Source organism: Bradyrhizobium sp. S3.2.6 (genome assembly GCF_040546885.1).
Taxonomy (GTDB): domain Bacteria; phylum Pseudomonadota; class Alphaproteobacteria; order Rhizobiales; family Xanthobacteraceae; genus Bradyrhizobium; species Bradyrhizobium cytisi.
Window position 1 is genome coordinate 115343 of record NZ_JBEPOS010000002.1, and the last position, 56057, is coordinate 171399.

Consider the following 56057-nt stretch of genomic DNA (forward strand, 5'->3'; position numbering starts at 1 on the left):
AACCGCTCGAGCGTTATCGCAGCGAGATTTTGGCCAGGCGCAAATCCGTGTTCGACCTGCTGCTCGAATATCCCGCCTGCGAATTGCCGTTCCATGTCTATCTGGAAATGCTCTCGCTGCTGGCGCCGCGCTATTACTCGATCTCGTCCTCGCCGTCGGTCGATCCGACGCGCTGTAGCGTCACGGTCGGCGTGGTCGAAGGGCTGGCCGCCTCTGGGCGCGGCACCTACAAGGGGATTTGCTCGAACTATCTCGCCAACCGCCGCACAGGCGATACGGTCTACGCGACGGTGCGAGAGACCAAGGCCGGCTTCCGGCTCCCGGATGATCCATCCGTGCCGATCATCATGATCGGTCCGGGTACGGGATTGGCTCCGTTCCGCGGCTTCCTCCAGGAGCGCGCCGCGCGTAAAGCCAAGGGGGCCGTCCTCGGCTCAGCGATGCTGTTGTTCGGCTGCCGCCATCCCGACCAGGATTTTCTCTATGCGGATGAATTGAAGACGCTGTCGGCCGGCGGCATCACCGAACTGTTCACCGCGTTCTCGCGCGCGGACGGACCGAAGACCTATGTCCAGCACATGCTTGCCGCGCAGAAGGACAAGGTCTGGCCGCTGATCGAGCAGGGCGCGATCATCTATGTTTGTGGCGACGGCGGCAAGATGGAGCCCGACGTGAAGGCGGCGCTGGTCGCGATCCATCGCGAGAAGAGCGGCAGCGATACGGCCGCCGGTGCGCGCTGGATCGAGGAGATGGGTGCGAAGAGCCGCTATGTGCTGGACGTCTGGGCGGGAGGGTGATTGTTCGTCCGATCGTGCTAAAGCTCTCGCATGATTCCCTGGGAAAAGATCGATACCGCCAAAATCCCCGGCTCCGACGAGGAGCTTCGCCTGATGCGGCGCGGCAAAGAGTTCTCCATTAAGCTCGGCATCAACGAGCTGATGAACAACCGCCTGTCGGGCTCCGAGGTCGCGCTCGCGACGCTCGCGGCGAAGAGAATCGAGACCGTCGCAAAGCCCGTCGTCCTCATCGGTGGCCTCGGCATGGGCTTTACGTTGCGCGCGGCGCTCACCGTGCTCGGAGCTAAGGCGAAGATCGTGGTCTCCGAGCTGGTGCCTGCGGTCGTCGCCTGGGCGCGAGGCCCAATGTCAGAGGTCTTCGGCGACAGTCTCGATGATGCCAGGGTGAACATCCGGGAGACCGATGTTGGCGAAATCATCCGGGCGAAGAGCTCGGCTTTCGACGCCATTCTCCTCGATGTCGACAACGGGCCGGAAGGGCTGACGAGAAAGGGCAATGACGCGCTCTACAGCGCAAGCGGGCTGAAGGCGGCGAAGGCGGCATTGCGGCCGGGCGGCGTGCTCGGTGTCTGGTCGTCGGGACCCAATCCTGCATTCACCAAGCGTCTCGGCAGCGCCGGTTTCGACGTCAATGAGGTCAGTGTGCGCGCCACCGGCAGGGGTGGCGGCGCGCGCCACGTGATCTGGATCGCGAAGAAGAGCTAGAACATCGTGTTGTTGTTCGCCGGATTCTCCGGGATCGGCTGCACCACGTCCCAATGCTCGACGATCTTGCCGTTATCGAGCTTGAAGATGTCGACGATCGCGTTGCCTTTGGTGCCGGGTTCGCGAACCGCGTGAACGTGGAGAATGACGTAATCACCATCAACGAAAGAACGCTTGATCTCGCTGTGCGAGTTCGGGAACTTCTCACGCAGGAAGCCGATGAACTTTCGGAAGCCCTCCGGACCATCGGCAGCGTTCGGATTGTGTTGGGTGTATCGGTCGCCGACATAGGTGAGGGCCGCGTCGACATCCTTCTGATTGAGACCTTTCTCGTAGAAGGCCAGCACCGCTTTGCGATTGGCTTCTTCTTGTGCGCTGCCAGCCATCGCGGCGCCGTTGGCGAGGGACAGCACGAGAATTGAAGCGGCGAGCATTGCGACCGGCCGGACGATGAGATGCATGTGAGCTCCGAGAGGCCGCAGCCCCTGTCTTGCGATTGAGGAAGGCCTCTATAGCTTTCGCGCCGGCACTCGTTAAGAGAGTAACCGGCAGCTCACATGGTCACCGCCAGGAGACCGAGGGCGTCGGTCTACGCCGCCTGCACGGCTGCGCCATGGGCGTGCATGTCGATGGCGCCGATGATCTCAGGCCAGAACCTCATCGGGAGCGCGTGGCCCATGCCTTCGATCATCAGCAGCTTTGCGCCCGGAATTGACTCTGCCGTGTCCTTGCCGCCTTCGGGACGCACCAGCGGATCGACCGTGCCGTGAATCACGAGCGTCGGCGTCTTGACGCCATGCAGCCGCTGCTTGCGGCTGCCGGAGGCGAGCACGGCGCGGAGCTGCCGGCCGACGCCGGCCGGATTGAGCCCGCGGGCGAAGACGCGTTCGGCGCGGCCGGGATCGAGCGCTTCTTCTTCCGGAAAGGAACCGGCGCGCAAGACCTTCCAGGTCTGGCCGTAGCGGGTGATGAACTCCTCCTTACTGCGCGGCGGCGGAGCCATCAGCATGGCAGCGGCCTCCCGCGTCGGCGGCGGAACGCGCGGATTGCCTGTCGTCGACATGATCGAGGTCAGTGAGCGCACGCGCTGCGGAAACGACAGCGTCACCTCCTGCGCGATCATGCCGCCCATGGACGCCCCGACCAGATGCGTCGACTTGATGCCGAGCGTGTCCATCAGGCCGACCGTGTCTTTGGCCATGTCGATCAGCTTGTAGGTTGCGGCCACGGGAATCCTGAGGAAGCGAAGCTTGAGCAGCTCGAGCGGCGTTAGCCGCTTGCCGCCGGCGAGATGGCTCGACTTGCCGATGTCGCGGTTGTCGAAGCGGATCACACGAAAGCCGCGCGCGGCGAGCTGCTCGCAGAACACATCGTCCCAATGGATCATCTGCGCCCCGAGCCCCATGATCAGCAGCAGCGGCTCGGCATTGTCGTTGCCGAAGATCTCGTAGCAGATGTCGATGCCGTTGGCGCGGAGGGTCTGGGGCGGCTGATGGGCGTTCACAGGCGTGTTCCCTTGGCTTTTGATCAATGCTGTATCGCACGGTTTCCCGCGGCAAAGAAGCCGTGTGCGCGGCACCCGCCGCTTGCCGGTTGACCGGCCCCGCGCAACGGTGTGGTATGGCGGGAAAAGAAGGGCACAAGCGCTCCAAATTGGGAGGACGCCGATGACCGACAAGATCACCGATCCAGTCGCCTTGTGGCAGAAGATGGTCGGCGACATGGAGAAGGGGTTCAACTCCTTCGCCACCAGGGCGATGGAGACGCCTGAATTCTCGCAAGCCATGAATCGCGCCGGCGGCGCTGCTGCGGGTGCTCAGAAGCAGTTCGGCGATCTCATGGAGAAGTACCTGCTCTCCATGAACCTGCCGAGCCGCGAGCAGATGACCGGCATCGCCGAACGGCTGCAAGCCATCGAAGGCCAGATTGGCGAGATCAAGTCGATGCTGAGCCAGATGTCGGCCAACTCGGGCGACGCGCAGATCGGCGTCGCGCCGCGGCCGCCACGCACCAAACGCCCGCCCTCCGAAGGCGGAGAGCAAAGATGAACGCGCCGACGGGACTTGATTTCGCTGCGATCCCGGAGCGCATCCAGTCCGAAGTGCAGCGCGCGATCCAGCGCAGCATCAAGGGCGTCGAATATTTCTCGAGCTCCGGTCCCACGCTCGGATCGACTCCGAAGGACGTGCTGCACTCGCGCGGTACGATGAGCCTCTACCACTACCGGCCGATGTCGGACGAGATCTACCGCGTGCCGGTGCTGGTCGTCATGGCGACGACCAATCGCGGCTACATCCTCGATCTCGTGCCGGGCCAGAGTTTTATCGAGTTCCTGCTCAAGCGCGGCTACGACGTCTACATGCTCGACTGGAGCGCGCCGCGGCCGGAGGAAAAGAGCCTGAGGATGGAGGACTATGTCCTCGATTTCATCCCGGATTGCGTCCGTCGCGTGCAGGCCGATTCCGGCGAGCAGGATGTCTCCGTCATCGGCTATTGCTTCGGCGGGGTCTTGTCGCTGCTCTATGGCTCGATCTTCCCGGACGGGCCGATGAAGAATCTGATCTGCTTCACCACGCCGATCGACTTCCGCGAGATGAAGCTGTTCTCCAATTTCTCCGACCGACGTTATTTCGACGTCGACCGCCTGGTCGACAGCGTCGGCAATGTGCCGCCGGAGATGATCCTGTCCTCGTTCGAGATGCTGCGCCCAGCTTCGCGCACGGTCAGCCAGATCCAGCTCTGGGAAAACATCTGGAACGACGAGTTCGTGAAGTCGTACCGGATGTTCGATCGCTGGGCGACCGACACGCTGCCGCTGGCGGGCGAATATTTCCGCACCATCACCAAGGACCTGATGTGGGACAACAAGCTCTACAACGACACCATGTCGGTCGGCGGGCGGCCAGCGAAGCTCGAGAATATCAAGGTGCCATTCCTGCACGCGGTCGCCGAGCACGATCACATCGTGCCGTATGAGGCCGCAAAACATCTGATCGCCAAGATCGGATCCGACGACAAGGAAGAGGTGATGTTGAAGGGCGGTCACGTCTCTCTCGTCGCCGGCGCCAATGCGGTCAAGCGGCTGTGGCCGAAACTGGATTCCTGGCTGGGAAAGAGATCGACATGAGTGAGCAGCGTGCCTATCCGCGTCATGTCAAGACCGACGCGGGCGATATCGATATCCGCCTGATGTCGCCTGCGGACGAAGGCGCTGTGCTCGCTTTCGGCAAGGGCTTGCCGACGCATGACCTGCTGTTCCTGCCGCGCAACATCAGCGAACCGAAGGTGCTGTCCGCCTGGGTCAAGGAGATCGAGCGTGGCGCGATTCAGAGCCTTCTCGCGGTGAAAGACGGCAAGGTCGTAGGTTGCGGCACGCTGGTGCGCGACCCGCACTCCTGGTCGCCCCATGTCGGCGAGATCCGCATGGTGGTTTCGCCCGAGGTCCGCGGGAAGGGGGTGGGGAAGGCGCTGTCGCAGGAGACCTTTGCGCTCGCGCTAGGGGCCGGGCTGGAAAAGCTCTCGGTCCAGATGACGGTCGACCAGCAGGCGGCGATCGCGCTGTTCGAGAGCCTCGGCTTCAAGGCCGAGGCGCTGCTCCGCGACCATGTCCGGGATGTCGGCGGCGAGACCCACGACATCGTCGTGCTTGGCCACAACATTGCGCAGGTCCAGGCCCAGATGGAGGCCTACGGGCTGCCAGGCGCCGTCCAGCACTAGGAGCGCCGTCCAGCACCGAGACGCCATTGGGGGCAACCCAAAAGCTGGAAATCAACCCCATACACAGTAGGCGGCGGGCCAGGAAGGCAGCAGATTGCCTGCTCTTTCGGCGGTTCACGGTTTCGTGATATCGCAGTGCAATATGAATGTTGCATCGCACCATTAACTCTGCCATATAAGCCGTGCCCCGGGCCACAACCGGACGGGGTGAGCCCATAGCTCAACTCAATGAGGATGGAGAGACCCCAATGACGACTGAGACCAACACTGCTTTCGAAGGCTTCAAGGACGCGTTCAAGAACATCCAGAACCTGGAAGTTCCCGAGGCCGCCCGCGAGTTCGTCAAGAAGACTGCCAACACCGCCAAGGACCGTGCTGCCGAAGTGTTCGCTGGCTCCGAGCGCGTGACCGCCGCCGTCGAGAACGCGGTGACCGAGTCCGTCACTGAGGCCGGCAAGATCAGCCGCAACATCCAGCAGGCGATCTATGAGGACGCCGAGGCGTTCTTCTCGGGCATCGACAAGCTCGCGTCCGCCAAGTCGTTCAGCGAAGCCGTCGAGATCCAGTCGAGCCTGCTCCGCGCTCGCGGCGAAGCCTTCGTCTCGCGCGCCAAGGCGACCACCGACTATCTCGGCAAGCTCGCCGCCAACGGTGCGAAGTCCGCTCAGGACAACTTTGCCAAGGTCTACACCAAGACCGCCTGATTGGCGCCTGAGACGAGAAACTGAATTTGAGGCCCGCTTCGGCGGGCCTTTGTTTTTTGCGCTGCCGTCATTGCGAGCGAAGCAATCCGGAGTCTTTCCGCGGAGGCAGACTGGATTGCTTCGCTTCGCTCGCAATGACGGGTAGGGTGATGCAGTGATGACTTCACCCGCCACCTTTTCCTTCGACACTCCGGGCGATGCCGAACGCGCGGCCGAGCTGCGCCGCGTCAAGGCGCTGGCGACCCTGGTGCTGGCCTCGACGCTTCTGCTGTTCGTTGTCGCGAAATGGCTGCTGCCCGTGCATCCCGTGTTCGGCTTCATCGCGGCCTTCGCGGAAGCTGCGACCATCGGCGGGCTCGCCGATTGGTACGCTGTGGTCGCGCTGTTCAAGCGGCCGCTCGGCCTGCCGATCCCGCACACCGCGATCATCCAGAGCAACCAGGCCCGCATCGCCGACAAGCTCGGCGAATTCATCCAGGTGCATTTCCTCGAGGCAGGTCCCGTCGAGGCCAAGCTGCAGGAGATCGATTTCGGCTCCTTCGTCGCTGACTGGCTGCGCGACCGCAAGCGCAGCAATGACCTTGCGCGCTTCGCGCTGCGTCTGCTGCCGGAGGCGGTCTCAACAACCGAAAGCTCGGGCCTGATGACCTTCATCATCCGCCGCATGTCCTCCCAGCTCCAGGCGATTGACCTTGCGCCGCTTGCCGCCGGCACGCTGCGCGGCTTCGTGTCCGAAGGACGCCACCAGATTCTGTTCGACGATCTCCTGCGCATCATGCACGAGACGCTGAACCAGACGGAAACGATGGCGATGATTCGCGAGAAGGTGCGCGCGGAATTGCCGACACTGCTCAGGCTCTATCGCGCCGACAAGTTTCTGGTGAACAAGATCGTGGCGTCCGCCACCGCCTTCTTCAATGAGGTGCGCAGCGATCCCAAGCATCCGTTCCGCGGCGAGTTCGACCGCATGGTGCTGAGCTTCGTTGACCGGCTCGGCACCGATCATGCCTATATCGATCGCATCGATGGATTGAAGCGCGATCTGTTGGCGCGGCCCGAGCTTGCCGATCTCGCCCGCACCGTCTGGGCTAACACGCGATCCTTCATCGAGCGCAGTGCGTCCGGCGAGACGCAGGTGCTGCAGCATCATCTCGCCGGAATGTTCGTTTCGGCGGGCGATGCGCTCGCCGGCGACGCCGAGTTGCGTGGCGAGATCAACAAGGGGCTGGTGACGGTGCTGCGCAGCTTCGTCGCTGACCAGAAGAGCGGCGTCTCGACCTTCATCTCAGATCAGGTGAAATCATGGAATATGGCGCAGCTGATTTCGCTGATCGAGATCAACATCGGCCGCGACCTGCAATACATCCGCTTCAACGGCTCGCTGATCGGCGGGCTCGCCGGTCTCGTCCTCTACTCCGTAGAATTCCTGCTCCGATGGTTGTGACTTTTGCGTCACGGCCCTTAGCATTAACGCCTGGGCCTATTGTGGCGCAGTGCTGCACCGGCTTGAATGTCGGGAACCGGCCGCCTAGCTGATTCATGTTGCGCTGCGGAACGTTCAAGAAGCCGGCGTATTGGAATTCATGCCCATTGCCGGCATTGCGCCCGGCAAGCTTTCCAGGAATTCTTGCCCAGGGGATCCATTGATGACCGCTACTGCCCAGACGCTGCGTCCGCCATCCCGTACCCTGATGTTTCTGGAAGGGCGCGCGATCCACGAGTTCGGCGCATTCCTCGGGGCGCTGCCGCTGCTGAGCCTCGCGCCGCACGGGGATGGGCATCCGGTGCTGGTGTTGCCGGGCCTCGTGGCCTCCGACGCATCAACGCGGGCGCTGCGCACCTTTCTGACCAGCAAGGGCTACGCGGTGAGCGGTTGGCGCCAGGGCCGCAATTACGGCCTGCGCGAGGGCGTGCAGCACGCGATGGTCGATCTGGTCGAGGAGCTCAGCGACAAGCACGTCCGAAAGATCAGCCTGGTCGGCTGGAGCCTCGGCGGCCTCTATGCGCGCCAGCTCGCCAAGATGATGCCCGAGCGCGTGCGCCAGGTGATCACGCTCGGCAGCCCCTTTGCCGGCGATCACCGTTCGACCAATGCCTGGCGTGTCTACGAATGGGCGAGCGGCCGCAAGGCCGATGATGTCGATCCAGAGTTCGGTGGCGAGCTCGCCGTCCCGCCGCCGGTGCCGACCACCGCGATCTTCAGCCGTACCGACGGCGTCTGCGCCTGGCAAGGCTGCATGGAGAAGTCGGGCGCGCAGACCGAGAGCATCGAGGTCGAAAGCAGCCATTGCGGCATGGGTCACCATCCAGCCGTTGTCTATGCGGTCGCCGACCGTCTCGCGCAGAAGGAAGGCCAGTGGCAGCCTTTTGATCGCAGCGGCTGGCGCAGCCTGGTTTATCCCGATCCGCACAGGTAGTTTCTTCGCCTCTCCCGGTAAGAACGGGAAGAGCGAGCAGCAAGATCGTCGCGTCTCTCCATTGTCGCGCCCGCACCAAACGCGCTATGCCTCGCGCATGGCGCATCCGCTCTCTCGCATCATCGACCAGCTCAAGCGCGAGCCGTCGCGCACCGGCTCCATCGTCATCACCATGTTCGGCGATGCCATCGTGCCGCGCGGCGGTTCGGTGTGGCTCGGCACGCTGCTGGCGTTCTTCGAGACCTTGGACATCGATGCCGGCGTTGTGCGCACCGCGATGTCGCGGCTCGCTGCCGATGGCTGGCTGACGCGCGAAAAGGTCGGCCGCAACAGCTTTTATCGTCTTGCCGACAAGGGCCGGGAAACGTTCGAGGCCGCGACGCGCCACATCTACGATCCGCCACCGTCGGGCTGGACCGGCCGCTTCGAGCTGCTGCTGATCGGCAATGGTGAGGACCGCGACGCCTCGCGCGAAGCCTTGCGCAATGCCGGCTTCGGTAGCCCGCTGCCGGGCGTCTGGGTCGCTCCGTCGGGTGTTCCGGTGCCGGAGGAAGCTGCCGGTGCCATCCGGCTGGAAGTTTCGGCTGAGGATGACAGCGGGCGTCGCCTGCTCGGCGCGAGCTGGCCGCTGGAGCGCACCGCCGACGCCTATCTGAAATTCATGAAGACGTTCGAGCCGCTGCGCGCCGCGCTTGCGCGCGGCGCGGACCTCTCCGAGGCCGATGCCTTCACCGCGCGCATCCTGCTGATCCACTACTACCGCCGCGTCGTGCTGCGCGATCCGCTGCTGCCTGAGAGCCTGCTGCCGGCGGATTGGCCGGGCAGGACTGCCCGCGAACTTTGCGCCGAGATCTATCGCGCGCTGCTGGCGCCGTCCGAGCAATGGCTTGATAGGCATGGAACCAACGAGAAGGGGGCGCTGCCGCCGGCGAGAAAGCTGCTGGAACGGAGGTTCGAGGCTTGACCTATATGTTACAGAAATATCTTGCATGAGATAATTTTTGTTATATATTTCCTCCCAACCAAACGGGAGGATGCGCATGTATACCCAGGCGCTGAACACGGCCGACACCGATGATCGCGGTCTTGAGGACGCGGCCGAGGCCGCGCAGTTCCAGGCCCGCATCGATGCCGAAGAGCGCATCGAGCCGAATGACTGGATGCCGGCGGCCTATCGCAAGACGCTCACCCGCCAGATCTCCCAGCACGCCCATTCCGAAATCGTCGGCATGCTGCCCGAAGGCAACTGGATCACGCGCGCGCCGACGCTGCGGCGCAAGGCGGCGTTACTTGCCAAAGTGCAGGACGAATGCGGCCACGGGCTCTATCTCTACGCCGCCGCCGAGACGCTCGGAACCTCGCGCGAAGAGCTGGTCGACGCGATGCTCTCGGGCAAGGCCAAATATTCCTCGATCTTCAACTATCCGACGCTGTCCTGGGCCGACATCGGCACCATCGGCTGGCTGGTCGATGGCGCCGCGATCATGAACCAGATCCCGCTGTGCCGCTGCTCCTATGGCCCCTATGCGCGCGCGATGATCCGCGTCTGCAAGGAGGAGTCGTTCCATCAGCGCCAGGGTTACGAGATCATGTTGACGCTGTGCCGCGGCTCGGACGAGCAGAAGGCGATGGCGCAGGACGCGCTGAACCGCTGGTGGTGGCCGGTGCTGATGATGTTTGGCCCGCCCGATGCCACCAGCCAGCACAGCGACACGTCGACGAAGTGGAAGATCAAGCGTTTCTCCAATGACGAGCTGCGCCAGAAATTCGTCGATGCCACCGTGCCGCAGGCGCAATATCTCGGCCTCACCATCCCCGATCCCGGCATGACTCAGGATGCGGAAGGTCACTGGCGCTACAGCGAGATCGACTGGACCGAATTCAAGCAGGTGATCGCCGGCAACGGCCCCTGCAACCGTGACCGCATGGCCGCGCGCCGCAAGTCGCACGACGAGGGCGCCTGGGTGCGCGAGGCCGCTGCCGCCTACGCGGCGAAGCGCGCGCAGCGTCAGATCGCGCAAGCTGCGGAATAGGGAGATCAAAAATGACCACGCCGAATACGCCGCTGTGGGAAGTCTTCATTCGCAGCCGCAACGGGCTCGCGCACAAGCATGTCGGCTCGCTGCATGCGAGCGATGCCACGATGGCGCTGCAGGCTGCGCGCGATATCTACACCCGCCGCGGCGAGGGCCTTTCGATCTGGGTGGTGCCGTCGACCGCGATCACCGCAAGCGACCCCGCCGAGAAGGGCATGATGTTCGAGCCGGCTGAATCCAAAATCTACCGGCATCCGACATTCTACGAGGTGCCGGAAGAAGTGGGGCACATGTGATGCCCGCCGCCAACATCCAGGTCTCCGAAACGCCGCTCGTGCTCTACGCGCTGCGCCGGGCCGACGATGCGCTCATCCTCGGACACCGGCTGTCGGAATGGTGCGGGCACGCGCCGATGATGGAAGAGGATATGGCGCTCTCCAACATTGCGCTCGACCTCATCGGCCAGGCGCGCGAGCTCTACACCTATGCCGCCAAGACCGAAGGCAAGGATAACGACGAGGACAAGCTCGCTTATCTGCGCGACGTCAGGCAATACCGCAATCTGCTGCTGGTCGAGCAACCCAATGGTGACTTCGCCCAGACCCTGGTGCGGCAGTTCCTCTATTCGGCCTTCGCCGATCTCTACTGGCGCGCCATGATGACCTCGCGCGACACGACGCTTGCGGCGATTGCAGCGAAGTCGGAGAAGGAGAGCGCCTATCATCTGCGTCACGCCTCGGAATGGATCATCCGGCTCGGCGACGGCACCGACGAGAGCCGTCAACGGACGCAGTCCGCGATCGATCACCTCTGGGCCTTCACGGGCGAGATGTTTGCCGTCGATGACGGCGAGCGCGCGATGATTCATGCCGGTATCGCCGTCGATCCCGGCACCTTGCGCGGCCGCTGGATGACGACGCTGTCGGATGTCGTTGGTGAAGCAACGCTTACTCTGCCGCAGAACGATTGGATGCAGCAGGGTGGCCGTTCGGGTCGGCACGGCGAGCATCTCGGTCATCTCCTGTCCGAGCTGCAATCGATGCAGCGCACGTTTCCGGGGCAGACATGGTGACGGTGCTGGAGCACGGTAGCGAGTTGCGCCGACGCGCCTGGGACGCTGCTGCAAACGTTGTCGACCCGGAAATCCCGGTGCTGACTATCGCCGATCTCGGCGTGCTGCGCGATGTCGTGCTCGACGGCGACTATGTCGAGGTTGCGATCACGCCGACCTATTCGGGTTGCCCGGCCATGAACATGATCGCGCTCGAAATCGAGCTTGCGTTGGAGCGCGCCGGCTTTCGTCAGCCGAAAGTGCGCACCGTGCTGTCGCCGGCCTGGACCACCGACTGGATGAGCGAAGAGGGACGCCGCAAGCTGCACGCCTACGGCATCGCGCCGCCGCAATCCTCACACTCGCGTCGCGCGCTGTTCGGCGAGCAGGCCGTCACATGCCCGCAATGCGGCTCGCAGGAGACGGAGCTGCTGTCCGAATTCGGATCGACCTCCTGCAAAGCGCTTTGGCGCTGCAAGTTCTGCCGCGAACCCTTTGATTATTTCAAGTGTCATTGACCATGTCAGCAGCCGCACCGCGCTTCCATCGCCTCGCCGTCAACAATCTCCGACGCGAGGCGTCCGACGCCGTATCGTTGACCTTCGCGATCCCCGGCGAACTCGCCAGTGACTACGCTTTTACCCCCGGCCAGTATCTCACGCTCCGCACCACACTCGACGGCGAGGAGGTGCGGCGCTCCTATTCCATCTGCTCCGGCCCTGACGACGGCGAGATCCGGATTGCCGTGAAGAAGATCGATGGCGGTGCATTTTCGAGTTGGGTGGCAGATGAGCTGAAGAGTGGCGACGAGCTCGACGTGATGACCCCGACCGGCCGCTTCGGCGTGGTCCCGCCGGCGGATGCTGGGCGCATCCATGTCGGCTTCGCGGCCGGCTCCGGCATCACGCCGATCCTGTCGATCGTGAAGGGCGTGCTGGCGCGCGAGCCCAATAGCCGCTTCTTCCTGTTCTATGGCAACCGCGCGACCGACAACATCATGTTCCTCGAGGCGCTGGAGGAGCTGAAGGATCGCTTCATCGACCGCCTCTCGATCTTTCACGTCATCTCGGGCGAGGAGCAGGACATCCCGATCCTGCATGGCCGGCTCGACGGCGACAAACTGAGGGTGTTGCTGCGCTCATTGGTGCCGGCGGAGAGCGTCGATCATGTCTTCGTCTGCGGTCCCCTCGGCATGAGCGACGAAATCGAGGCGACCTGCCGTGATCTCGGCATTGCCGGTGAGAGCATCCATGTCGAACGCTTCGTCTCCGAATTCGGCGGCAAGCCGCGAGTCAAGAAGGCCGTTGCCGCCGACGCGCCGCCGAAGGCGATCGCATCACTGATCATCGACGGCAAGCGCCGCGACGTGCCGGTCGCTGACGGCGAAGCGATTCTCGATGCTGCGCTGCGCGCGGGCGTCGATCTTCCCTTCGCCTGCAAGGGCGGCATGTGCTCGACCTGCCGGGCGAAGCTGGTGGAGGGCGAGGCGCCGATGGACACCAATTATTCACTGGAGCCGTGGGAGCTGAAGGCGGGTTTTGTTCTCACTTGCCAGGCCAAGCCATCGTCGGAGCGGGTCGTGGTCGACTACGACCACGTTTGACAGTGTTGGCCAACCAGCAGAACATCATGAGCAAGCATTTCGTCGGGAGAAGCGCGTGAACGTCAAAGCCGCCTTGTCGCCTGAGAATGTCGCGCGGGCCTGTGCCGATGCGATGTGGGCGGAGGACGACGCCTCAAAGGGCCTCGGCATGGAGATCGTCGAGGTCGGCCCGGGCTTTGCGACGCTCGCCATGACGGTGCGGCCGGACATGGTCAACGGTCAGCGCATCGCCCATGGCGGATTCATCTTCACGCTCGCCGATTCCGCCTTCGCCTTTGCCTGCAATTCGCACAATGACCGTGTTGTGGCTGCACAAGGCCAGATCACCTTCATCAAGCCGGGCAAGCTCGGCGATCGGCTCGTTGCGAAAGCAAAAGAGGTCACCCGCGGCGGCCGCTCCGGCATCTATGACGTGCGTGTCACCACCGGCGATACCGTCATAGCCGAATTCCGCGGGCATTCGCGTGTCATTCCCGGCACGTGGTTGCCGGCGCAAGAACAGTAAGAAATCAATAAAGAGACCAAATCAATGTGGGGAAACGAAAATGGCTTCGACGAAGCTGAAGGAAGGCGGCCACGTCTATAGGGCCGAGTTGGACGCGCAGGAGCGCGCGTCACGCGACGAGATCATAGCGTTGCAGAAGCAGCGGCTGGCCTGGTCGCTGAAGCACGCCTATGACAACGTCGCGCATTATCGCAAGGCTTTTGATAAGGCTGGCGTGCATCCGTCCGACTTTCGCGAGCTTCCTGATCTCGCAAAGTTTCCGTTCACAGCGAAGACGGATCTCCGCGACAACTATCCCTTCAACATGTTCGCCGTGCCGCGTGAGAAGCTTGTGCGCGTGCATGCGTCCTCCGGCACGACAGGCAAGCCGATCGTCGTCGGCTACACCCGACGCGACATCGAGACCTGGTCGGAGGTGGTGGCGCGCTCGATCCGGGCGGCCGGCGGCCGCACCGGCATGATCATCCACAACGCCTATGGCTATGGTCTTTTCACCGGAGGTCTTGGTGTGCATTACGGTGCCGAAAAGCTCGGCTGCACCGTGGTGCCGATCTCGGGCGGCATGACCGAGCGGCAGGTGCAACTGATCAACGACTTCCGGCCTGACATCATCACGGTGACGCCGAGCTACATGCTGGCGATCCTGGACGAGTTCAAGCGGCAGAAGCTCGACCCGCGCCAATGTTCGCTCAAGGTCGGCATCTTCGGTGCCGAGCCGTGGACCAACGCCATGCGCGGCGAGATTGAGGACGCCTTCGACATGGATGCGACCGACATCTATGGCCTGTCCGAGGTGATTGGCCCCGGCGTCGCGCAGGAATGCATCGAGACCAAGGACGGCCTTCACATCTGGGAGGACCATTTCTATCCCGAGGTGATTGATCCCTTGACCGGCGCGGTGCTGCCGGATGGCGAGAAGGGCGAACTTGTGTTCACCTCGCTGACCAAGGAAGCCTTTCCGGTGATCCGCTATCGCACGCGCGATCTGACGCGGCTGTTGCCAGGCACGGCGCGGCCAGGCATGCGGCGGATGGAAAAGGTGACGGGCCGCTCGGACGACATGATCATCCTGCGCGGTGTCAATCTGTTCCCGACCCAGATCGAGGAGGTGCTGCTCGCCACCGACTGGTGCGGCGGTCACTTTATCCTCGAATTGACCCGCGAAGGCCGGATGGACGAACTGACCATCATCGCCGAGGCGCGCCCCGAAAGCTGGGATGGACAAGGCCTCATCGACCAAGCAGATCGGATCTCGACCCATATCAAGAACACCATCGGCGTCAGCTCCAAAGTGCAGATCGTCGCGCCGGCCACGCTGGAGCGCTCGCTCGGCAAGGCCAAGCGCCTTTACGACAAGCGGCCGAAGGATTGACTTGACCGCCCCCAAAGGCGACAAGGCCCGCGAGAAATCGCGGGTCTTTCCTATGTCGCCAGCCGATACCAGAACCGTCGAGGCGCGTTGCGTCCGCCTCGATGCCAAGGCCGAAAACGCCGCCGCGATTGCACCCAGCGTCGAGCGCCGTATGCTGACGTGCGGCCCGAACGATCTCCTGATCGAGGTGAAGGCCGCCGCCGTCAATCCGTCCGACGTCAAGGCTGCCACCGGGCTGATGCCCTATGCCGTGTTCCCGCGTACGCCCGGCCGAGACTACGCCGGCGTGGTGATCGACGGGCCGGGCGGCACGATCGGCCGCGAGGTGTTCGGCTCCTCGGGTGATCTCGGCATCCGCCGCGACGGTACGCACGCGAGCCATCTGGTGGTCGAAGCTGATGCAGTCGTGGAGAAGCCGAAGAGCGTATCGTGGGAGGAGGCCGCCGGCATCGGCGTGCCCTTCGTCACCGCGATGGAAGGCTTTCGCCGCGCGGGCGTGCCGAAGAGCGGCGAGACGGTTCTGGTGTTCGGCGTTAACGGCAAGGTCGGTCAGGCCGCGGTGCAGATCGCGACCTGGCAGGGTGCGCGCGTCGTCGGCGTGGTGCGCAAGGCGGAAGCCTATGAAGGCCACAGCAATGCGCCGATCGAGGTCATCGACGTTTCCGCCGTCGATGCCGCCACACGCGTGCGCGAATTGACCGGCGGCAACGGCGCCGACATCGTCTTCAACACCGTCGGCGATCCCTATTTCCAGGCCGCGCACAAGTCGCTCGCGCTGCGCGGCCGCCAGATCCTGATCGCCGCGATCGACCGGATCGTGCAGTTCAACATCCTCGAATTCTACCGGGGACAGCACACCTATGTCGGCATCGACACGCTCGGCCTGTCGTCGGCCGCAACGGGCGCCGTGCTGCACGATCTCGGTCCGGGCTTTGGGGGCGGCCACCTGAGGCCGTTCCCAATCAACGCGAATGCGATCTATCCGCTCGAGCGCGCGAAGGAAGCCTACGTTGCGGTCGCCGGCTCCTCGCGTGATCGCGTGATCCTGAAGCCGTAATCATGGACTCGCCCGCCCAACTCGTCATCATCGCCGGCCTCGTCATCGGCCTGGTCTATGGTGCCGTCGGCCTGCTCAGCGGTTTCTGCCTGATGAGCAGCATGCGCGGATGGCTGGCGGCGGGAGACGGGCGGCTGGTGCGCAGCTATGCGTTGGCGATCGCGGTCGCGATTGCCATGAGCCAATTCCTCGCCGGCGAGGGCATGGTCGATCTCGGCAAGTCGATCTACCTGCAGCCGACCTTTTCGGTACCGGTGCTGTTCCTCGGCGGCCTGCTGTTCGGCTACGGCATGGTGCTGTCGAACGGCTGCGGCTCGCGCGCGCTGGTGCTGCTCGGCGGCGGCAATCTCCGCTCCTTCGTCGTCGTGATCGTGCTCGCCATTGCCGCGCAGATGACGCTCAAAGGCTTGATCGCGCCAGCGCGCATTGCGCTGGTTCAGGCTTCCCAGACCACCACCGGCGCCAATTCGCTGCCCACGCTGTTGACGACGCTTGGTCTTGGTGAAGCTCTTTCTCGCGTACTCTGCGCTGCCGCGATCGTCGTAGCGCTGGTCCTGTTTGCCTTTGCCCATCCGGCGTTCCGCCGTTCTCCGGGCCAGATCGCGGCAGGCGTCGTCGTAGGCCTTCTCGTCGCCGCTGGCTGGTACATCACCGGCTATCTCGGCGCCGACGACTTCAATCCCGTCCCGGTGACCTCGCTCACCTTCGTCGCGCCGATCGCCGATAGCCTGCAATACGCGATGCTCTCGACGGGCCTGACACCGAACTTCGGCATCGCGACCGTTGCCGGCGTCTTTGCCGGCAGTCTGGTCACTGCGCTCACCACGGGCCGCTTCCATCTCGAAGGTTATTCCTCGCCGCGCCACATGCTGCGCTCGGCCGGCGGCGCCGCGCTGATGGGGATCGGCGGCGTGATGGCTTTTGGCTGCTCGATCGGGCAGGGGCTCACGGGCATATCGACGCTCGCACTGGGCTCGTTCATTGCGGTTGCCGGCATCCTGCTCGGCACGACGGCGGGACTGCGCGGAAGCTTGCGCGTTCAGCCGCTCGCGGTGGCCTGACGGCGCAGCAGCCGGTCGCCCAGCGTCGCAAGGCCAATGCCGGCCACGATCAGTCCGGCCGCAACGGCCAGACTGATGTCGATTGGCTCACCCAGCAGGACGGCCGCACTGGCGATACCGATGAGCGGCGTCCCGGTGGTGCCGAGCGAGCTCGTCAAGGCGGAGATACTCTTGTTGACCATCGACATCGCCCAATAGGCCAGCGCTGTCCCGATCAGGCCGGAGTACAGGAACAGCAGCACGAGCCTCCACGACCACTCCGCATGCGGCAGGCCGTCCGTGATCAGCGCCGACCCTGTGAGCACGATGGTTGCCACGAGCACCTGCCAGATCAGGAGCTGGAGCGGGGAGCCGATCCAGCGATGCGCGCGGATATAGATGATGTTCGCGGCCCAGGAGATCGCGGCCAGGATCACCATGCCGGCGCCGAGCACGACGTTGGTGTTGGTCCAATCGATCGACGTCGGGTTCAGGATCACGGCTAGCCCGATCAGTCCGAGCAGGGCGCCCGCGAGCTTTGGCGCCGTCAGCGTATCTTCCCCCAGCAAGGGTGCTGCAATCGCAACCCAGAGCGGCGTGGTGTAGCCGAGCACGACAGCCTTGCTCGCGGGCAGGAAGCGCACACCGGCCGCAACCAGGACCGAGAACACCGTCATGTGCAGCAGCGCCACGCTCAAGACCACAGGAATGTCGCGCCGCTCCGGGATCACAAGATTGTTGCTCAATCCCAGGATCACGAACAACCCAGCCAGCGCGATCCAGCTCCGGATCGCCGAGGTCCAGAGGGGCGGAAGGAATTGCACGAGCTGCTTCGTGATCGACCAGTTCACGCCCCAGGCCAGCACGACGATGAGGAACAGCCCGATTGCCGTGCGGGGAGAGAGGGAAGAGTTCATCGCAGAATCCTTGAAGCAGTGCGGTCTGCGAGATAGCATCCCGGCTGGCACCTGAAAAAGTGCCAGATCTGAAAGGAATAAAGTGCCAGTTTCAGAAAGTATGATCTCCGGTCTGATCGACCTGAGCCGGACCGAGGAAGAGGGGCTGGTGGCCCAGCTGACCAGCCAACTCCGGAGCCTGATCGCGACCGGCCGCCTCGCCAAAGGCCGCGCGCTGCCGTCAAGCCGCCGGCTTGCGAGCGATCTCGGCGTCTCGCGCAACACTGTCACCTATGCGTTCGAGCAGCTCGCCGCCGAGGGATATCTCCAGGCGTCGCACGGACGTCGTCCTGTAGTGACGGTCGATGGTGCTGAGCCCGTCGAAGGAGCTGGCGCCGCCGCTTCGCGCGTTCGCTCCGCCAGGCCGCAGCTCTCGCCTTGGGCTTCGCAGCTCAAGCAGACGGACTGGCCGATGTCCTATCAGGCTCCGCTCAAGCCGTTGCGGCCGGGGCATGGCGATTTCAGGGAGTTTCCGAACGAGGTGTGGGCGCGCTGCCTGCGCCGCAGCGCCGTGCGTGCCGCCAGGCGCGAGCTTGGTCCGCTCAACCGAGCGCGCCTGCGCGAGGCGCTGGCGCATTATCTCGCGACCAGCAGAGGCGTTCGTGCCACGGCCGACCAGATCATGATCCTGCCAAGCGCACAGGCTGCGTTGACCTTGATAGCGGCTGCGCTTGTTAGGCCGGGCGACGACGTCTGGGTCGAGGATCCCGGCTATCCCGGCGCCGCGGCGGCTTTCCGCGCCTCTGGCGCGCGCGTGACCGGCATCGGGCTGGATGAGCAGGGCATGCAGCCGATGCCGGGAATGGCCGTGCCCAAACTCGTTTTCATGACGCCGTCGCACCAGCACCCGACCGGACGGCTGATGTCGCTGGCCCGCCGCACCGAGTTTCTCAGGTCAAGCAGGCCCGGCAACACCTGGATCGTCGAGGACGATTATGACGGTGAATTCCACTATGACAGCCGGCCGGTGCCGGCCTTGCAGGGGCTCGACGCCCATGGCCGCGTGTTTTATGTCGGCACGTTCTCAAAGGCGATGACGTCGGATATCCGGCTCGGCTATCTCGTCGTGCCGCCGGCGCTGGTCAGCACATTCGAGATCGCACAGCGGCATATCGGCTTGATCGCTTCCAGTCACATCCAGGAAGCGCTCGCCGAGTTCATCGCCGACGGGCATTTCCTGGCGCATCTGCGTCGGATGCGCCGACTCTATCACGCGCGCCGCGATCACCTCGTCGAGGGGTTGGAGCGCAATCTCGGTGAGGTGCTCTTGGTCGAGGTGCCATCGGGCGGCATCCAGCTCGTCGCCCGCCTCAAGCGCGGTCGTGCCGATCAGGCGGCGGTGAAGCGGCTCGTCAAGGCAGGCGTTGAAACGCGCGCCCTGTCCAGCCTGGCGCTGGGCAAGCCGCGCGATAATGGCCTGTTGCTCGGCTTTGCGGCCTGGCGCGAGAGCGAGATCAGCGCAGCGGTGCGAACGATGGCGTCATGTTTCTAGGCAGTCGCGCTAGTCAACCGCCTTCGTGACGATACGGATCTCCGAGGTCAGCGTCCGGTGCACCGGGCACTTGTCGGCGATCTCCATCAGCTTCTTGCGCTGCTCAACGTCGAGCGCGCCGTCGATTGCGATATCGCGCTCGATCTGGTCGAGCATGCCGTCGCGCGTCTCGCACTCCGCGCAGTCCTTGGCATAGATTTTTGAATGCTTCAGCGTGACGGTGACGCGGTCGAGCGGCAGCGACTTGCGGTCGGCATAGAGGCGCATGGTCATGGAGGTGCAGGCACCGAGACCGGCGAGAAGGAAATCATAGGGCCCGGGACCTGCATCTTCACCCCCAGCCGCCACCGGCTCGTCCGCTACCAGATGATGCGGTCCGACTGTGATGATCTGGTTGAACTTGCTCTTGCGGGTCTCCCGGACCACGACCTTCCGCGGTTCCTCAGGGAGGTCCATCGCTTGCGCGGGCTTTGCCGTGTCGACATATCGGCTCGCCCAGGCAGCGATCACATCGGCCGCATAGAGCGCGTCGGCCGGCCTGGTCAGCAGGTGATCCGCATGGTCGAGCGAGACGAAGCTCTTGGGATGTTTCGCCGAGACGAAAATCTTTGTCGCGTTGTCGATCCCCACGGTATCGTCGACCGGCGAATGCATCACCAGCAGCGCCTTGTGCAGGCCGGTGACGTCCTTCATCAGCTCGTGTTCGACGATGTCGTCGAGAAATTCGCGCTTGATCCGGAACGGGCGGCCCGCGAGAGAAACCTCGACCTCACCCCGCGCGCGGATATTGTCGAGATGCTCTCTAAAGAGACCGGTGACGTGAGCAGGATCGGACGGCGCCGCGATGGTCGCGACCGCCTTGGCCTCCGGAATCTTTCCGGCGGCCGCCAGAATCGCCGCGCCGCCGAGACTGTGCCCGACCAGGATCGACGGCGCCTTGCGGGTCGCACGCAGATGATCGGCGGCATGCACGAGATCGGCGACATTGGAGGAGAACGTCGAATTGGCAAACTCGCCTTCGCTGGAGCCGAGCCCGGTGAAGTCGAAGCGCAGCACTGCGATGCCTTTGGCGGCGAGGGCGACCGAGATGCGCTTGGCCGCCAGCGTGTCCTTGCCGCAGGTGAAGCAGTGGGCAAACAGTGCGTAAGCTACGGGCTCGCCGTCAGGGAGCTCCAGCGCGGCGGCGAGTTGATGGCCGCCTTCGCCGGTGAATTGAAAGCGTTCCGTCGTCATGGGCTTCCCCCGTTCTTGCTTGAGCCTAGTCGGCCGAATAGCGCTGCTCGGCCCAGGGATCGCCGCGGTTATGATAGCCGCGGACCTCCCAAAAGCCCGGCGCGTCGTCGGTCAGGAATTCGATAGCCTGGAGCCACTTTGCGCTCTTCCAGAAATAGAGATGCGGCACGACCAGCCGCACCGGGCCGCCATGCTCGTCCGACAGGGGCTGCCCCGACCAGCTGTGGGCGAGTAGCGCGTCCTCGGCGGCAAAGTCTTCGAGCGCGAGGTTGGTGGTGTACCCGTCATAGGAATGCAGCACGACGAAGCGTGCATCGTCGCGCGGCTGGCAGGCTGCCAGCAGCTCGCGCGTTGCGAGCCCTTCCCACTCATTGTCGTAACGCGACCAGGTCGTCACGCAATGGATGTCGGAGGTGAACTGGTCCTGCTTTTGCGCGGCGAGCTCCGCAAAAGTCCAGAACACGGGATTCTCGATCGCGCCGTAGACGTCGAGCCGCCAGCGATCGCGCGAGACCGGCGGCAGGACGCCAAGGTCGAGCACCGGCCAGTCTTTCGTCAGATGCTGGCCGGGCGGCAGGCGCTGATCCTCGCAGCGCGTCACCTTACCCGTGAGAAAGCGGCCCTCGCGCGCCCATTTCTCCTTGGTGCGCGTCAGCTTGCTGTCGTATGGCGTCTGGTCGGCCATGAGCTACTCGTGGCGGTGCATCGCAGAGGCATGCTTGGTGTCGCGCATGGTGGAATAGATGATCAGCGACAGGAAGATGACGCCGGCGAGATAGTAGTAGAACCATTCCTCGTGCCCGACGCTCTTGAAATAGAGCGCGATCGCGGGCGCCGTGCCGCCGAAGATCGAGACGGTGATCGCATAGGGCAGGCCGACGCCGAGCGCGCGGACGTTGGTCGGGAACAGCTCGGCCTTCACCACCGCGTTGATCGAGGTGTAGCCGGCGACGAACAGCCAGGCGGCGCAGATCAGGATGAACGCCACGAATGGCGACTTGGTCTCTTTCAGCGTCATCAGCAGCGGCACGGTGGCGAGCGTGCCGGCGACGCCGAAGAAGATCAACAGCGGCTTGCGGCCGATCTTGTCGGAGATCGCACCATAGATCGGCTGCAGGATGGTCGCGAAGATCAGCGTGCCGAAGATCACGAAAGTGGTCTGGTCTTCGGTCAAGCCGACCGAGAGCTTCACGAAGGTCTGCATGTAGGTGGTGAAAGTGTAGAACGCCGCGGTGCCGCCGGCAGTGAGGCCGACCACGAGTAGCAGCTCGCGCGGATACCGCAGCAAATTGGTGATCGAGCCGGTCGGCTTCACCACCTTCTTGGCTTCCTCGAACGCCTCGGTCTCCTGCAGATTGCGCCGCATCACTGCGGCAAAGATCGCGAGCGCCGCGCCGATCGCGAACGGAATCCGCCAGCCCCAGGCCTTCAGCTCGTCGGGCGTCAGGAAGACCTTTTGCAGCAGCAGTAGCACGATGATCGCGGTGAGCTGGCCGCCGATCAGCGTGACGTATTGAAAGCTCGAATAGAAGCCGCGATGCCTGGGATCGGCGACTTCGCTCAGGTAGGTGGCGCTGGCGCCATATTCGCCGCCGAGGCTCAGGCCCTCGATCACGCGGGCCAGCGCCAGGATCACCGGGGCGGCAAAGCCGATCGTGGCATAGGTCGGCGTCGCCGCGATGATCAGCGAGCCGAAGCACATGAAGACGACTGACAGCGTCAGTGAGATCCGCCGCCCGAAATGGTCGGCGATGTAGCCGAACAGCCAACCGCCCAGCGGCCGCATCAGGAAGGTTGCCGCGAACACCACGGCGACGTTCAATTGCTGGACGACGGGATCGCTGCCCGGGAAGAAGGCCGGGGCAAAATAGAGCGCGAACGCCGTGTAGGCGTAGAAGTCGTACCACTCGACGAGATTGCCGATCGAGCCGATCAAGATCGCCTTGATCCGGCGCTCTGCGTCGGCGATGTCAATGTGGTCGGAGCCCGGTTTGATTGCTTGCTCTGTCACGTCCGGCCTCCCAGAAATCATGTGTTGGGAGCCTACATCGCCTTTCCAAGCAGAAATGGCAACTGGCGGGGGCCTCGTACCGTGCCCTGCGACCAGGTCACGGTGCCGGCTGGGTCGAGCCGGAAGTCCGGAATCCGCTTCAGCCATTCCTCGAGCGCGACCTGCATCTCCATCCGCGCCAAATTGGAACCGACGCAGCGGTGGATGCCGAGGCCGAAGGCGGCATGGCGGTTTTCCCGCCGGTCGATCACGACCTTGTCAGCGTCCGGAAACATTTTTGGGTCCCGGTTGGCGGCCGGGAAGGACAGCAGCACCATGTTGCCCGTCTTGACCGGGCAGCCCGAGACCGTGGTCTCCTTGACGACCTCACGAGCCATGGTCACCGGCGAATAGGCACGGAGCAGTTCCTCTACGGCGATCGGGATCAACGCGGGCTCGGCGATCAGCCGCTCGCGATCGGCCGGCGTCCGGGCGAGATGCCAGAGCGAGGAGCCGATCGCGCTCCAAGTGGTATCGATGCCGGCAATCAGGAGCAGCCGCAGAGAGCCCAGCACGTGCGACTCCTCCAGCGGCTGGCCTTCCTTGTCCTTGGCATTCATCAAATAGGAGATGAGATCGTTGGTCGGCTTCGACCTCCGCTCCTCGATATGCGTCCTGAAATAGGCGCTCATCTCCTGCACCGCCTGGAGCAATCTGTTCTCGTCCTTGATGCCGAGCTCCAGGATCATGTGGATCCAGTTGATGAAGAGATCGCTGTCAGACTCGGGAATGCCGAGCATGTGCGCGATGGCCTGAACCGGAATGTATTTGCTGTACTGCGCTGCGGCATCGACCTTGCCGTCGGCAATGAACCCGTCGATCAGCTCGTTGCAGATTGCGCGCATCCGCGGCTCCAGCTTCTTCATCGCATCCGGCGTGAAGGGCGGTAGCAGCAATTGCTTGGCCGGCTTGTGCACGGGCGGATCCGAAGTGATCGGCGGGGCCGCGTTCCTGGCGACCTCGGGCCGTACGTCGCGGACGATGATGCGGCGTGACGAAAAATGTTCGGTGTCGTTGGCGATTTCGCGCACCGCCTCATAGGTCGTCGGCATGTAGCAGCCGAGGAAGCGCCCGGTATGCACGACCGGGCTCGCGGCGCGCAGCTCTTCCCAGATCGGGAAGGGATCGTCGGTCCATTGCGGATCGGTGTGGTCGAAATCGTTGATCCAGTCGGTCACGGGCGGGTGGGCAGTAGGCTGGCTGACGTCGGACATGGCAGGAAATCCCTTGAATATCCCTTGGGGCTCGTGTTCGCTGAAGGCACGCAAAGCGCGCGCGGGCAGGCGCCGCGCTACTCCTCGATCACATCGATCGCGATTTCCGGGCAGTTGGATTTGGCAAGCCAGGCCTTGTCCTCAAGGCCCGGTGGAACCGTGCCGTCTCCGGCCTCATGGGCATTGCCGTATTCGTCGAGCTCGAACAGCTCTGGCGCCAGTGCCTTGCACCGTGCGTGGCCCTGGCATTTGTCGGGATCGACGCGAACCCTCAGTCGCTCTGTCATTGCGGCTTCCTCGGTCGTATGCGCGCGGCCGGAAGGTGGCGCGCGCTCCTCATGTAAATTTTTTTCCGCGGCATTTGCCGCTGGCTTTAAGTTATAGTCTATTACATTCGCGACAGGCTTCCCCTGTCAAGCGCAAACTTATAGGCTCGGCGCAACATGCGTTCACAACTTGCCCGCAAGCCGCACAATACCTACCACCATGGCGATCTCCGCGACGCCCTGATCAAGGTCGCGCTGCGCGAGGCCGAGCAGGGCGGGGCGGAAGCGATCAGCATCAAGGCGCTGGCAAAGCAGCTCGGTGTTTCGCAACCGGCGCCGTACCGGCATTTTGCTGACCGAGAGGCGCTGCTTGCCGCGGTGACGGCGGAGGCGTTCCGGCAGCTCAGCGCGATTCTGCGTGAGGCAATGGCCAAGCCGTCGAAGCAATCAAAGCTGTCGCGGCTGGCGCAGGCGACGCTCGATTTCGGCCTACACCGCAACGGCACATACCGGTTGATGTTTGCCTCGCGCACGGTGTCTTGCGCAGCCAAGGGCAGCGAGCTGCACGAGGCTACGCGCGAGACCTTTGCACTTGTGATCGAGGCGCTGGAAGCGCCAGCAATTGGCTATCTGCGCGAGCGGCAAGCACTCAAGATCTGGGCCGCGCTGCACGGCGTGGTGATGCTGGCCGAGCAGGGTCTGTTCACCGGCGAGGCCGCACATGCCACGCGCGAGGAACTGGTCGAGGACTTTGTGAACGAGACGAAGGCCGCGCTCGCGGTTGCGATCAAGGACGCGCAGCGTCGCAAGAAGGCGGGCGCTTAAGCCTTCGCTTTCAGCAGCCGCATCAGCTTTTCGACCGCGCTATCCGGTGTCGTCACGACCGGGCGGCCCGTAGCCTCCGCGACGAGCGGTGCGGTTGCCGCGATGCTGAACTGCGCCAGCGCGATGACGTCGCAGTCGCGCAAATCCTTTGACGCCTCGACGATCAGCCGGTCATGCGTGGCGCGCTCGCCGCGGTCGAGTGCGGCGAGCGCGCCGTCGGCAAGCTTTGGCACGATCTGGACCGAGGTCGGAAACTCCGGCGGCATTGAGACCAGCGTTGGCGGGAAGGTCGAGAGCAGGCCGATCTTCTTGCCCATCGTCGCGGCCCGTTCGATCATGGCTTCGTTCGGCTTGAGCACCGGCATCGGCGCATGCGCGCGCGCGACGGCCTCAATGCAGGGGCCGAAGGCCGAGCAGGTGAACAGGATCGCGTTCGCCCCGGTCGCTGCCGCATAATCGCCGAGCGCAAGAAAACGCTCGGTCATGGCATCGTTGAGCTTGCCGTCGCGCGCCAGATCCGCCGACAGGCTGTCGTCGAGCAAGTTCATCAGCCGCGTCTCCGGCCACGCCTGCGCGAACGCCGCCTCGATCGGGGCGATGGAGTGCTTGAGGGCGTGGATCAGGGCGATGCGAGGGGGCGTCGTCATTGAACGTGACTACCTGGTAGGTCTCGTGCCCCGGACGCAGCGCAATGCGCAGTATTGCGCTGCTGAGCCGGGGCCCATTGTGGCCGCTGTGTCCCGGCTCAGCGCAGCAGCGTTGCACGCTGCAGCGCGTCCGGGACACGGAAGACACTTACTTGAACGGCACCGCGTACATCAAGCCGCCCTTGCTCCAGAGGCCGTTGAGGCCGCGCTCGAGCTTGAGCGGGCTCGCCTTGCCGACATTGCGCTCGTAGATCTCGCCGTAATTGCCGGTAGCCTTGATCGCGGTGACCAGCCATTTGTTGTCGAGACCAAGCCGCGAGCCGAGATCGCCCGAGGAGCCGAGCAGCCGCTGGATCGCGGGGGTCTGCGACTTCGTCATCTCGTCGACATTGGCCTGGGTGACGCCGAGCTCCTCAGCCTCGATCAGGCCGTAATGCAGCCAGGTGATGATGTCGCTCCAGACCTCGTCGCCATTGCGGGTAAAGGGCCCGAGCGGCTCCTTGCTGATGGTCTGCGGCAGCACGACGTAGTCGGCCGGGTTCGGCGCCGCGGTCGTCACGGCACCGGCAAGCGCGGAGGCGTCCTGGGTCATGGCATCGCAGCGGCCGCCGAAGAAGGTCTGGTACATGGTGTCGACGCGGTCGAACACCAGCGGCTTCCAGTCGATGCCGTTGGCGCGGCCGTAATCGCCAAGCGTGACCTCATGGGTCGTGCCCTGCGCGACGCAAACGGTGGCGCCCTTGAGGTCCTTCAGCTCTTTCACGCCGAGGTCCTTCTTCACGACAAAACCCTGGCCGTCGTAGAAGTTGATCGGTCCCTGCCGCAGGCCCAGCGTGACGCCGCGCAGATAAGTCTGCGTGGAGTTGCGGTAGAGCACGTCGATCTCGCCCGATTGCAGCGCAGTGAAGCGGTTCTGCGCGGTCAACGAAACGTAACGCACCTTGTTGGGATCACCGAGCACGCCGGCCGCGAGCGCGCGGCAATAGTCGACGTCGAGGCCCTTGTAATTGCCTTGCGAGTCCGGCGCGGAGAAACCGGCAAAGCCCGCGCTGACGCCGCACACCAGCGTGCCGCGGCTCTTGACCGTGTCGAGCGTCGCCGCCGACGCGACGACCGTCGATGCGGTGAGCACGCTCGCCGCGATAACCATTGTCCTCATCATGCTACTCTCCCCTCAGTGATTGACACTACGCAATACGTTGTCCACGGCCGTGCCGAGCTTGTCGACGATCAGATCGATCTCGTCGGCCGAAGCGATATAGGGCGGCGCCAGCAGCACATGGTCGCCGCGGATACCATCCACGGTGCCGCCGCCAGGATAGCAGCCGAGTCCGTTGGCGAAGGCTTCAGCCTTGATCTTCTGGTTCAGCTTGAGTGCTGGATCGAACGAGGTGCGGCTGGCACGATCAGCGACGAGCTCGATCGCCCAGAACAGCCCGCGTCCCCTGATGTCGCCGACATGGCGATGATTGCCGAAGCGTTCGGTCAGCCGCTGCTCGAGCTGCTTGCCGCGCTCCTTGACCCGGTCGAGCAGATTGTCTTCGCGGATCACGTCCTGCACCGCAAGCGCCGCCGCGCAGGCGAGGGGGTGGGCGAGATAAGTGTGGCCGTGCTGGAACGCGCCCGACCCTGCACGGATTGTGTCGATGATCTTGCCGCTCGCGAGCATTGCACCGATCGGCTGGTAGCCGCCGCCAAGCCCCTTTGCGATCGCCTGGATATCAGGGGCGATGCCTTCTTGCTGCCATGCATGCGTCGTGCCGGTGCGGCCCATGCCGCACATGACCTCATCGAGAATGAGAAGAGCGCCGTGCCGGTCGCAGATCTCACGCACGGCCCTGAAGTAGCCGTCCGGCGCCGTCACCGCGCCGGCTGTGGCGCCGACGACGGGCTCGGCGAGGAACGCCGCAACAGTGTCAGGGCCAAGCCGTTGAAACTCGGCTTCAAGCTCCGCGGCGAGCCGCGCCACGAACTGCGCATCGGATTCACCGTCGTGCTCCTCGTGATAGGCAAAGGCCGGCGTCACGTGGCTGAATGCGGCCGAGAGCAGGGGTGCATAGGGTGCGCGGCGCCAGGCGTTGCCGCCGGCTGCGAGCGCGCCGAGCGTGTTGCCGTGATAGCTCTGCCGCCGCGCGATGAAATGCTGCCGCTGCGGCTCGCCGCGCTCGATGAAATATTGCCGCGCGAGCTTGATGCTGGCCTCGATCGCCTCCGATCCGCCGCTGACGAAATAGGCGTAGGCGAGACCGCCGGGCTCATGCCCGACCAGCGTTTGAGCAAGCGCCTCGGCCGGCTCGGAGGAGAAAAACGCGGTGTGCGCATAGGCGAGCGTCGAGGCCTGCTTCGCCATTGCCGCGATCACGCGGGGATGCTGATGCCCGAGGCAGGACACCGCCGCGCCGCCGGACGCGTCGATCACGCGGCGGCCGTCTTCGGCGAAGAGATAGACGCCCGCGCCGCCGATCGCCTTGGGCGGCGTTTCGCGCAGCGAACGGTGCAGCACGCGGCTGGTGCGAGTGCTCATGGTCAACCTTTCTCTGAGACGTAGGTAGAGGTGGCGGCAAGCCGCGCCTCGGTATCCTGGAGGCGCTTCTTCGCAGCCGTGCCGCCGAGCAAGAACGTCGCGGCGGCTAGCGACTGCGCGATCGCGATCGCGCCGGTGAGGCTCGGGAAGAATCCGGGCGAGGAGGCGGCTTCGAACAGCAGGACGTGGTCGGCGCCCTCGGCCATCGGCGCGGCCACGCTGTCGGCGATCGCGATCAGCGTCGCGCCGGCGCGATAGGCGGCCTGCGCGACCCGGACGCTGGCATTGGTATAGGGCATGAAGCCGATGACGATCACGGCCTCGTCGGGCCGGAATGCGCCGAGATCGAGATCGTCAGGGCCGGACGCGCCGACGATCTGCACCTGCTCGGGGCGGAACAGCCTTAGCTCGTAGTTGAGCAATTCCGCGACGCTGCGGCAGCTGCGATAGCCGGTGATCCAGATCCGTTTCGCGTCGTGCAGCGTGCGGGCCGCGTCCGCGATCGCGTGGGCGGATATGCGCGGCAGGCCCGCGGCTTCGGCCTCGAGCTTGTCGGAGATAAGCGCGACATCGGCGTTCGGGCCGTGGCGGCGGCTCTTGGCGCGAGCCGAAAAGGGCGAGGTCTGCGACGGCCGCCGTGCCTCGGTCAGCGCGGCGCGCAATTCGTCCCAACCGGAATAGCCGATCGCCTTCGCAAGGCGCGTGAATGCGGCGGGATCGGCACCGGCTTCGGCCGCGAGGTCGCGCATCGAACGGGTGGTGGCGTCGTAATCATTGGCCGCGACAAAACGCCCGACCTCCTGCAAGCGCAGGGGGAGCGATGGCAACGCAATGCGGAGTTCGCTCAGGGGCGAGAATTTCGCGGGCTCGGCCATGAAACATTTGTTGCACGGTTCTTGGATTGGTGCAACAGTTGACGTGCGCCGCCGGAAATCGCTGCTGTCAGGAAGGATTTTTGCGCCCGTGACCTCAGATGACCCCAGGCCGCCGCCGCGCCGCAGCTTTTTCGGCGCGCTCGGGCCGAACGAATTGAAGGGCTTGTTCTGGCAGGTGCTGGTGGTCGGCATCGCGGTCGCCGTCATCGTCTTCCTCTGGTCCAACACTGTCACCAACCTCTCGGCTCGCCGCATCACCACCGGCTTTGCCTTTCTCGGCCGCGAGGCCGGGATGCCGATCTCCGACAGCCTGCTCGCGTACAATCCGAGAGACAGCTACCTCTGGGCTTTCGTCGTCGGCGTCGCCAACACGCTGCGCGTCGCCGTGATCGGCATCGTGCTCGCGACGATCCTCGGCACACTGATCGGCATCTCGCGGCTGTCTACGAACTGGCTGCTATCCCGGTTTGCGGCCGTCTATGTCGAGGTCCTGCGCGACATCCCGCTGCTGCTTCAACTCCTGTTCTGGTACGTGCTGATGCAGGCGTTGCCGGCTGCGCGTGCGGCGTGGCGGCCGGTCGAGGGCGTCTTCCTATCCAACCGCGGCCTGATCCTGCCGGCGATCCCGGTTGGCTCACCACAGCTCTGGGTGCTCGGCACGGCCGTGCTGGGCTGCGCTGCATTCCTTGTCATTCAGCGATGGCTGGTCGCTCAGCAGGTGCGCGATGGCAAGCCGCGGCCGGCTTGGCCCTTTGCGCTTGGTCTCATTGCCGTGCTGCCGGTAGCGGTGTCGTTGTCGCTTGGCGTGTCCTGGACCATCGAATGGCCTGCGCTGCGCGGCTTCAACTTCGTCGGCGGGCTGACGCTCGCGCCTGAATATTTCGCGCTGCTGATCGCGCTCGTGACCTACACGTCCGCCTTCATCGCCGAGATCGTGCGCAGCGGCATCCAGTCGGTGCCACGCGGGCAGTGGGATGCCGCCAGCGCGCTCGGCCTGCGCCGCAGCTTCATGTTACGGCAGATCATTCTGCCGCAGGCGCTGCGCGTGATCGTGCCGCCGATGACCAGCCAGTATCTCAATTTGACCAAGAACTCCTCGCTCGCGGTCGCAATCGGCTACCAGGACGTGGTCTCGATCGCCAACACCACGCTGAACCAGACCGGACAGGCGATCGAGGCGATCGCGCTGATCATGGCCGTCTTCCTGACCATCAGTCTCGGCATCAGCTTCTTCATGAACTGGTACAATGCGCGCATCGCGCTGGCGGAGCGCTGAGCATGACCGCGATCACTGACATGCCAGACGTGCCGCGCGCCGCCCGCCGTCCCCAAATCGGCAACCCGGTGCTGCGCTGGCTGCGCACCAATCTGTTCTCGTCGATCCCCAACGGCATCCTGACGGTCGTCCTGCTGGCGGTGCTGGCGAAAGGCGTGATCAGCTTCGTGCAATGGGGCATCGCGAACGCGGTCTGGCTCGCACCAGCCAATGATTCCAGCGCCTGCAAGGTCGCGCGCGGCCTCGGCGCCTGCTGGGCCATCATCCCCGAGAAGTACCGCTTCATCCTGTTCGGCACCTATCCGTTCGACGAGCAATGGCGGCCTGCGCTCTCCGTCGTGCTGTTCATCGCGCTGTTCTTTCTCTCCACGCGCCGCGCGCTATGGCGGCGCGAATTGGCCTATCTCTGGATCGGCGCGCTCGCGCTGATCAGCGTGCTGATGTGGGGCGGCGTGTTCGGGCTGTCCTTCGTCTCGCAGGATCGTTGGGGTGGGCTGCCGGTGACATTGATCCTGGCGACATTCGGATTGGCGTTCGGCTTCCCGCTCGGCATTTTGGTCGCGCTCGGCCGGCGCTCAAAGCTGCCGGCGATCCGCTCGCTCTCGGTGCTCTATGTCGAGTTGATCCGCGGTGTGCCGCTGGTGAGCCTTCTCTTCATGGCGAGCGTGATGTTTCCGCTGTTCATGCCCAGCGGATTCAACATCGACAAGCTGTTGCGTGCGCAGATCGCGATCATTCTCTTCGCGGGCGCCTATCTTGCCGAGGTGATCCGAGGTGGCCTCCAGGCCGTGCCGCGCGGGCAATACGAGGCGGCCGACGCGCTCGGGCTGTCCTACTGGCGCAAGCACCGGCTGATCGTCCTGCCGCAGGCGATCCGCCACGTCATCCCGCCGCTGGTCAACACCTTCATCGCCTTCTTCAAGGATACCAGCCTGGTCCTGATCATCGGTATCTTCGACCTGCTGACGACGGCGAAGACCGCGATCATCGATCCTGCCTGGCAGCAGTTCTCGGTGGAGGTCTATATCTTCGTTGCCGCGATCTATTTCGTCTTCTGCTTCGCAATGTCGCGCTATAGCCGGAGCCTGGAGGCGACGAGCGCGAGGTGATGACCGGTGTCCCGGACAAGATGCAGCGCGCGAGCGCTGTGCCGCAGAGCCGGGACCCAGGATCGCACAGGAGGCCCCGGAGAGATGGGCCCCGGCTCTGCAGCGCACCGCGAAGGCGCGCTGCGCTGCGTCCGGGCAAGAGAGTGCCTTACTTCTTCACCCGCGGATCGATCGGGGTCTGCCCGCGCAGGCCCAAAATGTCCTCCAGCACCTTCGCACCCGCGATCACTTGCGCGTCCGCGCGGGGTGCGCCGACGACCTGCACGCCGACCGGCAGGCCGGAGGCGGTGAAGCCGCAGGGCAGCGACAGCGACGGGCAGCAGGCCAGCGTGATCGCATAGACGATGCCGAGCCATTCGACATAATTCTCGAAGGTCTTGCCGGCGCATTCCGCGACATAGCGGTTCTCGATCGGGAAGGGTGGCACGATCGTGGTCGGGGTCAGCAACAGGTCATACGCCTTGAAGAACTCGATCGCGCGCGCGGTCATGCCGACGCGCTGTGCTTCGGCGCGTGCGAGCTGTTCGACGGTGAGTTTAAGGCCCTCCTCGATGTTCCAGATCACCTCGGGCTTGAGCAGGTTGCGCTTGGTACGCAGCAGATTGGCCTTGGTGATCGCGAAATCGAAGGCGCGCAGCACGTGGAAGCATTCATGCGCCTCGCGCCAGTCGGGATGCGCCTCCTCGACGATGGCGCCGGCTTCCGCGAAGCGCTCCGCCGCCTTGCGCGTGATCGCCTTGACCTCGGGATCGACCGGCGTGATGCCGAGATCGGGCGAGTAGGCGATACGCTTCGGCTTCGTGCCCGAGCGCGCCGCTGACAGGAAAGAGGTCGCAGGCGCCGGCAGCGACAGCGGATCGTCCGCATAGTCGCCGCTCATGGCGTCCAGCAGCAGCGCGAGGTCCTCGACATTGCGCGCCATCGGCCCGACGACGCCGAGATTGCGATCGATGCTCGATTTGGGAGTGTGGGCGACGCGGCCGATGCTCGGCCGCATGCCGACCACGCCGCAGAAGGCCGCGGGGCTGCGCAACGAGCCGCCCATGTCCGAGCCCTGTGCCAGCCAGGCCATGCCGGTGGCGAGCGCCACCGCGGCGCCGCCGGAGGAGCCGGCCGCCGACTTCGACGTGTCCCAGGGATTGAGCGTCGCGCCGAACACTTCGTTGAAGGTGTTGGCGCCGGCGCCAAATTCCGGCGTGTTGGACTTGGCGTAGACGACCGCTCCATTGGCCTCGAGGTTCTCGACCATGAGGTCGGATTTCGCTGCAACGTTGTCCTTGAAGATGGGCGAGCCCTGCGTGTTCAACACGCCGGCGACATCGGTCAGATCCTTGATCGGCACCGGCAAGCCCGCGAGCAGCCCGCGCGCGCCGGCCGGCTTCTGCATCAGCGCCTTGGCGCTATCTCGCGCCCGATCGAAGCACAGCGTCGGCAGCGCGTTGACCGTGCTATCGACCGCACTGATGCGCCTCTCCACGACATCCAGCAGTTCGAGTGGCGAGACATCGCCGGAGCGTAGCTTGTCGACGACGGTGCAGGCGGTTTCGTGGATCAGGTCTTGAGACAACTATTTTGCTCCTGCTCATGAAAAGGCTTCGTCATTGCGAGCGCAGCGAAGCAATCGAGATATGCATCTGCGGGGACGGTCTGGATTGCTTCGCTGCGCTCGCGATGACGCGGATAGAGTTAACCCCATCCTGCGCTGATGCCGCCGTCGACCGTATAGATCACGCCCGACGTATAGCCGGCGCGATCCGACGCCAGGAACGCCATGAGGTCGCCGATCTCGCGCGGATGTGCGGGGCGGCTGAGCGGCAGGCTCTTCTGGAATTCCTTGTAACGGTTCTCGTCGCCGAACTGGTGCTTTGCGCGCGTCTTCAGCAGTGTAACGTGACGGTCGGTGCCAACCGGGCCGGGATTGATGCCGACCACGCGAACGTTGTCGGCGAGGCTTTTTCCCCCGAGCGCGCGGGTGAAAGCCATCAGCGCGGCATTGCCGGCGCTGCCGCAGATGTAATTGGCGTCGAATTTTTCGCCGGCAGCACCAATGTCGTTGACGATGACGCCGCCGCCCCGGGCCTTCATCTGCGCGTAGATCTGCCGCGTCAGGTTGATATAGCCGAACACTTTCAATTCCCAGGCGTGGCGCCAGATGGCTTCATCGATCTTGTCGATGGAGCCGCCGGGGATGTCGCCGGCATTGTTGACGAGCACGTCGATGTCGGCGGCCTCCCTGGCTAGCCGCGCCAAATCCTCGGCGTTGCGTAAATCGACGATGCTGGTCGCGGCATCGATCTGATGCGCCGAGCGCAAGCGGTCGGCCAGCGCCTCGAGCTGCTCGCCGTTGCGCGCGGCGAGCAGGAGATGAGCGCCTTCCTCGGCAAACGCCTCGGCGGCGGCTGCGCCAATGCCCTTGGACGCGCCTGTGATGAGGACGCGCTTGCCACGCAGATGCAGATCCATGAGAGGTACTCGCAGGGTGGGAACAGGGATGAAATCAGTAGGCGCACGGCTGCGCCATGGTCAACATTGCAGTGCAGCGTTGCACTGCCGTTGACTTTGGTCCATTGCAGTGCGGTCAAAAGGCGGCGGCTGCCGGACCAAAAAAGGACGTTCTCGATGAGCAAGAAACAATACCGGATCGCAGTCATTCCCGGCGACGGCATCGGCAAGGAAGTGATGCCCGAGGGCCTGCGCGTTTTGGAGGCGGCCGCGAAGAGGCACGGGGTCTCCCTGCATTTTGATCATTTCGACTTCTCGTCCTGGGACTACTACGAGAAGCACGGGCAGATGATGCCGGACGACTGGAAAGAGAAGATCGGCAAGCACGACGCGATCTATTTCGGCGCGGTCGGCTGGCCGGCCAAGATTCCGGATCACGTTTCGCTGTGGGGCTCGCTGATCAAATTCCGCCGTGAGTTCGATCAATATGTGAATCTGCGTCCAGTGCGGCTGATGCCCGGCGTGCCGTCGCCGCTGGCCGGCCGCAAGCCCGGTGATATCGATTTCTGGGTCGTGCGCGAGAACACGGAAGGCGAATATTCCTCCGTCGGCGGCCGCATGTTCCCCGACACCGACCGTGAGTTCGTGACGCAGCAGACGGTGATGACCCGCACCGGCGTCGATCGCATCCTCAAGTTCGCCTTCGAGCTCGCCCAGTCGCGGCCGAAGAAGCACCTGACGTCGGCGACCAAGTCCAACGGCATCTCCATCACCATGCCCTATTGGGACGAGCGCGTGGAGGCGATGGCGAAGAAGTTTCCGGGCGTGAAGTGGGACAAGTACCACATCGACATTCTCACGGCGAACTTCGTGCTGCACCCGGACTGGTTCGACGTCGTGGTCGGCTCCAACCTGTTCGGCGACATCCTGTCCGATCTCGGCCCGGCCTGCACCGGCACCATCGGCATCGCACCGTCAGGCAACATCAATCCCGAGGGCGATTTCCCCTCGGTGTTCGAGCCGGTGCACGGCTCGGCGCCTGACATCGCAGGGCAGGGCATAGCGAACCCGATCGGCGCGATCTGGTCGGGCGCGATGATGCTCGAGCATCTTGGCGAGAAGGTTGCCGGCAAGTCGATCGTCGATGCGATCGAGCGCACGTTGGCCGAGCGCACGCTCCGCACCAAGGATCTCGGCGGTAACGCCGATACCACAGCCTGCGGCAAGGCGGTCGCAGATATGGTGGATTAAAGTAGGCTGCTAAACGAAATGTCGTTTCCGGCCTAGTGCGCAATTGCGCTCGGGGGTCGGGACGACATTAATGCTGGCAGTCAGCCCACGATCTTCTCGATCTCCGCTTCATCCAGTCCGAACTTCTTCCCGGCCGCCAAAATTTCCTGCCAGGTGGTCGGATCGACTGGGATACCTTCCGCGAGCCGCTTCTTCTTGGTCTCACGCTCGGGCTCGCCGGCGATCTTGACCTTGTCGACGCCGAGGGCGGGCGGCGAGCCGGTGTGCCAGGCGACGAAGCTCTCGACTTCGCGCGCGAGGTTTTCGCCGGTGCCGAGCTTGCCCGGGTCGATGATGATCGAGAGCATGCCGTTGAGGACGTTGTGCTTGCCGTCGGACGGGCCCTTGACCACCTGACCGCCGGAGAGCGCACCGCCGAGGATTTCACACACCAGAGCGAGACCCGAGCCCTTGTGCTCGCCGAACGGCAGGATGGCGCCGTGCGGCGGGATCACGGTGTAGCGCGGATTGACCGTGGGCTTGCCTTCATTGTCGATGATGGTGCCGGGCTCGAGTTCGACGCCCTTGTTGTGGGCGACGCGGGTCTTGCCCTGCGCTATCCTGCTGGTGGCGAAGTCGAGCACGATCGGCTCTTTGCCCCTGCGCGGGATGCCGACGCAGAACGGGTTGGTGCCGTGGCGCGCATCGCTGCCGCCCCAGGGCGCCACGATCGGGCGCGAAATCACGTTGACGAAGTGGATCGAGACCAGCCCGTGGTCGATGCACTGCTCGGCCCAGTGGCCGATGCGGCCGATGTGGTGGGCGTTGGAAAGGCCGACGAGACAGACGCCGTTGCTCTTGGCGCGCTCTGCCGCCAGCTCCATCGCTTCATGGCCGATCACCTGACCGTAGCCGGTGAGACCGTCGAGGGTGAGAAGCGGACCAGTGTCGAGCACGATCTTGACGTGCTGGTTCACGGCGAGGCCGCCGTTGGTGACGCTCGAGACATAGCGCGGGATCATGCCGACTCCGTGCGAATCGTGTCCCTTCAGATTGGCCTCGACTAAGTTGGTGGAGACAAGCTCGGCTTCGCGGTCCGTAGACCCGCCCGCCTTGACGATGGCGCGGATGACATTGGTGAGCGGTTCCGCCTTGATGGTGCGAGTGTCGGCCATTGTCGTTGCTCTTATCCTTTCACGATCCGGCGGCAATGGACCCATGCCGCTTCGATCAGATTCTCGCTGGCTTCCGGTGTGCGGAACGCCGAATGCGCCGACAGCGTTACGTTCGGTATCCTGGTCAGCGGATGGTCCGCGGGCAACGGCTCGATATTGAAGACATCGAGGCCGGCATGGCGGATGTGGCCCGACGTCAACGCGTCGATCATCGCCTGCTCGTCGACGATCGCGCCACGCGCGGTGTTGATGAAGACGACGCCCGGCTTCATCTTCGCGATTGTCTCGCGCGTGATCATGCCGCGTGTCTCGTCGTTGAGCAGCAGGTGCAGCGACACCACGTCGCTTCTCGCCAGCAGCGTGTCGAGATCGGTGAACTCGACGCCAGGATAGGCCTTTGGCGAGCGGTTCCAGGCAACTACCTTCATGCCGCCGCCTGACGCAATGCGCGCGACTTCGGCGGCGATACCGCCGAACCCGATCAGGCCGAGCGTCTTGCCGGTGAGCTGCATGCCATCCTCGCGCAGCCAGTTACCAGCGCGCATCTCGCGGTCCATCATCGCGATGACGCGGGCGGAGGACCACATCAGTGCGATCGCGGACTCCGCCACGGCCGTGTCGCCATAGCCCTTGATCAGATGCACGGAGATGCCGAGCTGGCTAAGTTCCTCCGGGTTCATGTAGCTGCGCGCACCGGTGCCGAGGAACACGACGTGCTTGAGGCCCGCGCACTTCTTCGCGATCTCGGTCGGCAACGCGGTGTGGTCCACGATCGCGATCTCGGCGCCGTCGAGGATCTCAGGATATTGCTCGGGCTTGATGTCGGGGTCCCGGTGGATCCGCACCTTGGGATCGTCCGGCTTCTCAAGCCGCTCCATGATCACGGCGAGCGCTTCATTGGCGTCGACGAAAACTCCGCGCATGTCTGTCTCCGATCAGGATGCGACGCCGGCGATCGCCAGCACGGTGTGCATCAGCACGTTGGTGCCCGCGGCGCAGTCGGGCTGCGTCGCATCCTCCAGCTCGTTGTGGCTGATGCCGTCCTTGCACGGCACGAACACCATCGCCGCCGGCATGACCGTATTGAGGTTGCACGCATCGTGGCCGGCGCCAGAGGTGATGCGGCGGGAGGAATAGCCGAGCGTCTTGGCCGCGTTCTCGACTGCGGCGATCAGCTTGGAATCGAAATGCGTCGGCGGCTTGCGCCAGACCAGATCAATCTTGACCTCGACCCTGCGGCGTGCGGCGATCTCGGCGATGGCCGCACGCAGGTCACGATCGAGGGCATCCATGATCGCACCATCCGCGCTGCGGCAATCCATCGTAAAGGCGATCTCGCCGGGAATGACGTTGCGCGAGGGATTAGCGATCACGGCTTCGCCGATGGTGCCGACTGCATTCGGCCCGTGCTTCCTGGCAATGGCCTCCATCGCCAGCACGATCTCGGACAGTGTCGCCAGCGCGTCGCGCCGCAACGGCATCGGCGTCGATCCCGCATGGCTTTCGAAGCCGGAGATCTTGCCGTCATACCAGAGCACGCCCTGGCCGGAATCGACCACGCCGATGGTCTTTCCTTCGGCCTCCAGGATCGGGCCTTGCTCAATGTGCAGCTCGACAAAGCAGCCGAGCTTCTGGAAACCGACCGGCTTGTCGCCGCGATAGCCGATGCTGTCAAGCGCCTGGCCGACAGTCGTGCCCTCGATATCCTTGCGCGACAGGATGTCGTCGGTCGTGAAATCGCCGACGTAGGCCGCGGACGCCATCATCGCCGGCGCGAAGCGCGAGCCTTCCTCGTTGGTCCAGTTGACGACGCAGATCGGCGCCTCGGTCTCGATGCCGGCATCGTTCAGCGTGCGGATCACTTCGAGCGCGCCGAGCGTTCCCAGAATGCCGTCATACTTCCCGCCTGTCGGCTGGGTGTCGAGATGCGAGCCGATGCCGACGGGAAGCTTCGACATGTCGCGGCCCTTGCGCAGACCGAACTGAGATCCGAGCGCATCGACATGCACGTCGAGGCCGGCTTCCTCACAGGCCTTTCGGAACCAGTCGCGAACCTGCTTGTCTTCGCCGCTGAGCGTCAGCCGCCGTACGCCGCCTTTGGCCGTCGCGCCGAATTGCGCGGTCTCGTGGATGGAGCCCCAGAGGCGGGCGGAATCGATCTGCAAATTGGTGGCGGCTCGGCTCATGCATCAGTCTCTCATTTGTCCGGCGCCTGTTTCAATGACGCGCCAGCGCGGGCGCGTCAACCGCGAGGCTGCTCTGCGCAATCTGACATGCAAGCTCGGCGACGCGCTCGACCGCGACGACGTCGGGCGAGGCGAGCCAGCTTGCGGTGAACGTCAGCGGTGCGATCTCCAGATCGGTGTCGAGCAATTGCAGCCGGCCGTCGGCGAGCTCGTTTTCGACGATGGCGTCGGGGATCACGGCGATGCCGAGTCCTTCCACTGCCATGTGGATCACGGTGGCAAGCGAGGCAGAGGCGTGGAGACGGATCGGCGGCAAGTCGGGCCGGTCGAACACCTCGCGCACGACCTCGTAGGGTCTGGTCTTGCGCGGAAAAGTGATGATCGGAAACCGTGCGAGATCGGCGGGCGTCACCGGGCCGTGGCCGAGCCCGAGTGAGGGGCTTGCGAGAAAGCCGATCGGATAGTCGGCGAGCACGCGATTGTGCACGCCGGAGGCCGACAGCGGCCCGACCACGAAGGCCAGCTCGATCTCCTGCGCGAGCAGGCGCGCGGTGAGGTTCGGCGTGATGTCGACCTCGATCTCCAGCGACAGGTTCGGATAGATCCCGTTCATGCTCTTCACCAGCCGCGGCAGCCAGGTGTGCACGATGGTCTCGGCGACGCCGAGCCGCATCACGCCGCGCATCGCCGACCGATCGCCGATCTCGGCCATCATCTGAGCGCGCAGGCCGATCAGCTTTTCCGCATAGACCATCATCTGCCGGCCGCTCGGGGTGGGCGACGCCACGCGATGATCGCGGTTCAGGAGTTTGACGCCCATCTCGCGCTCGAGCTGGGCAATGCGCTGGGAGATCGCCGGCTGGGTCGTATTGAGCCGTGCTGCGGCGCCGCGGAAGCTGCCGAGCTTCACAACCCAGAGGAAGGTTTCGATCGACCTGAAGTCCAGCATTGGAGGGATTTTCCTGATCGATAAAATAGATTTATCGATATCGATTAGAAAGGACGATTAGACTTTATAGCACGCTTGGTGTTGGCTGTCTTTGTCGAGTTTATAGGCAGGTCGATCACATGACTGTTTTGGTGGCAGCGCAGCAAACTGAAACACCCGACACCCTCCCGAGCCGTCAGGCGCGGCTCGCCTATCGTGGCGGCGAGGTCGGTTCCACCGCCGGGGTCGCGCCCGGCTTCGTCCAGGGCAATCTGGCGATCCTGCCGGCGGAATACGCCGGCGCCTTCCACCGCTTCTGCCAGCTCAATCCGAAACCGTGCCCGATCATCGGGATGTCCGATGTCGGCAGCCCATACATCCCTGCGCTTGGCGCCGATCTCGATATTCGCACCGACGTGCCGCGCTACCGTGTCTGGCGCGACGGCGAAGTCGTCGATGAGCCAACCGATGTGACCAAGTATTGGCGCGATGACCTCGTGACCTTCGTGCTCGGGTGCTCGTTCTCATTCGAGGAGGCGCTGCTCGACGAGGGCATGCCGATCCGCCACATCGAGCAGAACGTGCGGGTGCCGATGTACCGCACCAACATCGCCTGCGGCGAGGCTGGCCCGTTCGCGGGGCCGATGGTGGTGTCGATGCGCCCGTTCAAGCCGGCCGATGCGATCCGCGCGGTGCAGATCACCTCGCGCTATCCCGCCGTGCACGGCGCGCCCGTGCACCTCGGCCATCCGCATCTGATCGGCATCAAGGATATCGCCAAGCCCGACTATGGTGATCCCGTAGCTGTTGCCGATGACGAGATCCCGGTGTTCTGGGCCTGCGGCGTGACGCCGCAATCGGTCATCAATGCGGCCAAGGTCCCTTTCGCGATCACGCATTCGCCCGGCCTGATGTTGGTGACCGATCTGAAGAACAGGAACATGGCCGTGATTTAGTGGGCAGCATTTGCTGCTTCTTCAGGCTTTACGCAGTTTGCCAATCGCTTCATTCGATACGCACAAAATACAGAGGACTTTGCCAATGACGATCACTCGCCGCGACGTTCTGCTCGGAGCCACCGCCGCTGCCGCGCTGTTGCCGCTAGCGGCGCGCGCGCAAACCTCTGAGGTGGTGATCGGCGCGACCTATCCCTTGTCCGGCGCCGGCGCCCAGGTAGGGGTGGACGCGCAGCGTGCATTCGAGACCGCGATCGATATCATCAACAACGACCAGGACTTCGACCTTCCGCTGGCGAAGGGTGTCGGCTTGCCCGGTCTCGGTGGTGCCAAGATCCGCATGGTGTACGCCGACCACCAGGGCGACCCGCAAAAGGGGCGCGCCGAAGCCGAGCGGCTGATCACCCAGGAAAAAGTCTGCGCGGTGCTCGGCTCCTATCAGAGCGCAGTCGCGGTCACGGTCAGTCAGATTTGCGAGCGTTACCAGATCCCGTTCTTGTCGGCGGACAATTCCTCGCCGAGCCTGCATCGCCGCGGACTGAAGTACTATTTCCGCGCCTCGCCGCATGACGAGATGTTTTCGGCCGGGATGTTCGATTTCCTCGACTCGATGAAGAAGAAGGGCGTCAAGGCCGAGACGCTGGCGCTGTTCCACGAAGATACGATCTTCGGCACCGACTCCGCCAACGCCCAGACCAAGTTCGCAACCGAGCGCGGCTACAAGATCGTCGCCGACATCAAGTACCGCGCCAACTCGCCGTCTTTGTCTGCCGAAGTCCAGCAGCTCAAGGCCGCCAATGCCGATGTGCTGCTGCCCTCGAGCTACACCACGGACGGCATCCTGCTGGTCAAGACGATGGCGGAGCTCGGCTACAAGCCGAACGCGATCCTGGCCCAGGCAGCGGGCTTCTCCGAAAAGGCGCTTTACGACGCCGTCGGCGACAAGCTCGAAGGTGCGATCACCCGCGGCAGCTTCTCGCTCGATCTCGCCGCCAAGCGGCCGATGGTCGGCAAGATCAACGATCTGTTCAAGGCGAAATCGGGCAAGGATCTCAACGACAACACGTCGCGGCAGTTCATGGCGATGATCGTGATCGCGGACGCCATCAACCGCGCCAAGTCGACCGACGGCGAGAAGATCCGCGACGCGATGGCCGCAACCGACATCCCGGGCGAGCAGACCATCATGCCCTGGAAGCGGGTCAAGTTCGACGACATGGGCCAGAACAACGACGCCGATCCGGTGCTGCTGCAATATATCGGCGGCAAGTTTGTCACTATCTTCCCGTCGCAGGCGGCCGTGGCCGAAGCAGTCTGGCCGATGAAGTGAGGATGGAATTGGGAGCTCGGACGATAGCTCCTGATCCTGATCTTGCGGAGTAAGACGGAGCCCGCGTCGGGAAAGACGAGGGTTGCCCGTCCTTGGCGATGCGCGTTCGATGACGCCCCTCCGGGTGAGGGCTTTTTCTGGGGGACAAGTTGCTGACAGTCGAAACAATTGTCCAAAGTCTCGCGAGCGGCCTGCTGATGGGCCTGCTCTACGGACTGATCGCCGTCGGCCTCGCGCTGATCTTCGGCCTGATGGACGTCACGAACTTCGCCCATGGCGAGTTCCTGATGATCGCGATGTACGCGTCCTTCTTCCTGTTCACGTTCTTCGCCATCGACCCCTTGCTTTCGGCGCCGCTCGTCGCGGCAGCGATGTTCGTGTTCGGAGCGGTGATCTACCTGTTGGTTGTGCGCTTCGCCATGCGCGCCAAGGCCAATGCCGGCATGGTGCAGATCTTCACCACCTTCGGCCTGGCCATCGTGATGCGCGGACTGGCCCAGCTGTTCTTCACGCCGGACTATCGCAGCATTCCGCAATCCTGGCTCGGTGGCAAAACCATCTCGGTTGTGGGCATTTTCCTGCCGGAGCCGCAGCTGGTCGGTGCGCTGGTCTCGATCGCGGCCTTTGCCGGCCTCTACTTCTTCATCCACCGCACCGATTTCGGCCGCGCGCTGGAAGCCACCCGTGAAGATCCCGGCGCGGTCGCGCTCGTCGGTATCGACAAGAACCGCGTGTTCGCGTTCGGTTGGGGCCTTGGTGCTGCGCTCGTCGGTCTCGCCGGCGCGATCATGGCGGTGTTTTTCTACATCTATCCCGACGTTGGCGCGTCGTTTGCGTTGATTGCCTATGTCACGGTGGCGCTCGGCGGCTTTGGTAGTGTGTTCGGCGCCTTTGCCGGCGGCATCATTGTCGGCCTGGTTGAAGCGGTGACCGCCCTGATGCTGCCGCCCTCACTGAAGTCGGTCGGCATCTATGCGGTGTACTTGCTCGTTGTCTTCATCCGGCCGCGTGGCCTGTTCGGGTCAATGTGATGGACAAGAATTTTGCCGCGCGGCGTCGCCGCGATCTCATCGTTGCCGCGGTGCTGGCCGCACTGGCCGCGCTCGCGCCGCTGTTCGTCAAGAACGTCTACATCCAGAACATCCTGGTGCTGACCTTGATGTATGCGGCGCTGTCGCAGAGTTGGAATATCCTGTCCGGCTATTGCGGACAGATCTCGCTCGGACACGCGCTCTATTTCGGCATCGGCGCCTACACCACGGAGCTGCTGTTCACCAAGTTCGGCGTGCTGCCCTGGTTCGGCATGCTTGCCGGCGGCGTGATCGCGGCCGTGATCGCGATGGGGCTCGGCTATCCCTTCTTCCGTCTGCGTGGCCATTACTTCGTGATCGCGACCATCGTCATCGCCGAGATCGGGCTGCTGCTGTTCCAGAACTGGGAATGGGCGGGGGCTGCGATGGGAATTACCATTCCGGTGCGCGGCGACAGCTGGTTGAAGTTCCAGTTCATGCGCAGCAAGCTGCCGTACTTCTATTTCGCGCTGGCGCTTTGCTGCGTCGCCTGGTTCGTCACCTGGTGGCTCGAGGACTCCAAATGGGGTTTTTGGTGGCGCGCGGTGAAGGACAATCCGGAAGCCGCTGAAAGCCTCGGCGTCGTCGTGTTCAACTCCAAGATGGGTGCGGCAGCGGTCTCTGCATTCCTCGTTGCCGTCGGCGGCGCCTTCTATGCGCAATTCCTCGCTTATATCGATCCCGAAAGCGTCATGGGTTTCCAGTTCTCGCTTCTGATGGCACTCCCGGCCGTGCTCGGTGGCATCGGCACCCTCTGGGGTCCGGTGTTAGGAGCGGCCATCCTGATCCCGATGACGGAGCTGACGCGCTCCTATATCGGCGGCTCCGGCCGCGGCGTCGACCTCATCGTCTATGGCGCGCTGATCGTGGCGATCTCGCTCGCTTTGCCGCAAGGCCTGGTCAGCCTGTTCTCCCGTTCCAAGGCAAAAGGAGCGACGCGATGACCGCGCTCCTTGAAACCCGCGGCGTCTGGCAGCGGTTCGGCGGCCTCGTCGCCAACAGCGACGTCTCGATCTCGGTCGGCCGGGGCGAGATCGTCGGGCTGATCGGTCCGAATGGCGCCGGCAAGTCGACGCTGTTCAACCTCATCGCCGGCGTTCTGCCGCCGACGCAAGGCTCGATCTGGTTCGACGGCGAGGACGTGACAAAGCTGCCGGCGGCCGCGCGCTGCCAGCGCGGCGTCGGGCGCACCTTCCAGGTCGTCAAGAGCTTTGAGACCATGACTGTCATCGACAACGTCATCGTTGGCGCGCTCGTCCGCAACACGGTGATGCGCGAGGCGCGCCGCAAGGCGCATCAGGTGCTGGAGTTCACCGGCCTTGCCGCGCGCGCCGACGTGCTCGCAAGCGACCTCGTGCCGGCCGAGAAGCGCCGTCTCGAAGTCGCGCGTGCGCTCGCAACCGAACCGAAGCTGTTGCTGCTCGATGAAGTGCTCACCGGCCTTACGCCGACCGAGGCACAGACCGGCGTGGCGCTGGTGCGAAAAGTACGCGATGCCGGCATCACCGTTCTGATGGTCGAGCATGTCATGGAGATCGTGATGCCGTTGGTCGATCGCGCCATCGTGCTCGACCTCGGCAAGGTCCTGGTCGAGGGCAAGCCCGCCGACGTGGTCCGCGATCCCAAGGTGATCAGCGCATATCTGGGAGATCGTCATGCTGTCGGTGCATGAAGTCACGACCGCCTATCAGGGCCTGGTCGCGATCTCCGCGGTCTCGATCGAGGTCCAGAAGGGTGAGATCGTCTGTGTCGCCGGCGCCAACGGTGCGGGCAAGTCGACGCTGCTCAAGTCCATTGCCGGTGCCGAGCGTCCGCGCTCGGGTACGGTGACGTTCGACGGCAAACGCCTCGACGGCATGGCGCAGCATCATATCACCGCCACCGGCATCGCCTATGTGCCGGAGAACCGCCGCCTGTTCCCACGCTTGTCGGTGCGCGACAATCTCCGCCTCGGCAGCTATCTCTATCGCGGCGAGGCGGATCGCGAGGGACCGCTCGATCTCGTCTTCAAGCTGTTCCCGCGACTGTCCGAACGCCTCGAGCAGCGCGCCGAAACGCTCTCCGGCGGCGAGCAGCAGATGCTCGCGATCGGCCGCGCCCTGATGACGCGTCCGCGGCTTCTGATGCTCGACGAGCCCTCGCAGGGCATCATGCCGAAGCTGGTCGACGAAATCTTCCAGGCGGTGAAAACCATCCGCGAAGCCGGCATGACCGTGCTGATCGTCGAACAGCGCATGGCCGAGTGCCTGGAGATCGCCGACCGCGCCTACATCCTGCAAACCGGCCGTGTGCTGATGCAGGGTCCGGCGGCGGAGATCAGGGGCAATCCGGACGTGAGGAAGGCGTATCTGGGGCTGTAGCGCCAACCGTCATTGCGAGCGCAGCGAAGCAATCCAGAATCCCTCCGCGGAAAGACTCTGGATTGCTTCGCTGCGCTCGCAATGACGAGGTTAAAGCTGGGCTCAATGCCCGTGCTCGTGCCCATGCTCCGGCAGCGCCACTCCGAACACTTTCACCAGATCCGCCACCTGCTCCGGCGAGAGATACCGCGGGTTCATTCCGCGCAGCAGCAGATAGAGCTTCGCCGTCTCCTCCAGCTCCTCGGTCGCGAACACCGCCGCTTCCAGCGTCTCGCCGGCGACGACCGGGCCGTGATTGGCGAGCAGCACGGATGAATATTTTCCGGCCAGCCCCTTGATCGCATCCGCGACCGCGGGATCGCCAGGGCGGTAATAGGGCACGAGCGCGGTGGCGCCGCATTTCATCAGATAATAGGCCGTCATCGGCGGCAGCGCGGCGCGCGGGTCGATCTCGGGCAGCATCGAGAGCGCGACCGAATGGGTGGAGTGCAGATGCACGATCGCCCGAGCACTTCCGCGCGTATCGTAGAGCGCGGTGTGCAGCGGAACTTCCTTGGTCGGCGCATCGCCGGACATGAGCCGGCCCTGATCGTCCAGCCGCGACAGTTTTACAGGATCGAGGAAGCCGAGCGAGGCGTTGGTCGGCGTCACCAGCCAGCCGCCGCCATCCAACCTGACACTGATATTGCCGGAGGAGCCTGGCGTCAGCCCGCGCTCGAACAGGGACCGTCCGAAGCGGCAGATATCCTCACGCAGCCTTGTCTCGTTGCTCGTTTCAGTTTTCATGGCCGTCATGCTCGCTTGTCTCACGCTTTGGCAGCGCGGCCAAGCCGTGTTATTCGAGATCACGAGCCGCCGCAAAGGCGGCCGTCCGGGAAACGTTCGCAAGGGTTAGTTGCATGTCCGCCTCCACGTCACAAAATCAGCGCATCGCGGTCATCGGGCTCGGCTCGATGGGGTACGGCATGGCGACCTCGCTGAAGCGCGCCGGCCATACGGTCACCGGCTGCGACGTTTCGGCTGATGCGGTGGCGCGTTTTGTCAAGGACGGCGGCGCCGGCGCCACAACGCCGGCCGAGGCGGCCAAGGGCGCGGACATCGTCGTCAGCGTCGTCGTCAACGCCGCACAGACCGAAGCGATCCTGTTCGGCAAGGACGGCGTCGCCGAGACCCTGCCGAAGGACAGCGTCTTCATCTCCTCTGCGACCATGGATCCCGACGTGGCCCGGCGTCTGGCAAGACAGCTGGAAGCGACCGGCCGAAATTACCTGGACGCGCCGATCTCCGGCGGCGCGCAGCGTGCCGCGCAAGGCGAGCTGACGATCCTAGCCTCAGGCAGTCCCGCCGCGTTCGCCAAGGCGCGTCCGGCGCTCGATGCCATGGCAGCAAAGCTCTACGAGCTCGGCGATGCCGCTGGCCAGGGCGCGGCCTTCAAGATGATCAACCAGCTGCTGGCCGGCGTGCATATCGCTGCCGCAAGCGAAGCGATGGCGTTCGCGGCCAAGCAGGGCCTCGACATCCGCAAGGTCTATGAGGTGATCACGGCGTCTGCCGGCAATTCGTGGATGTTCGAGAACCGTATGCCGCACGTGCTCGACGGCGACTACACGCCGCGGAGCGCGGTGGAGATCTTCGTCAAGGATCTCGGCATCATCCAGGACATGGCGCGCAGCGCCAGATTCCCGGTGCCGGTTTCCGCCGCAGCCCTCCAGATGTTCCTGATGACATCAGCTGCCGGCATGGGGCGTGACGATGATGCGTCGGTGGCGCGAATGTATGCGCAGGTCACCGGCGTAAAACTTCCCGGCGACAAGTAGAAGAGGATTCCAATGCCCCGTTTCGCCGCCAACCTCTCGATGATGTTCACCGAGGTGCCGTTCCTCGACCGGTTTGACGCTGCCGCGCAAGCCGGCTTCACCGCCGTCGAGTTTCTCTTTCCCTATGAGCATCCGGTCGAAGCGATCGGCGAGCGGCTCAAGCGCAACGGCCTGGCACAGGCGCTGTTCAACCTGCCGCCGGGCGACTGGAATGCCGGCGAGAAAGGTTTTGCCGCGTTGCCGGCGCGCTTTGCCGACCTCAAGGCGAGCCTGGAGACGGCGCTGCCTTACGCCAAAGCGACCGGCGTCAAGCGGCTGCATTTGATGGCGGGCATCGCCAACCGCGGCGAACGGGTGGCGATCGAGGCCTTCTACAAATCGGTGACGTGGGCTGCGGAATTCTTCGCGCCGCATGGCATCGACATCGTGCTCGAGCCGATCAACGCTCGCAACGTCCCAGGTTACTTCCTCAACGATTTCGGCTTCGCGCGCGATTTGATCCAGGAGTTGAGGCTTCCCAATTTGAAGCTCCAGTTCGACATCTATCATTGCGGGATCATCCATGGCGACGTCACCATGCGGCTGCGCGAGATGATGCCGATCATCGGCCACATCCAGATCGCCAGCATTCCCTCGCGCAACGAGCCCGACGGCGAGGAGCTCAATTATCCGTTCCTGTTCGATGAGCTCGACCGCCTCGGCTACGCTGGATTCGTCGGCTGCGAATACAATCCGCGCGGCAAGACCACCGATGGCCTGGCCTGGTTCAAGCCCTATGCTGGAGTGAAGTCGTGACACTTGCGCTGGGTTGCATCGCCGATGACTACACCGGCGCCTCCGATCTCGCCAACACGCTCACGCGCGCCGGCTTGCGCACGGTGCAGACCATCGGCGTGCCTGCTGACGATCTGAAGCTGCCGGAAGTCGACGCCGTCGTGGTGTCGCTGAAGAGCCGCTCGATCGAGGCGGGGCTTGCGGTGTCGCGCTCGCGCGCGGCGGAGAAATGGCTGCGTGGTCGCGGCGCGAGCCACGTGCTGTTCAAGATCTGCTCGACCTTCGATTCCACCGATGCCGGCAATATCGGGCCGGTGATGGACGCGCTGCGCGCCGATTGCGGCGAGGCGGTCGTGCTGGTGACGCCGGCTTTCCCCGAAACCGGCCGCACCGTCTACCAGGGCAATCTGTTCGTCGGCGCCGTGCCGCTGAACGAGAGCCCTTTGAAGGACCATCCGCTCAACCCGATGCATGATTCCAATCTGGTGCGCGTGCTGGCGCGCCAGAGCAAGACGCAGATCGGTCTCGTCGATCTCGCGACCCTCGCGCGCGGAGCGGAGGCCGTGCACGCCCGGCTTGCCGAACTATCAGGCAAGGGTATCGGCGCCGCCATCATCGACGCCGTGTTCGACCGCGACCTCGAGACCATCGGCATCGTCGCCGCAGAGCACCGGCTGTCGGTCGGCGCCTCCGGTATCGGCCTCGGGCTCGCCCGCGCGCTGGTGTCGACCGGCAAGGTCAAATCGGCCACCACAAGCAGCGACCAGCGCGCCGCCGTCGGTGGACAGGTGGCGTGCCTCGCCGGAAGCTGCTCGCAAGCCACCTTGCAGCAAATTGCCAATGCCGAACGGGTCATGCCGGTGCTCCGTCTCGATCCTGACCGTATTCTTACGGGTGCGAACGAAACGCAGCGTGCGCTGGACTGGGCGAAGGAGCGATTGGCCCAGGGGCCCGTGCTGATTGCATCGAGCGCGACGCCGGCTGACGTTGCTGCGCTCCAGGCGCGTCACGGCCGCGACGCCGCAGGGCACGCCATCGAGCAGACGATGGCCGACATCGCCGAAAGCCTTGTGAAAGCAGGGGTGCGGCGCTTGATCGTCGCCGGCGGCGAGACCTCTGGCGCCGTGGTCGATCGGTTGAAGATTCCCGGATTTCTCGTTGGAGTAGAGATCGCTGCGGGTGTCCCCGTGCTGCGCGCTGTCGGTGCTGAAAAAGCCGGCATGTTGCTCGCTCTCAAGTCCGGAAATTTCGGTGGCGCGCAGTTTTTTTCGGATGCGATCGGGCTCATGCGCTGAGCGCAGGGCATTCTTATCCCCCTGTTCATCTCTTTCGGGTTCCTTACCCGTGGGGAGTCAGAGCTCACATCTGCTCAGATGCTTTGTTGGTGATGTCGGGCACTGCTCCCCTTGGTTGATTCGTAAATTCCCGGACGCGCGACCGCGCCAGCAAAGAGACCCGATTATGTTCGCCTCCCTCTCCATCCGCGCCAAGATCATCAGTGTCGTGGCGTTCCTGCTGGTCGCGATGACCGGCATGGGCCTGCTCGCCGTCATGAAGATGCGGTCGATCAACGCGAACACGGTCGATATCACCACGAACTGGATGCCCAGCGTGCGGGTGATCGGCGATCTGCGCGCCGGCGTCATCACCTACCGCAACGTCATCCGCGAGCATATGCTGGCGGAAACGCTGGAGGAGAAGCTCGCGGCGGAGAAGACCCTCGCGACGGTGATCGAGGCCAATACCAAATTCCGCAAGGCATACGAGGCGATGATTACCTCGCCCGAGGAGCGCGCGCTTTACAGCCAGTGGTCCAAGATCTGGGAGGACTACAAGAAGGGCACCCAGGAAGTCATGGCGTTATCGCGCAAGGAGGCCGGCAAGATTCCGCACGAGGCGCACGAGTTGAACACCAAGACAGTCAACAAGATCGGGCTTGAGGCCGACGCGATTCTGGCCAAGGACATCGAGCTGAACACCACGGGCGGCGATCAGGCCTCCGCCGATGCCTCCGACACCTATTACTACGCCTTCGTACTCGTCGCGATCATCCTCGGCGCCGCCGTCGTCATTGGCATTGGCGTCGGCTTCTATCTCGTCCAGGACGTCTCCAGCGGCATCAACTCCATCATCCAGCCGATGCAGGCGCTCGGCAAAGGCGACCTTTCCGCCGAGGTCCCGCACCGTGGCGAGAAGACCGAGATCGGCGCCATGGCCGACGTGCTCCAGGTCTTCAAGGAAGCGCTGATCGCCAAGAAGGCTGCCGACGAGGCTGCTGCGGCCGACGCCGAAGCCAAGATCGAGCGCGGCCGCCGCGTCGACAATGTCACCCGCGAATTCGAAACGATGATCGGCGAGATCGTCCAGACCGTGTCGTCGGCCTCGACCCAGCTCGAATCCTCCGCCTCGACGCTCACTTCGACCGCCGACCGATCGCAGCGACTGGCGACCACGGTTGCCGCAGCTTCGGAGGAGGCTTCCACCAACGTCCAGTCGGTGGCTTCGGCGACGGAAGAGATGGCCTCCTCGGTCGGCGAGATCAGCCGTCAGGTGCAGGAATCGGCGCGGATGGCGGGTGACGCCGTCGGCCAGGCCCGTGCCACCACCGAGCGCGTCAGCGAGCTGTCGAAAGCCGCTTCGCGCATCGGCGATGTCGTAGAGCTCATCAACACCATCGCCGGCCAGACCAACCTGCTGGCGCTGAACGCCACCATCGAGGCGGCGCGCGCCGGTGAAGCCGGCCGCGGTTTCGCGGTGGTCGCCTCCGAAGTGAAGGCGCTGGCCGAACAGACCGCGAAGGCGACCGGCGAGATCGGCCAGCAGATCTCCGGCATCCAGGCGGCGACCAACGACTCGGTCGGCGCGATCAAGGAGATCTCCTCGACCATCGAGCGTCTCTCGGAAATCTCCTCGGCGATTGCGGCCGCGGTGGAAGAGCAGGGTGCCGCGACCCAGGAAATCGCCCGCAACGTCCAGCAGGCGGCGCAGGGCACCCAGCAGGTCTCGTCCAACATCACCGACGTGCAGCGCGGCGCCACCGAAACCGGCACAGCTTCCTCGCAAGTACTCTCGGCGGCGCAGATGCTGTCGAACGACTCGACCCGGTTGAAAACCGAGGTCAGCAAGTTCCTGACCAACGTTCGGGCGGCGTAGACCTCAAGAAGATGTCAGTTCTGAAAGCGGTGCCTCCGGGCGCCGCCTTTTTGCGTGGTTGAAGGCCCTTCCTGTAATCTTTCGACGAGAGGCTGCATATCTGGAATGCGATTTCGCTATGCGATAGCAGGGAATTGACCGCACGTGACACGCTGTCGTTGGCCATTTCGGCGGTGTTCGGGTAAATCAGCCGAGGAACCCGCGGGGGCGTGTTCCCTGTCCCCGTATTTGGAATTGCCTGACGAATGATTGCTCTGGTCCGTATTGCCCTGAGCCGGCCCTATACGTTTGTCGTGCTGGCGCTCCTGCTTCTGATCATCGGACCGCTCGCGGCGCTGCGGACGCCGACCGACATCTTTCCGGACATCCGCATCCCCGTGATCGGCGTGGTCTGGCAATACACCGGCCTGCCGCCGGACCAGATGTCCGGCCGTATCACCACGCCGTTCCAGCGGGCGCTGACGACGACGGTCAACGACATCGAGCACATCACCGCCAATTCCTATAACGGCTTTGGCATCATCAAGATATTCTTCCAGCCCAATGTCGACATCCGCACCGCCAATGCGCAGGTCACCGCGATCTCGCAGACGCTGATCAAGCAGATGCCGCCGGGCGCGACGCCGCCCTTGATCCTGAACTACTCCGCCTCGACCGTCCCGATCATCCAGGTGGCGCTGTCGGGCGACGGCCTGACCGAGCAGAACCTCGCCGACATCGGCATCAACCAGCTCCGCACACCCCTGGTCACCGTGCCCGGTGCGGCGATCCCGTACCCGTTCGGCGGCAAGCAGCGCCAGGTCCAGATCGACCTCGACCCGACCGCGCTTCAGGCCCGCGGCCTTTCGGGCCAGGACGTCGCCAATGCGCTCGCGGCCCAAAACCTGATCACGCCGGTCGGCACCCAGAAGATCGGCAGCTTCGAATACAGCATCCAGCTCAACAACTCACCGCTCAAGATCGACGAGCTCGGTAATCTGCCGATCAAGACCGTCAACGGCGCGATGGTTTATGTGCGCGACGTCGCAACCGTACGCGACGGCAATCCGCCGCAGACCAACATCGTCCACGTCGACGGCAACCGCTCGGTGCTGATGATGGTGCTGAAGGCGGGCGCGACCTCGACGCTCGATATCATCGCCGGCATCAAGCAGAAGGTCATCGACGTCAAGGATCAGTTGCCGGATGCGCTGAAGATCGGCTTCATCGGCGACCAGTCGGTGTTCGTCCGCGGCGCGATTCAAGGCGTCGCCTTCGAAGGCGTGATCGCGGCGCTGCTCACCAGCGTCATGATCCTGCTGTTCCTCGGCAGCTGGCGCTCGACCCTCATCATCGCGGTCTCGATCCCGCTGTCCGTGCTCGGTGCCATCGTCATGCTCTCGGCGATCGGCGAGACGCTCAATATCATGACGCTCGGCGGCCTTGCGCTCGCGGTCGGCATCCTGGTCGACGACGCCACGGTGACCATCGAGAATATCAATTATCATCTCGAGCAGGGCAAGCCGGTCGAGCAGTCGATCCTCGACGGCGCCAACCAGATCGTGACGCCGGCCTTCGTCTCGCTGCTCTGTATCTGTATCGTGTTCGTGCCGATGTTCTTCCTCACCGGCGTCGCGCGCTTCCTGTTCGTGCCGATGGCTGAAGCGGTGATGTTCGCGATGATCTGGTCGTTCATCCTGTCGCGCACGCTGGTGCCGACCATGGCGAACTATCTGCTGCATGCGCACGTCCATCATGAGGGCGAGCCACCGAAGTCGCGCAATCCCTTCGTCTGGTTCCAGCGCGGATTCGAGGCGCGGTTCGAGCGTATTCGCGGCGGTTACCGCGGTCTGCTCGGCATGGCGCTGGCGCATCGCGCGGTGTTCGTGATCGGCTTCCTCTGCGTGGTCGGTGCCTCCTTCGCGCTGGTGCCGTTCCTGGGGCGCAATTTCTTCCCCGCCGTCGATGCCGGCAACATCCTGATGCATGTGCGCACCCAGGTCGGCACTCGCGTCGAGGAGGCCGCCAACCAGCTCGCGGATGTGCAGAAGGCGGTGCGCAAGCTGATTCCGGGCGAGATCGAGACCATGACCGACAACATCGGCATGCCGATCTCCGGTATCAACATGACCTACAACAACACTGGCGTGATCGGTCCGCAGGACGGCGACATCCAGATCAAGCTGAAGGAAGGTCACAAGCCGACCGAGGAACATGTACGGGTGCTGCGCGAGCAATTGCCGCGGCTGTTCCCGGGCGTCAGCTTCGCCTTCCTGCCGGCCGACATCGTCAGCCAGATCCTGAATTTCGGTGCGCCGGCGCCGATCGATCTCCAGATCCGCGGCGCCAATCTCGACGGCAACTTTGCATACGCCAACAAGTTGCTTGCCAGGGTCCGCCGGATTCCAGGCGTTGCCGATGCACGCATCCAGCAATCACCGAACCTGCCGACCTTCAATATCGATGTCGATCGCACCCGCGCGCAATATGTCGGCCTGACCGAGCGCGACGTCACCAACAGCCTCGTGGTCAATCTCGCCGGCTCCTCACAGGTCGCGCCGACCTATTATCTCAACCCGGACAACGGCGTGTCCTACTCGATCGTGATGCAGACGCCGCAATACCAGATCGATTCGCTCAGCGCGTTGCAGACGCTGCCAATCACCGCGGCCGGCGCCTCGCAGTCGCCGATCCTCGGCGGCATCGCCGACATCAAGCGTGCAACCTCGAGCGCGGTGGTGTCGCAGTACGACATTCAAAACCTCGTGCAGATCTTTGCCACGACGTCGGGCCGCGATCTCGGCGCGGTCGCAACCGACATCCGCCAGGCCATCGCCGACACCGCCAAGGATGTGCCGAAGGGCTCCTCCGTGGCGTTGCTTGGTCAGGTGCAGACCATGAATAGCGCCTTCACCGGCCTTCTGTTCGGCCTGCTCGGCGCCGTCGTGCTGATCTACTTCTTGATCGTCGTGAACTTCCAGTCCTGGTCCGATCCGTTCGTGATCATCACGGCGCTGCCGGCGGCCCTTGCCGGCATCATCTGGATGCTGTTCACGACCCAGACCACGCTGTCCGTGCCGGCGCTGACCGGCGCGATCATGTGCATGGGCGTGGCCACCGCCAACAGCGTGCTGGTGATCTCCTTCGCCCGCGAGCGCTATGAGGAGCTCGGCGATCCCATTGCGGCCGCGCTGGAAGCCGGCTTCGTCCGGTTCCGCCCGGTGCTGATGACTGCGCTTGCCATGATCATCGGCATGGCGCCGATGGCGCTCGGGCTGGGCGAGGGCGGCGAGCAGAATGCGCCGCTTGGCCGCGCCGTGATCGGCGGCCTGATCTTTGCAACCTTCGCAACGCTGATCTTTGTTCCCGTGGTGTTCAGTATGGTACACAAGAAACAAGGCGCCAAAGCCGCCGCCCGATCGGAGACTCCGCATGTCGCCCACTGAACCCCGCTCCCCGGTATCGCACCGGAAACTGGGCATTTTCGGCGTGGTGACGCTGATTGCGGCAGGCCTCGTGGTTGGCACCGGCATCCGGGCCCGCGAGGAGCAAGGCTCCAAGCTGAAGGAATGGACCGACGACCAGGCCGTTCCCAGCGTTGCGGTGACGCTGCCAAACGCCAAGGCGCTCAATTCCACCATCGATCTGCCGGGCCGGCTCGAGGCCTATTACCGCGCTCCGATCTTCGCGCGCGTCTCCGGCTATCTCAAAAGCTGGAGCGCGGACATCGGCGCCCGCGTCAAGGCCGGCCAGGTGATCGCCGAGATCGAGGCGCCAGACCTCGACCAGCAGCTCCTGCAGGCCCGCGCCGACCTCGCCAGCCAGCAAGCCAGCGCCAGGCTGTCGGAAGCAACCCTGAATCGGCGCAAAACGCTGGTCGCCTCCAACTTCGTCTCGGCGCAGGAGATCGACGAGCGCACCGCCGATCTCTCCAACAAGAATGCCGCGGTCCATTCCGGCCAGGCCAATGTCGAGCGTCTCGAGGCGCTGGCCGGCTACAAGAAGATTACGGTGCCATTCGATGGCGTGGTCACGGCGCGCGACACCGACGTTGGCGCGCTGATCAACGCGGGCGGCGGCTCGGGGCCGGCGATGTTCGTGGTCTCCGACATCACCAAGCTGCGCGTCTACGTCAACGTTCCCCAGAACTACGTGCCGGCGATCAAGATCGGCGCAAAGGCCTCCATCGTGATGCCGGAATATCCGAACCGGACCTTCCAGGCGACGGTGGAAGCTTCTTCCCAGGCCGTCGACGTCGCATCGGGCACCACGCGGATGCAGCTTGGGCTGGACAATTCCAACGGCGAGCTGATGCCCGGCGGCTATGCGAGCGTGAAGCTCAACCTCCAGCGCGACACCGCGCCGCTCAGCATTCCCGCCAGCGCCCTGATCTTCAACGGCAGCGGCCTGCGTGTTGCGACCGTCGGTGCGGACGAGAAGGTGCAGTTCAAGACCGTGACCATCGCCCGTGATCTCGGCAAGGAGATTGAGCTAGCCTCGGGCATCACACCGGACGACCGTGTCATCACTGCCCCGCCGGACGGTTTGTCTGATGGCGATGCGGTTCGCGTCGTTGGTGCCGGCGGCAAGCCGGCAACTGCGTCGGAAAAGCAGGCGCCGAAGGGCTAGTTAAGGGCGGTCTCGTGCCCCGGACGCAGCGCAGCACGAAGTGGTGCGCTGCTGAGCCGGGGCCCATCTCTCCTCAAAGTACCGCGTTGCTTTATGGGTCCCGGCTCAGCGGAGCGGCATTGCATGCCACACCGCGTCCGGGACACGAGAGCTAGCTACGCCACCCGCCACTCCGGTGTGCCATCGGCTGCCAGGGTGATCTCGCCAATTGAGCCGACTGGCGTCTTATCCATGTTCGATAGGCGCGCCAGCGTCGCATTATCGCTCGCCGGAATCCGTGCCAGCGTCCGCCGGTCATCCGCCGTGCGCAACATCACCACACCGTGCTCGGCATCGCCGTCACGGCCGTAGAGCACGGTAAAGCTCTCCACCTTGCCTTTTCCGCTCGCCTTCGTGACGAACTCCGGCACCGCGCGCCTGTTGCGGTCGGCCTCATCTTGCACGCTGGTCTCCTGCGCCAGCGCTTCGCGCGGTGGCGTCTTCGACACCACCAGAGCGTGATGCTTGGTGACGAAGCCGCCCTGGCCGTACAGCAGGCCGAGCTTGTCGCCGTCGCG

General features: G+C 64.1%; 55 protein-coding genes (2 of these 55 running past the window's edge). 35 read left to right on the forward strand and 20 right to left on the reverse strand.

What is annotated here, in order from left to right; translation table 11 throughout:
- Positions 1–797: the final stretch of a bifunctional cytochrome P450/NADPH--P450 reductase gene (locus ABID58_RS04860; protein ID WP_354031751.1), read on the forward strand. It extends 2440 nt beyond the left edge of the window; the window shows 797 of its 3237 coding nt (coding positions 2441–3237); its start codon lies beyond the left edge, outside the window; it ends in the stop codon at positions 795–797.
- A 30-nt stretch (positions 798–827) separates the two neighbouring features.
- Entirely contained in the window at positions 828–1502 is a 675-nt protein-coding gene (locus tag ABID58_RS04865) for a spermidine synthase (RefSeq protein ID WP_354031752.1), read from the forward strand.
- Here ABID58_RS04865 and ABID58_RS04870 read toward each other — a convergent pair.
- Together ABID58_RS04870 and ABID58_RS04875 are read right to left on the reverse strand one after the other, a co-directional pair.
- Positions 1499–1963 carry a nuclear transport factor 2 family protein gene (locus tag ABID58_RS04870; protein ID WP_148748930.1) on the reverse strand — a complete coding sequence of 155 codons (465 nt, stop codon included), beginning with the start codon at positions 1961–1963 and terminating at the stop codon, positions 1499–1501. The two genes, ABID58_RS04865 and ABID58_RS04870, sit on opposite strands and share 4 nt — an antisense overlap.
- 128 nt (positions 1964–2091) lie before the next feature.
- A complete protein-coding gene (locus ABID58_RS04875) occupies positions 2092–3006 on the reverse strand; it encodes an alpha/beta fold hydrolase (RefSeq protein ID WP_354031753.1) in 915 nt (304 codons plus the stop codon).
- Between the two features lie 163 nt (positions 3007–3169).
- On the opposite strand from ABID58_RS04875, the gene ABID58_RS04880 reads away from it, so the two are divergent.
- From ABID58_RS04880 to ABID58_RS04955, 16 genes are all read left to right on the forward strand, one after another.
- On the forward strand, positions 3170–3550 hold the full coding sequence (locus tag ABID58_RS04880) for a hypothetical protein (RefSeq protein ID WP_354031754.1): 381 nt from the start codon (positions 3170–3172) through the stop codon (positions 3548–3550).
- Positions 3547–4629 (forward strand): PHA/PHB synthase family protein, encoded by a 1083-nt coding sequence (locus tag ABID58_RS04885; protein ID WP_354031755.1) that lies wholly within the window; start codon positions 3547–3549, stop codon positions 4627–4629. Before ABID58_RS04880 ends, ABID58_RS04885 begins: the two co-directional genes overlap by 4 nt.
- Positions 4626–5219, forward strand: a complete 594-nt coding sequence (locus ABID58_RS04890; protein ID WP_354031756.1) for a GNAT family N-acetyltransferase — start codon at positions 4626–4628, stop codon at positions 5217–5219. The genes ABID58_RS04885 and ABID58_RS04890 overlap by 4 nt, the downstream gene beginning before the upstream one ends.
- 248 nt (positions 5220–5467) lie before the next feature.
- On the forward strand, positions 5468–5923 hold the full coding sequence (locus ABID58_RS04895) for a phasin (RefSeq protein WP_354031757.1): 456 nt from the start codon (positions 5468–5470) through the stop codon (positions 5921–5923).
- 157 nt (positions 5924–6080) lie between these two features.
- Positions 6081–7367, forward strand: coding sequence for a DUF445 domain-containing protein (locus tag ABID58_RS04900; protein WP_354031758.1), 1287 nt, complete (start codon positions 6081–6083; stop codon positions 7365–7367).
- Positions 7368–7569: 202 nt separating this feature from the next.
- The gene (locus tag ABID58_RS04905) at positions 7570–8340 is read left to right on the forward strand and encodes an esterase/lipase family protein (RefSeq protein WP_148748923.1); all 771 of its coding nucleotides are present in this window, start codon (positions 7570–7572) and stop codon (positions 8338–8340) included.
- A 97-nt stretch (positions 8341–8437) separates the two neighbouring features.
- Positions 8438–9304, forward strand: a complete 867-nt coding sequence (gene paaX / locus ABID58_RS04910) for a phenylacetic acid degradation operon negative regulatory protein PaaX (protein WP_354031759.1) — start codon at positions 8438–8440, stop codon at positions 9302–9304.
- Between the two features lie 76 nt (positions 9305–9380).
- Entirely contained in the window at positions 9381–10373 is a 993-nt protein-coding gene (paaA, locus tag ABID58_RS04915; RefSeq protein WP_354031760.1) for a 1,2-phenylacetyl-CoA epoxidase subunit PaaA, read from the forward strand.
- A gap of 11 nt (positions 10374–10384) precedes the next feature.
- Positions 10385–10672: a 1,2-phenylacetyl-CoA epoxidase subunit PaaB gene (paaB, locus tag ABID58_RS04920; protein WP_092186062.1), complete on the forward strand. Its 288-nt coding sequence runs from the start codon at positions 10385–10387 to the stop codon at positions 10670–10672.
- On the forward strand, positions 10672–11448 hold the full coding sequence (gene paaC / locus ABID58_RS04925) for a 1,2-phenylacetyl-CoA epoxidase subunit PaaC (RefSeq protein WP_354031761.1): 777 nt from the start codon (positions 10672–10674) through the stop codon (positions 11446–11448). Before paaB ends, paaC begins: the two co-directional genes overlap by 1 nt.
- A complete protein-coding gene (gene paaD / locus ABID58_RS04930; RefSeq protein ID WP_354031762.1) occupies positions 11442–11945 on the forward strand; it encodes a 1,2-phenylacetyl-CoA epoxidase subunit PaaD in 504 nt (167 codons plus the stop codon). The genes paaC and paaD overlap by 7 nt, the downstream gene beginning before the upstream one ends.
- A 2-nt stretch (positions 11946–11947) precedes the next feature.
- Positions 11948–13030, forward strand: coding sequence for a 1,2-phenylacetyl-CoA epoxidase subunit PaaE (paaE, locus tag ABID58_RS04935; RefSeq protein WP_354031763.1), 1083 nt, complete (start codon positions 11948–11950; stop codon positions 13028–13030).
- A 55-nt stretch (positions 13031–13085) separates the two neighbouring features.
- Positions 13086–13535 carry a hydroxyphenylacetyl-CoA thioesterase PaaI gene (gene paaI / locus ABID58_RS04940; RefSeq protein WP_354031764.1) on the forward strand — a complete coding sequence of 150 codons (450 nt, stop codon included), beginning with the start codon at positions 13086–13088 and terminating at the stop codon, positions 13533–13535.
- 40 nt (positions 13536–13575) lie between these two features.
- Positions 13576–14907: a phenylacetate--CoA ligase PaaK gene (gene paaK / locus ABID58_RS04945; RefSeq protein WP_354031765.1), complete on the forward strand. Its 1332-nt coding sequence runs from the start codon at positions 13576–13578 to the stop codon at positions 14905–14907.
- 52 nt (positions 14908–14959) lie between these two features.
- The gene (locus ABID58_RS04950; RefSeq protein ID WP_354032170.1) at positions 14960–15964 is read left to right on the forward strand and encodes a quinone oxidoreductase family protein; all 1005 of its coding nucleotides are present in this window, start codon (positions 14960–14962) and stop codon (positions 15962–15964) included.
- A 2-nt stretch (positions 15965–15966) separates the two neighbouring features.
- A complete protein-coding gene (locus ABID58_RS04955; RefSeq protein ID WP_354031766.1) occupies positions 15967–17025 on the forward strand; it encodes a YeeE/YedE family protein in 1059 nt (352 codons plus the stop codon).
- Here the strand turns inward: ABID58_RS04955 and ABID58_RS04960 are convergent.
- Positions 17004–17921 carry a DMT family transporter gene (locus tag ABID58_RS04960; RefSeq protein ID WP_354031767.1) on the reverse strand — a complete coding sequence of 306 codons (918 nt, stop codon included), beginning with the start codon at positions 17919–17921 and terminating at the stop codon, positions 17004–17006. The two genes, ABID58_RS04955 and ABID58_RS04960, sit on opposite strands and share 22 nt — an antisense overlap.
- 100 nt (positions 17922–18021) lie before the next feature.
- On the opposite strand from ABID58_RS04960, the gene pdxR reads away from it, so the two are divergent.
- Positions 18022–19452, forward strand: a complete 1431-nt coding sequence (pdxR, locus tag ABID58_RS04965; RefSeq protein WP_354032171.1) for a MocR-like pyridoxine biosynthesis transcription factor PdxR — start codon at positions 18022–18024, stop codon at positions 19450–19452.
- A 9-nt stretch (positions 19453–19461) separates the two neighbouring features.
- On the opposite strand, the gene ABID58_RS04970 is transcribed toward pdxR, so the two are convergent.
- The 5 genes from ABID58_RS04970 to ABID58_RS04990 all read right to left on the reverse strand — a co-directional run bounded on the left by ABID58_RS04970 (position 19462) and on the right by ABID58_RS04990 (position 24236).
- A complete protein-coding gene (locus tag ABID58_RS04970) occupies positions 19462–20685 on the reverse strand; it encodes a bifunctional alpha/beta hydrolase/OsmC family protein (protein WP_354031768.1) in 1224 nt (407 codons plus the stop codon).
- 25 nt (positions 20686–20710) lie between these two features.
- Entirely contained in the window at positions 20711–21370 is a 660-nt protein-coding gene (locus ABID58_RS04975) for a sulfite oxidase-like oxidoreductase (protein ID WP_354031769.1), read from the reverse strand.
- A gap of 3 nt (positions 21371–21373) precedes the next feature.
- Positions 21374–22696, reverse strand: a complete 1323-nt coding sequence (locus ABID58_RS04980) for an MFS transporter (protein ID WP_354031770.1) — start codon at positions 22694–22696, stop codon at positions 21374–21376.
- Between the two features lie 32 nt (positions 22697–22728).
- A complete protein-coding gene (locus ABID58_RS04985) occupies positions 22729–23949 on the reverse strand; it encodes a cytochrome P450 (protein WP_354031771.1) in 1221 nt (406 codons plus the stop codon).
- A gap of 77 nt (positions 23950–24026) precedes the next feature.
- Positions 24027–24236 (reverse strand): ferredoxin, encoded by a 210-nt coding sequence (locus ABID58_RS04990; protein ID WP_045008980.1) that lies wholly within the window; start codon positions 24234–24236, stop codon positions 24027–24029.
- Between the two features lie 156 nt (positions 24237–24392).
- On the opposite strand from ABID58_RS04990, the gene ABID58_RS04995 reads away from it, so the two are divergent.
- Positions 24393–25040, forward strand: a complete 648-nt coding sequence (locus ABID58_RS04995) for a TetR/AcrR family transcriptional regulator (RefSeq protein ID WP_354031772.1) — start codon at positions 24393–24395, stop codon at positions 25038–25040.
- On the opposite strand, the gene ABID58_RS05000 is transcribed toward ABID58_RS04995, so the two are convergent.
- The 4 genes from ABID58_RS05000 to ABID58_RS05015 form a co-directional block, all read right to left on the reverse strand.
- Positions 25037–25687, reverse strand: a complete 651-nt coding sequence (locus ABID58_RS05000) for an aspartate/glutamate racemase family protein (protein ID WP_354031773.1) — start codon at positions 25685–25687, stop codon at positions 25037–25039. The two genes, ABID58_RS04995 and ABID58_RS05000, sit on opposite strands and share 4 nt — an antisense overlap.
- Before the next feature lie 148 nt (positions 25688–25835).
- Positions 25836–26849, reverse strand: coding sequence for an amino acid ABC transporter substrate-binding protein (locus tag ABID58_RS05005; RefSeq protein ID WP_354031774.1), 1014 nt, complete (start codon positions 26847–26849; stop codon positions 25836–25838).
- Positions 26850–26861: 12 nt separating this feature from the next.
- On the reverse strand, positions 26862–28211 hold the full coding sequence (locus tag ABID58_RS05010; RefSeq protein WP_354031775.1) for an aspartate aminotransferase family protein: 1350 nt from the start codon (positions 28209–28211) through the stop codon (positions 26862–26864).
- Between the two features lie 2 nt (positions 28212–28213).
- Complete coding sequence (locus tag ABID58_RS05015) at positions 28214–29086, reverse strand: MurR/RpiR family transcriptional regulator (protein ID WP_148748903.1); 873 nt, start codon at positions 29084–29086, stop codon at positions 28214–28216.
- An 88-nt stretch (positions 29087–29174) separates the two neighbouring features.
- Between ABID58_RS05015 and ABID58_RS05020 the strand changes: the two genes are divergently transcribed.
- Both ABID58_RS05020 and ABID58_RS05025 read left to right on the forward strand, forming a co-directional pair.
- On the forward strand, positions 29175–30362 hold the full coding sequence (locus ABID58_RS05020) for an amino acid ABC transporter permease (protein ID WP_148748902.1): 1188 nt from the start codon (positions 29175–29177) through the stop codon (positions 30360–30362).
- A gap of 2 nt (positions 30363–30364) precedes the next feature.
- Positions 30365–31471, forward strand: coding sequence for an amino acid ABC transporter permease (locus ABID58_RS05025; protein ID WP_354031776.1), 1107 nt, complete (start codon positions 30365–30367; stop codon positions 31469–31471).
- Between the two features lie 148 nt (positions 31472–31619).
- Here ABID58_RS05025 and ABID58_RS05030 read toward each other — a convergent pair whose 3' ends face one another.
- Both ABID58_RS05030 and ABID58_RS05035 read right to left on the reverse strand, forming a co-directional pair.
- Positions 31620–33038, reverse strand: a complete 1419-nt coding sequence (locus ABID58_RS05030) for an amidase (protein WP_354031777.1) — start codon at positions 33036–33038, stop codon at positions 31620–31622.
- 119 nt (positions 33039–33157) lie between these two features.
- A complete protein-coding gene (locus ABID58_RS05035; protein WP_354031778.1) occupies positions 33158–33934 on the reverse strand; it encodes an SDR family oxidoreductase in 777 nt (258 codons plus the stop codon).
- A 156-nt stretch (positions 33935–34090) separates the two neighbouring features.
- On the opposite strand from ABID58_RS05035, the gene ABID58_RS05040 reads away from it, so the two are divergent.
- Positions 34091–35164 carry a tartrate dehydrogenase gene (locus tag ABID58_RS05040; protein ID WP_354031779.1) on the forward strand — a complete coding sequence of 358 codons (1074 nt, stop codon included), beginning with the start codon at positions 34091–34093 and terminating at the stop codon, positions 35162–35164.
- Between the two features lie 80 nt (positions 35165–35244).
- Here ABID58_RS05040 and ABID58_RS05045 read toward each other — a convergent pair whose 3' ends face one another.
- Genes ABID58_RS05045 through ABID58_RS05060 form a run of 4 tightly spaced genes read right to left on the reverse strand, consistent with a single transcriptional unit; the run spans position 35245 to position 39453 of the window.
- Positions 35245–36318, reverse strand: coding sequence for a malate/lactate/ureidoglycolate dehydrogenase (locus tag ABID58_RS05045; protein ID WP_354031780.1), 1074 nt, complete (start codon positions 36316–36318; stop codon positions 35245–35247).
- Between the two features lie 11 nt (positions 36319–36329).
- Entirely contained in the window at positions 36330–37241 is a 912-nt protein-coding gene (locus ABID58_RS05050; protein ID WP_354031781.1) for an NAD(P)-dependent oxidoreductase, read from the reverse strand.
- A 12-nt stretch (positions 37242–37253) separates the two neighbouring features.
- Positions 37254–38504 carry a Zn-dependent hydrolase gene (locus tag ABID58_RS05055; RefSeq protein WP_354031782.1) on the reverse strand — a complete coding sequence of 417 codons (1251 nt, stop codon included), beginning with the start codon at positions 38502–38504 and terminating at the stop codon, positions 37254–37256.
- A 31-nt stretch (positions 38505–38535) separates the two neighbouring features.
- On the reverse strand, positions 38536–39453 hold the full coding sequence (locus ABID58_RS05060) for a LysR family transcriptional regulator (protein WP_148748894.1): 918 nt from the start codon (positions 39451–39453) through the stop codon (positions 38536–38538).
- Positions 39454–39572: 119 nt separating this feature from the next.
- Between ABID58_RS05060 and ABID58_RS05065 the strand changes: the two genes are divergently transcribed.
- The 6 genes from ABID58_RS05065 (at position 39573) to ABID58_RS05090 (ending at position 45148) form a co-directional block, all read left to right on the forward strand.
- Positions 39573–40388: a putative hydro-lyase gene (locus tag ABID58_RS05065; protein ID WP_148748893.1), complete on the forward strand. Its 816-nt coding sequence runs from the start codon at positions 39573–39575 to the stop codon at positions 40386–40388.
- Between the two features lie 85 nt (positions 40389–40473).
- A complete protein-coding gene (locus tag ABID58_RS05070) occupies positions 40474–41718 on the forward strand; it encodes an ABC transporter substrate-binding protein (RefSeq protein WP_354031783.1) in 1245 nt (414 codons plus the stop codon).
- A 152-nt stretch (positions 41719–41870) separates the two neighbouring features.
- The gene (locus ABID58_RS05075) at positions 41871–42749 is read left to right on the forward strand and encodes a branched-chain amino acid ABC transporter permease (protein WP_354032172.1); all 879 of its coding nucleotides are present in this window, start codon (positions 41871–41873) and stop codon (positions 42747–42749) included.
- Complete coding sequence (locus ABID58_RS05080; RefSeq protein WP_354031784.1) at positions 42749–43732, forward strand: branched-chain amino acid ABC transporter permease; 984 nt, start codon at positions 42749–42751, stop codon at positions 43730–43732. The genes ABID58_RS05075 and ABID58_RS05080 overlap by 1 nt, the downstream gene beginning before the upstream one ends.
- Positions 43729–44460 (forward strand): ABC transporter ATP-binding protein, encoded by a 732-nt coding sequence (locus tag ABID58_RS05085; RefSeq protein ID WP_354031785.1) that lies wholly within the window; start codon positions 43729–43731, stop codon positions 44458–44460. Before ABID58_RS05080 ends, ABID58_RS05085 begins: the two co-directional genes overlap by 4 nt.
- Positions 44444–45148 carry an ABC transporter ATP-binding protein gene (locus tag ABID58_RS05090; RefSeq protein ID WP_148748889.1) on the forward strand — a complete coding sequence of 235 codons (705 nt, stop codon included), beginning with the start codon at positions 44444–44446 and terminating at the stop codon, positions 45146–45148. The genes ABID58_RS05085 and ABID58_RS05090 overlap by 17 nt, the downstream gene beginning before the upstream one ends.
- Before the next feature lie 102 nt (positions 45149–45250).
- On the opposite strand, the gene otnC is transcribed toward ABID58_RS05090, so the two are convergent.
- A complete protein-coding gene (gene otnC / locus ABID58_RS05095) occupies positions 45251–45943 on the reverse strand; it encodes a 3-oxo-tetronate 4-phosphate decarboxylase (RefSeq protein WP_354031786.1) in 693 nt (230 codons plus the stop codon).
- Between otnC and ltnD the strand changes: the two genes are divergently transcribed.
- The 6 genes from ltnD (at position 45907) to ABID58_RS05125 (ending at position 55500) form a co-directional block, all read left to right on the forward strand.
- Positions 45907–46965 (forward strand): L-threonate dehydrogenase, encoded by a 1059-nt coding sequence (ltnD, locus tag ABID58_RS05100; protein WP_354031787.1) that lies wholly within the window; start codon positions 45907–45909, stop codon positions 46963–46965. The two genes, otnC and ltnD, sit on opposite strands and share 37 nt — an antisense overlap.
- 12 nt (positions 46966–46977) lie before the next feature.
- Positions 46978–47760 (forward strand): 2-oxo-tetronate isomerase, encoded by a 783-nt coding sequence (gene otnI, locus ABID58_RS05105; protein WP_354031788.1) that lies wholly within the window; start codon positions 46978–46980, stop codon positions 47758–47760.
- Entirely contained in the window at positions 47757–49034 is a 1278-nt protein-coding gene (otnK, locus tag ABID58_RS05110) for a 3-oxo-tetronate kinase (RefSeq protein ID WP_354031789.1), read from the forward strand. Before otnI ends, otnK begins: the two co-directional genes overlap by 4 nt.
- 166 nt (positions 49035–49200) lie before the next feature.
- Positions 49201–50892: a methyl-accepting chemotaxis protein gene (locus tag ABID58_RS05115; protein ID WP_148748884.1), complete on the forward strand. Its 1692-nt coding sequence runs from the start codon at positions 49201–49203 to the stop codon at positions 50890–50892.
- A gap of 245 nt (positions 50893–51137) precedes the next feature.
- On the forward strand, positions 51138–54317 hold the full coding sequence (locus ABID58_RS05120) for an efflux RND transporter permease subunit (RefSeq protein WP_354031790.1): 3180 nt from the start codon (positions 51138–51140) through the stop codon (positions 54315–54317).
- Positions 54304–55500 (forward strand): efflux RND transporter periplasmic adaptor subunit, encoded by a 1197-nt coding sequence (locus tag ABID58_RS05125; protein ID WP_354031791.1) that lies wholly within the window; start codon positions 54304–54306, stop codon positions 55498–55500. Before ABID58_RS05120 ends, ABID58_RS05125 begins: the two co-directional genes overlap by 14 nt.
- A gap of 155 nt (positions 55501–55655) precedes the next feature.
- Here the strand turns inward: ABID58_RS05125 and ABID58_RS05130 are convergent, their stop codons facing one another.
- Positions 55656–56057, reverse strand: partial view of an acetyl-CoA acetyltransferase gene (locus ABID58_RS05130; protein WP_354031792.1) — the final stretch only. Its footprint extends 1116 nt past the window's final position; 402 of the gene's 1518 nt are visible here — the last part of the coding sequence; the start codon falls outside the window, past its right edge; it ends in the stop codon at positions 55656–55658.

What these genes read in the sequence shown, in the direction of transcription:
- ABID58_RS04865 (WP_354031752.1), top strand. Translation starts at nt 828, where the DNA reads ATGATTCCCTGGGAAAAGATCGATACCGCCAAAATCCCCGGCTCCGAC.
- ABID58_RS04870 (WP_148748930.1), bottom strand. Translation starts at nt 1,963, where the DNA reads ATGCATCTCATCGTCCGGCCGGTCGCAATGCTCGCCGCTTCAATTCTC.
- ABID58_RS04880 (WP_354031754.1), top strand. Translation starts at nt 3,170, where the DNA reads ATGACCGACAAGATCACCGATCCAGTCGCCTTGTGGCAGAAGATGGTC.
- ABID58_RS04885 (WP_354031755.1), top strand. Translation starts at nt 3,547, where the DNA reads ATGAACGCGCCGACGGGACTTGATTTCGCTGCGATCCCGGAGCGCATC.
- ABID58_RS04890 (WP_354031756.1), top strand. Translation starts at nt 4,626, where the DNA reads ATGAGTGAGCAGCGTGCCTATCCGCGTCATGTCAAGACCGACGCGGGC.
- ABID58_RS04895 (WP_354031757.1), top strand. Translation starts at nt 5,468, where the DNA reads ATGACGACTGAGACCAACACTGCTTTCGAAGGCTTCAAGGACGCGTTC.
- ABID58_RS04900 (WP_354031758.1), top strand. Translation starts at nt 6,081, where the DNA reads ATGACTTCACCCGCCACCTTTTCCTTCGACACTCCGGGCGATGCCGAA.
- ABID58_RS04905 (WP_148748923.1), top strand. Translation starts at nt 7,570, where the DNA reads ATGACCGCTACTGCCCAGACGCTGCGTCCGCCATCCCGTACCCTGATG.
- paaX (WP_354031759.1), top strand. Translation starts at nt 8,438, where the DNA reads ATGGCGCATCCGCTCTCTCGCATCATCGACCAGCTCAAGCGCGAGCCG.
- paaA (WP_354031760.1), top strand. Translation starts at nt 9,381, where the DNA reads ATGTATACCCAGGCGCTGAACACGGCCGACACCGATGATCGCGGTCTT.
- paaB (WP_092186062.1), top strand. Translation starts at nt 10,385, where the DNA reads ATGACCACGCCGAATACGCCGCTGTGGGAAGTCTTCATTCGCAGCCGC.
- paaC (WP_354031761.1), top strand. Translation starts at nt 10,672, where the DNA reads ATGCCCGCCGCCAACATCCAGGTCTCCGAAACGCCGCTCGTGCTCTAC.
- paaD (WP_354031762.1), top strand. Translation starts at nt 11,442, where the DNA reads ATGGTGACGGTGCTGGAGCACGGTAGCGAGTTGCGCCGACGCGCCTGG.
- paaE (WP_354031763.1), top strand. Translation starts at nt 11,948, where the DNA reads ATGTCAGCAGCCGCACCGCGCTTCCATCGCCTCGCCGTCAACAATCTC.
- paaK (WP_354031765.1), top strand. Translation starts at nt 13,576, where the DNA reads ATGGCTTCGACGAAGCTGAAGGAAGGCGGCCACGTCTATAGGGCCGAG.
- ABID58_RS04950 (WP_354032170.1), top strand. Translation starts at nt 14,960, where the DNA reads ATGTCGCCAGCCGATACCAGAACCGTCGAGGCGCGTTGCGTCCGCCTC.
- ABID58_RS04955 (WP_354031766.1), top strand. Translation starts at nt 15,967, where the DNA reads ATGGACTCGCCCGCCCAACTCGTCATCATCGCCGGCCTCGTCATCGGC.
- ABID58_RS04960 (WP_354031767.1), bottom strand. Translation starts at nt 17,921, where the DNA reads ATGAACTCTTCCCTCTCTCCCCGCACGGCAATCGGGCTGTTCCTCATC.
- pdxR (WP_354032171.1), top strand. Translation starts at nt 18,022, where the DNA reads ATGATCTCCGGTCTGATCGACCTGAGCCGGACCGAGGAAGAGGGGCTG.
- ABID58_RS04970 (WP_354031768.1), bottom strand. Translation starts at nt 20,685, where the DNA reads ATGACGACGGAACGCTTTCAATTCACCGGCGAAGGCGGCCATCAACTC.
- ABID58_RS04975 (WP_354031769.1), bottom strand. Translation starts at nt 21,370, where the DNA reads ATGGCCGACCAGACGCCATACGACAGCAAGCTGACGCGCACCAAGGAG.
- ABID58_RS04985 (WP_354031771.1), bottom strand. Translation starts at nt 23,949, where the DNA reads ATGTCCGACGTCAGCCAGCCTACTGCCCACCCGCCCGTGACCGACTGG.
- ABID58_RS04990 (WP_045008980.1), bottom strand. Translation starts at nt 24,236, where the DNA reads ATGACAGAGCGACTGAGGGTTCGCGTCGATCCCGACAAATGCCAGGGC.
- ABID58_RS04995 (WP_354031772.1), top strand. Translation starts at nt 24,393, where the DNA reads ATGCGTTCACAACTTGCCCGCAAGCCGCACAATACCTACCACCATGGC.
- ABID58_RS05000 (WP_354031773.1), bottom strand. Translation starts at nt 25,687, where the DNA reads ATGACGACGCCCCCTCGCATCGCCCTGATCCACGCCCTCAAGCACTCC.
- ABID58_RS05005 (WP_354031774.1), bottom strand. Translation starts at nt 26,849, where the DNA reads ATGATGAGGACAATGGTTATCGCGGCGAGCGTGCTCACCGCATCGACG.
- ABID58_RS05010 (WP_354031775.1), bottom strand. Translation starts at nt 28,211, where the DNA reads ATGAGCACTCGCACCAGCCGCGTGCTGCACCGTTCGCTGCGCGAAACG.
- ABID58_RS05015 (WP_148748903.1), bottom strand. Translation starts at nt 29,086, where the DNA reads ATGGCCGAGCCCGCGAAATTCTCGCCCCTGAGCGAACTCCGCATTGCG.
- ABID58_RS05025 (WP_354031776.1), top strand. Translation starts at nt 30,365, where the DNA reads ATGACCGCGATCACTGACATGCCAGACGTGCCGCGCGCCGCCCGCCGT.
- ABID58_RS05035 (WP_354031778.1), bottom strand. Translation starts at nt 33,934, where the DNA reads ATGGATCTGCATCTGCGTGGCAAGCGCGTCCTCATCACAGGCGCGTCC.
- ABID58_RS05040 (WP_354031779.1), top strand. Translation starts at nt 34,091, where the DNA reads ATGAGCAAGAAACAATACCGGATCGCAGTCATTCCCGGCGACGGCATC.
- ABID58_RS05045 (WP_354031780.1), bottom strand. Translation starts at nt 36,318, where the DNA reads ATGGCCGACACTCGCACCATCAAGGCGGAACCGCTCACCAATGTCATC.
- ABID58_RS05050 (WP_354031781.1), bottom strand. Translation starts at nt 37,241, where the DNA reads ATGCGCGGAGTTTTCGTCGACGCCAATGAAGCGCTCGCCGTGATCATG.
- ABID58_RS05055 (WP_354031782.1), bottom strand. Translation starts at nt 38,504, where the DNA reads ATGAGCCGAGCCGCCACCAATTTGCAGATCGATTCCGCCCGCCTCTGG.
- ABID58_RS05060 (WP_148748894.1), bottom strand. Translation starts at nt 39,453, where the DNA reads ATGCTGGACTTCAGGTCGATCGAAACCTTCCTCTGGGTTGTGAAGCTC.
- ABID58_RS05065 (WP_148748893.1), top strand. Translation starts at nt 39,573, where the DNA reads ATGACTGTTTTGGTGGCAGCGCAGCAAACTGAAACACCCGACACCCTC.
- ABID58_RS05070 (WP_354031783.1), top strand. Translation starts at nt 40,474, where the DNA reads ATGACGATCACTCGCCGCGACGTTCTGCTCGGAGCCACCGCCGCTGCC.
- ABID58_RS05080 (WP_354031784.1), top strand. Translation starts at nt 42,749, where the DNA reads ATGGACAAGAATTTTGCCGCGCGGCGTCGCCGCGATCTCATCGTTGCC.
- ABID58_RS05085 (WP_354031785.1), top strand. Translation starts at nt 43,729, where the DNA reads ATGACCGCGCTCCTTGAAACCCGCGGCGTCTGGCAGCGGTTCGGCGGC.
- ABID58_RS05090 (WP_148748889.1), top strand. Translation starts at nt 44,444, where the DNA reads ATGCTGTCGGTGCATGAAGTCACGACCGCCTATCAGGGCCTGGTCGCG.
- otnC (WP_354031786.1), bottom strand. Translation starts at nt 45,943, where the DNA reads ATGACGGCCATGAAAACTGAAACGAGCAACGAGACAAGGCTGCGTGAG.
- otnI (WP_354031788.1), top strand. Translation starts at nt 46,978, where the DNA reads ATGCCCCGTTTCGCCGCCAACCTCTCGATGATGTTCACCGAGGTGCCG.
- ABID58_RS05115 (WP_148748884.1), top strand. Translation starts at nt 49,201, where the DNA reads ATGTTCGCCTCCCTCTCCATCCGCGCCAAGATCATCAGTGTCGTGGCG.
- ABID58_RS05120 (WP_354031790.1), top strand. Translation starts at nt 51,138, where the DNA reads ATGATTGCTCTGGTCCGTATTGCCCTGAGCCGGCCCTATACGTTTGTC.
- ABID58_RS05125 (WP_354031791.1), top strand. Translation starts at nt 54,304, where the DNA reads ATGTCGCCCACTGAACCCCGCTCCCCGGTATCGCACCGGAAACTGGGC.